The sequence below is a fragment of the Pedobacter sp. HDW13 genome, assembly GCF_011303555.1.
In the GTDB taxonomy this organism is placed as follows: Bacteria; Bacteroidota; Bacteroidia; order Sphingobacteriales; family Sphingobacteriaceae; genus Pedobacter.
Genome location: NZ_CP049868.1, coordinates 3,863,990 through 3,921,660 on the forward strand (window position 1 = coordinate 3,863,990; position 57,671 = coordinate 3,921,660).

52 protein-coding genes (2 of these 52 running past the window's edge) are annotated in these 57,671 nt (G+C 38.9%); 28 read left to right on the plus strand and 24 right to left on the minus strand.

Annotation, left to right across the window (positions count from 1 at the left end):
* The 15 genes from G7074_RS16205 to G7074_RS16275 form a co-directional block, all read right to left on the minus strand.
* Window positions 1–335, minus strand: the beginning of a protein-coding gene (locus G7074_RS16205; protein WP_166209874.1) for a hypothetical protein. 532 nt of this gene lie to the left of the window's left edge; only the first 335 of its 867 coding nucleotides appear in the window; it begins with the start codon at window positions 333–335; the stop codon falls past the left edge of the window.
* A 294-nt stretch (window positions 336–629) separates the two neighbouring features.
* Window positions 630–1,745 carry a DegT/DnrJ/EryC1/StrS aminotransferase family protein gene (locus G7074_RS16210; RefSeq protein ID WP_166209877.1) on the minus strand — a complete coding sequence of 372 codons (1,116 nt, stop codon included), beginning with the start codon at window positions 1,743–1,745 and terminating at the stop codon, window positions 630–632.
* Window position 1,746: 1 nt separating this feature from the next.
* Window positions 1,747–2,499, minus strand: coding sequence for a class I SAM-dependent methyltransferase (locus G7074_RS16215; protein WP_166209880.1), 753 nt, complete (start codon window positions 2,497–2,499; stop codon window positions 1,747–1,749).
* Window positions 2,483–2,932 carry a hypothetical protein gene (locus G7074_RS16220; RefSeq protein WP_166209883.1) on the minus strand — a complete coding sequence of 150 codons (450 nt, stop codon included), beginning with the start codon at window positions 2,930–2,932 and terminating at the stop codon, window positions 2,483–2,485. Before G7074_RS16220 ends, G7074_RS16215 begins: the two co-directional genes overlap by 17 nt.
* Entirely contained in the window at window positions 2,925–3,827 is a 903-nt protein-coding gene (locus tag G7074_RS16225) for a glycosyltransferase family A protein (RefSeq protein WP_166209886.1), read from the minus strand. The genes G7074_RS16220 and G7074_RS16225 overlap by 8 nt, the downstream gene beginning before the upstream one ends.
* 1 nt (window position 3,828) lies before the next feature.
* Complete coding sequence (wecB, locus tag G7074_RS16230; RefSeq protein ID WP_166209889.1) at window positions 3,829–4,938, minus strand: non-hydrolyzing UDP-N-acetylglucosamine 2-epimerase; 1,110 nt, start codon at window positions 4,936–4,938, stop codon at window positions 3,829–3,831.
* Window positions 4,935–5,702, minus strand: a complete 768-nt coding sequence (locus tag G7074_RS16235; protein ID WP_166209892.1) for a glycosyltransferase family 32 protein — start codon at window positions 5,700–5,702, stop codon at window positions 4,935–4,937. The genes wecB and G7074_RS16235 overlap by 4 nt, the downstream gene beginning before the upstream one ends.
* Window positions 5,702–6,427 carry a hypothetical protein gene (locus tag G7074_RS16240; protein ID WP_166209895.1) on the minus strand — a complete coding sequence of 242 codons (726 nt, stop codon included), beginning with the start codon at window positions 6,425–6,427 and terminating at the stop codon, window positions 5,702–5,704. Before G7074_RS16240 ends, G7074_RS16235 begins: the two co-directional genes overlap by 1 nt.
* Window positions 6,414–7,685 (minus strand): ABC transporter ATP-binding protein, encoded by a 1,272-nt coding sequence (locus G7074_RS16245; protein ID WP_166209898.1) that lies wholly within the window; start codon window positions 7,683–7,685, stop codon window positions 6,414–6,416. Before G7074_RS16245 ends, G7074_RS16240 begins: the two co-directional genes overlap by 14 nt.
* A 58-nt stretch (window positions 7,686–7,743) precedes the next feature.
* Window positions 7,744–8,598: an ABC transporter permease gene (locus G7074_RS16250; protein WP_166209901.1), complete on the minus strand. Its 855-nt coding sequence runs from the start codon at window positions 8,596–8,598 to the stop codon at window positions 7,744–7,746.
* On the minus strand, window positions 8,591–9,781 hold the full coding sequence (locus G7074_RS16255) for a glycosyltransferase family 4 protein (RefSeq protein WP_166209904.1): 1,191 nt from the start codon (window positions 9,779–9,781) through the stop codon (window positions 8,591–8,593). Before G7074_RS16255 ends, G7074_RS16250 begins: the two co-directional genes overlap by 8 nt.
* A complete protein-coding gene (asnB, locus tag G7074_RS16260; protein WP_166209907.1) occupies window positions 9,771–11,558 on the minus strand; it encodes an asparagine synthase (glutamine-hydrolyzing) in 1,788 nt (595 codons plus the stop codon). The genes G7074_RS16255 and asnB overlap by 11 nt, the downstream gene beginning before the upstream one ends.
* 188 nt (window positions 11,559–11,746) lie before the next feature.
* Window positions 11,747–12,250: a UpxY family transcription antiterminator gene (locus G7074_RS16265; protein ID WP_166209910.1), complete on the minus strand. Its 504-nt coding sequence runs from the start codon at window positions 12,248–12,250 to the stop codon at window positions 11,747–11,749.
* Between the two features lie 58 nt (window positions 12,251–12,308).
* Entirely contained in the window at window positions 12,309–14,711 is a 2,403-nt protein-coding gene (locus G7074_RS16270) for a tyrosine-protein kinase family protein (RefSeq protein WP_166209913.1), read from the minus strand.
* Window positions 14,711–15,532: a polysaccharide biosynthesis/export family protein gene (locus tag G7074_RS16275; protein ID WP_166209916.1), complete on the minus strand. Its 822-nt coding sequence runs from the start codon at window positions 15,530–15,532 to the stop codon at window positions 14,711–14,713. Before G7074_RS16275 ends, G7074_RS16270 begins: the two co-directional genes overlap by 1 nt.
* A gap of 1,221 nt (window positions 15,533–16,753) precedes the next feature.
* Here G7074_RS16275 and G7074_RS16280 point away from each other — a divergent pair.
* The 6 genes from G7074_RS16280 to gap all read left to right on the plus strand — a co-directional run bounded on the left by G7074_RS16280 (window position 16,754) and on the right by gap (window position 22,174).
* On the plus strand, window positions 16,754–17,068 hold the full coding sequence (locus tag G7074_RS16280) for a hypothetical protein (RefSeq protein ID WP_124560881.1): 315 nt from the start codon (window positions 16,754–16,756) through the stop codon (window positions 17,066–17,068).
* 928 nt (window positions 17,069–17,996) lie between these two features.
* The gene (locus tag G7074_RS16285; RefSeq protein ID WP_166209919.1) at window positions 17,997–18,428 is read left to right on the plus strand and encodes a hypothetical protein; all 432 of its coding nucleotides are present in this window, start codon (window positions 17,997–17,999) and stop codon (window positions 18,426–18,428) included.
* Between the two features lie 122 nt (window positions 18,429–18,550).
* Window positions 18,551–18,979: a hypothetical protein gene (locus G7074_RS16290; RefSeq protein WP_166209922.1), complete on the plus strand. Its 429-nt coding sequence runs from the start codon at window positions 18,551–18,553 to the stop codon at window positions 18,977–18,979.
* Window positions 18,980–19,087: 108 nt separating this feature from the next.
* Window positions 19,088–19,828, plus strand: coding sequence for a glycosyltransferase family 2 protein (locus G7074_RS16295; RefSeq protein WP_166209925.1), 741 nt, complete (start codon window positions 19,088–19,090; stop codon window positions 19,826–19,828).
* A gap of 156 nt (window positions 19,829–19,984) precedes the next feature.
* A complete protein-coding gene (locus G7074_RS16300; protein WP_240916329.1) occupies window positions 19,985–21,064 on the plus strand; it encodes an undecaprenyl/decaprenyl-phosphate alpha-N-acetylglucosaminyl 1-phosphate transferase in 1,080 nt (359 codons plus the stop codon).
* 114 nt (window positions 21,065–21,178) lie between these two features.
* Window positions 21,179–22,174: a type I glyceraldehyde-3-phosphate dehydrogenase gene (gap, locus tag G7074_RS16305; RefSeq protein WP_166209928.1), complete on the plus strand. Its 996-nt coding sequence runs from the start codon at window positions 21,179–21,181 to the stop codon at window positions 22,172–22,174.
* A gap of 107 nt (window positions 22,175–22,281) precedes the next feature.
* Here the strand turns inward: gap and G7074_RS16310 are convergent, their stop codons facing one another.
* Window positions 22,282–22,668, minus strand: coding sequence for a hypothetical protein (locus tag G7074_RS16310; RefSeq protein ID WP_166209931.1), 387 nt, complete (start codon window positions 22,666–22,668; stop codon window positions 22,282–22,284).
* A gap of 195 nt (window positions 22,669–22,863) precedes the next feature.
* Between G7074_RS16310 and G7074_RS27635 the strand changes: the two genes are divergently transcribed.
* A complete protein-coding gene (locus G7074_RS27635) occupies window positions 22,864–23,763 on the plus strand; it encodes a sulfatase (protein ID WP_255456739.1) in 900 nt (299 codons plus the stop codon).
* Window positions 23,764–23,789: 26 nt separating this feature from the next.
* Entirely contained in the window at window positions 23,790–24,254 is a 465-nt protein-coding gene (locus tag G7074_RS27640) for a sulfatase (RefSeq protein WP_255456740.1), read from the plus strand.
* Window positions 24,255–24,310: 56 nt separating this feature from the next.
* Here G7074_RS27640 and G7074_RS16320 read toward each other — a convergent pair whose 3' ends face one another.
* Window positions 24,311–25,213, minus strand: a complete 903-nt coding sequence (locus G7074_RS16320) for a leucine-rich repeat domain-containing protein (protein WP_166209934.1) — start codon at window positions 25,211–25,213, stop codon at window positions 24,311–24,313.
* Window positions 25,159–26,163 (minus strand): leucine-rich repeat domain-containing protein, encoded by a 1,005-nt coding sequence (locus G7074_RS16325; RefSeq protein ID WP_166209937.1) that lies wholly within the window; start codon window positions 26,161–26,163, stop codon window positions 25,159–25,161. The genes G7074_RS16320 and G7074_RS16325 overlap by 55 nt, the downstream gene beginning before the upstream one ends.
* A gap of 90 nt (window positions 26,164–26,253) precedes the next feature.
* Here G7074_RS16325 and G7074_RS16330 point away from each other — a divergent pair, with 90 nt between their 5' ends.
* The 5 genes from G7074_RS16330 (at window position 26,254) to G7074_RS16350 (ending at window position 32,546) form a co-directional block, all read left to right on the plus strand.
* Window positions 26,254–27,846, plus strand: a complete 1,593-nt coding sequence (locus tag G7074_RS16330; protein ID WP_166209940.1) for a hypothetical protein — start codon at window positions 26,254–26,256, stop codon at window positions 27,844–27,846.
* Between the two features lie 218 nt (window positions 27,847–28,064).
* Entirely contained in the window at window positions 28,065–28,505 is a 441-nt protein-coding gene (locus tag G7074_RS16335; protein ID WP_166209943.1) for a GNAT family N-acetyltransferase, read from the plus strand.
* Between the two features lie 2 nt (window positions 28,506–28,507).
* Window positions 28,508–29,701: a phosphoglycerate kinase gene (gene pgk / locus G7074_RS16340; protein WP_166209946.1), complete on the plus strand. Its 1,194-nt coding sequence runs from the start codon at window positions 28,508–28,510 to the stop codon at window positions 29,699–29,701.
* A 503-nt stretch (window positions 29,702–30,204) separates the two neighbouring features.
* Window positions 30,205–32,178 carry a glycoside hydrolase N-terminal domain-containing protein gene (locus tag G7074_RS16345; protein WP_166209949.1) on the plus strand — a complete coding sequence of 658 codons (1,974 nt, stop codon included), beginning with the start codon at window positions 30,205–30,207 and terminating at the stop codon, window positions 32,176–32,178.
* Window positions 32,175–32,546: a glycoside hydrolase family 95-like protein gene (locus G7074_RS16350; RefSeq protein ID WP_166209952.1), complete on the plus strand. Its 372-nt coding sequence runs from the start codon at window positions 32,175–32,177 to the stop codon at window positions 32,544–32,546. Before G7074_RS16345 ends, G7074_RS16350 begins: the two co-directional genes overlap by 4 nt.
* Before the next feature lie 642 nt (window positions 32,547–33,188).
* On the opposite strand, the gene G7074_RS16355 is transcribed toward G7074_RS16350, so the two are convergent.
* From G7074_RS16355 to G7074_RS26735, 3 genes are all read right to left on the minus strand, one after another.
* Window positions 33,189–34,766 (minus strand): SusD/RagB family nutrient-binding outer membrane lipoprotein, encoded by a 1,578-nt coding sequence (locus G7074_RS16355; RefSeq protein WP_166209955.1) that lies wholly within the window; start codon window positions 34,764–34,766, stop codon window positions 33,189–33,191.
* Between the two features lie 11 nt (window positions 34,767–34,777).
* Window positions 34,778–36,241: a TonB-dependent receptor domain-containing protein gene (locus tag G7074_RS26730; protein ID WP_370526521.1), complete on the minus strand. Its 1,464-nt coding sequence runs from the start codon at window positions 36,239–36,241 to the stop codon at window positions 34,778–34,780.
* A gap of 397 nt (window positions 36,242–36,638) precedes the next feature.
* Window positions 36,639–37,937: a carboxypeptidase-like regulatory domain-containing protein gene (locus G7074_RS26735; RefSeq protein ID WP_205944081.1), complete on the minus strand. Its 1,299-nt coding sequence runs from the start codon at window positions 37,935–37,937 to the stop codon at window positions 36,639–36,641.
* Window positions 37,938–38,415: 478 nt separating this feature from the next.
* On the opposite strand from G7074_RS26735, the gene G7074_RS27260 reads away from it, so the two are divergent.
* The 3 genes from G7074_RS27260 (at window position 38,416) to G7074_RS16370 (ending at window position 40,776) form a co-directional block, all read left to right on the plus strand.
* Window positions 38,416–38,880, plus strand: coding sequence for a hypothetical protein (locus G7074_RS27260; RefSeq protein WP_240916330.1), 465 nt, complete (start codon window positions 38,416–38,418; stop codon window positions 38,878–38,880).
* Window positions 38,865–39,389 (plus strand): DUF1080 domain-containing protein, encoded by a 525-nt coding sequence (locus G7074_RS27265; protein WP_240916331.1) that lies wholly within the window; start codon window positions 38,865–38,867, stop codon window positions 39,387–39,389. Before G7074_RS27260 ends, G7074_RS27265 begins: the two co-directional genes overlap by 16 nt.
* A gap of 190 nt (window positions 39,390–39,579) precedes the next feature.
* Window positions 39,580–40,776 carry an ATP-binding protein gene (locus G7074_RS16370; protein WP_124560870.1) on the plus strand — a complete coding sequence of 399 codons (1,197 nt, stop codon included), beginning with the start codon at window positions 39,580–39,582 and terminating at the stop codon, window positions 40,774–40,776.
* 336 nt (window positions 40,777–41,112) lie between these two features.
* Here the strand turns inward: G7074_RS16370 and G7074_RS16375 are convergent, their stop codons facing one another.
* Entirely contained in the window at window positions 41,113–41,838 is a 726-nt protein-coding gene (locus G7074_RS16375) for a response regulator transcription factor (protein WP_166209958.1), read from the minus strand.
* A 513-nt stretch (window positions 41,839–42,351) separates the two neighbouring features.
* Here G7074_RS16375 and G7074_RS16380 point away from each other — a divergent pair.
* The 7 genes from G7074_RS16380 (at window position 42,352) to G7074_RS16410 (ending at window position 48,441) form a co-directional block, all read left to right on the plus strand.
* Window positions 42,352–43,128, plus strand: coding sequence for a M15 family metallopeptidase (locus tag G7074_RS16380; protein ID WP_158674066.1), 777 nt, complete (start codon window positions 42,352–42,354; stop codon window positions 43,126–43,128).
* 29 nt (window positions 43,129–43,157) lie between these two features.
* Window positions 43,158–43,826, plus strand: coding sequence for a hypothetical protein (locus G7074_RS16385; RefSeq protein WP_166209961.1), 669 nt, complete (start codon window positions 43,158–43,160; stop codon window positions 43,824–43,826).
* Window positions 43,827–43,927: 101 nt separating this feature from the next.
* Complete coding sequence (locus tag G7074_RS16390) at window positions 43,928–44,851, plus strand: S8 family serine peptidase (RefSeq protein WP_240916332.1); 924 nt, start codon at window positions 43,928–43,930, stop codon at window positions 44,849–44,851.
* An 18-nt stretch (window positions 44,852–44,869) separates the two neighbouring features.
* Window positions 44,870–46,399: a C25 family cysteine peptidase gene (locus tag G7074_RS16395; RefSeq protein ID WP_166209964.1), complete on the plus strand. Its 1,530-nt coding sequence runs from the start codon at window positions 44,870–44,872 to the stop codon at window positions 46,397–46,399.
* Window positions 46,400–46,402: 3 nt separating this feature from the next.
* A complete protein-coding gene (locus G7074_RS16400) occupies window positions 46,403–46,630 on the plus strand; it encodes a hypothetical protein (protein WP_166209967.1) in 228 nt (75 codons plus the stop codon).
* 156 nt (window positions 46,631–46,786) lie between these two features.
* Window positions 46,787–47,569: a hypothetical protein gene (locus tag G7074_RS16405; protein WP_124560864.1), complete on the plus strand. Its 783-nt coding sequence runs from the start codon at window positions 46,787–46,789 to the stop codon at window positions 47,567–47,569.
* A 320-nt stretch (window positions 47,570–47,889) separates the two neighbouring features.
* Entirely contained in the window at window positions 47,890–48,441 is a 552-nt protein-coding gene (locus G7074_RS16410; RefSeq protein ID WP_124560863.1) for a hypothetical protein, read from the plus strand.
* Between the two features lie 170 nt (window positions 48,442–48,611).
* Here the strand turns inward: G7074_RS16410 and G7074_RS16415 are convergent, their stop codons facing one another.
* Both G7074_RS16415 and G7074_RS16420 read right to left on the minus strand, forming a co-directional pair.
* A complete protein-coding gene (locus G7074_RS16415) occupies window positions 48,612–50,183 on the minus strand; it encodes a PepSY domain-containing protein (RefSeq protein WP_166209970.1) in 1,572 nt (523 codons plus the stop codon).
* 204 nt (window positions 50,184–50,387) lie between these two features.
* A complete protein-coding gene (locus G7074_RS16420; protein WP_205944082.1) occupies window positions 50,388–52,415 on the minus strand; it encodes a beta-N-acetylhexosaminidase in 2,028 nt (675 codons plus the stop codon).
* Between the two features lie 445 nt (window positions 52,416–52,860).
* Here G7074_RS16420 and mraZ point away from each other — a divergent pair, with 445 nt between their 5' ends.
* The 5 genes from mraZ to G7074_RS16445 form a co-directional block, all read left to right on the plus strand.
* A complete protein-coding gene (gene mraZ / locus G7074_RS16425; protein ID WP_124560861.1) occupies window positions 52,861–53,328 on the plus strand; it encodes a division/cell wall cluster transcriptional repressor MraZ in 468 nt (155 codons plus the stop codon).
* On the plus strand, window positions 53,318–54,223 hold the full coding sequence (gene rsmH, locus G7074_RS16430) for a 16S rRNA (cytosine(1402)-N(4))-methyltransferase RsmH (RefSeq protein WP_124560925.1): 906 nt from the start codon (window positions 53,318–53,320) through the stop codon (window positions 54,221–54,223). The genes mraZ and rsmH overlap by 11 nt, the downstream gene beginning before the upstream one ends.
* A complete protein-coding gene (locus G7074_RS16435) occupies window positions 54,220–54,642 on the plus strand; it encodes an FtsL-like putative cell division protein (RefSeq protein ID WP_166209973.1) in 423 nt (140 codons plus the stop codon). Before rsmH ends, G7074_RS16435 begins: the two co-directional genes overlap by 4 nt.
* Complete coding sequence (locus tag G7074_RS16440) at window positions 54,632–56,734, plus strand: penicillin-binding protein (RefSeq protein WP_124560859.1); 2,103 nt, start codon at window positions 54,632–54,634, stop codon at window positions 56,732–56,734. The genes G7074_RS16435 and G7074_RS16440 overlap by 11 nt, the downstream gene beginning before the upstream one ends.
* Window positions 56,735–56,801: 67 nt before the next feature.
* A protein-coding gene (locus tag G7074_RS16445) for a UDP-N-acetylmuramoyl-L-alanyl-D-glutamate--2,6-diaminopimelate ligase (protein WP_166209976.1) crosses the window boundary here: on the plus strand, window positions 56,802–57,671 show its 5' portion. Its footprint extends 588 nt past the window's final position; the window shows 870 of its 1,458 coding nt (coding positions 1–870); its start codon is at window positions 56,802–56,804; its stop codon lies beyond the right edge, outside the window.

Here is a 57,671-nt window from a genome sequence, read left to right on the forward strand (position 1 = left end):
ACACTTCCAGAGTGTACATAAACAACATCGGTTTCTTTAAGCCCAAAACTGCTTTTGTTGTATTTTTTTTTCGTGGGTTTGCATTCGTAGTGTGCAGGTGATACGGGGATTAAGCACCAATTGGTAGAAGTTGGAAGCTTGTTTTCTGTCATTAGCAAACATTTTCTTTCATTGTCTTGAATGACAACAGTATGTGCATTTTTGCTATAATAGATCTCCTTGTTTTTAATAGCAAGCATCTTGGGATAGGCTTTAAGCTCATCATGGAAGAAAATTTCAAAAGAGAAATAATGGATATTTATATTTTCTGAAAATCTTTTTATTCTCCCCGCCATAACCATTCCAAAAGGGTCAATAGCAAAAAGGTGTTTAATTTTATTTTTTTTAATGTTGCTTATTGCCCCAAAAAACTTTGAAAAGTAGTTAAATATATAGTCTGGTCTTCTGGAAGGTTTAGGCCAATTGGCAATTGATGATAGCTTGTCAACTCTAATTCGGCTGGGATAGGGTGTTGCTGATAGCCACAGTACAAAATGACTTTTATGTGCAAAGAGTTCAGTCTTTTTAAGAGAGAATAGAGTGTTGGGTTTGTGAAAGTATCAGAATTGAGTGTAACTAATCCAACTGTTTTATGCATGATTAGTTAATTGAGCAGTAACGTAGTCAATTTCTTCTAGGCTTAACCCTAGTCCACTGGGTACATAAAATCCATTTCTGGCTAATCTTTCTGCAACAGGATAATTTTCGTTCTTAAATAATCCCATTTTTTTGAAAACAGGTTGTTCATGCATGCACCAAAAGAAGGGGCGTGTTCCAATTTTGTTTGCTGTTAAAACGTTAACCAATCTTTCCTTTTCTTTTATACTTGGTGCTACAAGGCCGAATACCCAATAAATATTTTCGCTAAAATCTGTTTTTTCCAGAGGTAACTGATAGTGTTTTGTTTGCAAAATGGAGAGGCCTTTATGGTAGGCAGTACCCATTGCTCTTTTCGTTTTGATGAAACCATTAATCTGCTCTAATTGTGCCAAGCCCAACGCGGCCTGCAGGTTGGTCATTCTATAGTTCCAACCAATTTCATGATGTACAAATCGTGGCCCTTCAGGTTCAAAACAAAGATTGCGTAGCTTCTTGCATCTTTCGGCCAATTCTTTATTATTGGTAAGCAGCATTCCGCCCTCGCCAGTAGTAATGTGCTTGTTAGGGTAAAAACTAAAAATGCTGATGTCGCCAAAGCCACCACACATTTTTCCCTTATAGGTTTGCCCGTGCATCTCGGCTGCATCTTCTATTATCTTGAGCTTATATTTTTGGGCCAGCGCCAATATCGGATCCATATCAACAGGTAAGCCATAAATATGCACAATCAAAATAGCTTTAGTTCGGGGAGTGATCTTGGCTTCAATTTGTGTCACGTCAATGTTCCAAGTAAGAGGGTCGCTATCAATCAAGACAGGCATAGCGCCAGCAGTAACGATAGACTGTGCTGGAGAAATGATAGTAAAAGTAGGCATAATTACCTCGTCGCCTTGACCAATATTAAGTGCTTTAATAGCGATATCTAAAGCGGCTGATCCATTGCTTACGGCAATTCCATGAGCGCGACCAATGTATCGGCTAAAGTTTTCTTCAAATTTGGTAATAAATGGCCCCTCACTGCTAATCCAGCCAGTATTAATGCATTCTGTCAGGTATTTAAGTTCATTACCATTCAATAGGGGAGTATTAACCGGAATAGGTTTCATCTTATTTTTTTCTTAAAACATAGCAAACCCCCCAAGTATTGCCAGATGGGTTTGCGCCCGTCAGAAATTCTTCGTTGTGCAATACCTCAAAACCAGTGGCATAGGCCAGCAGCTCTATTTCCGGCTTTGTAAAGTGGCGCATAGGGTGTTTCTCATTAATTGTCAAGGTCTGTTCATTGTTTAGGTTTTTAACCTCAATAGTGTAGTTCACCTCAACAATATTGCGTTCAGAATCGATTATTGGTTCGGCATATCGCGAAACTTCTATTTTTTCATCCTTGAGAATTTTAGTGCGTTTTTCTGGCACTTGGGCATGTACCGCCGGACTATGCCACACATCAAAAATCAATAAGCCGTTTTTATTCAGGTAACTGTTAGCATGGCTAAACGTGTTGATTAGACTTTGGTTATCGGTAAGATAGCTGATGACATGGAAAAGAGACAATGCCACATCAAAGGATTGATCGGTTTTAAAGACAGCGATATCTGCTACCTGAAAAGTAACATTATCTTTTTTTGTTTGGTTGGCAATCTCTACCATTTCTGGGCTACGCTCTAAACCGAGAATTTGAAAACCTTTTTCTGCCAATAGGTTGGCATGCTTGCCCGTTCCAGAGCCCAATTCGATTATGTTTTTGGCACCAGGAAGATAGTTTTGGATCAGTTCCAGCAAATAATCCGTTTCAGCCTTATAGTCTTTATGTTTATAAAGCAAATCATAGTATTGGCTGTAAAGCTTAAAGTTTTGGCTCATCTTTTTTGGTAATGTAGTTGATGTTTTGAGAACCGGGATCAAACCTTACTTTATCTTCGTCGCCACAATAAGGACCTTGTTTGATCTCTATCATTTCTGTTCCCTCTAGCATCTCAAAGCCGTGCCCCCCAGATGCCAGTAATATCACATCGCCTATCTCAATAATCCTACTTTCTAAATATAAACGCTGGTCATTATAAAAATCCACTCTTACTTTTCCGGTTTTTACATATAGAACTTCTTGGGTTAGTGTTACTTTGCGTTCAACGAGATTGTGCACATGTGGTTCGATGATATAACCTTTGGGGCGGTTCATATATCCCAGTTGCTGTGAAAAATCGCCTGGCGTAAAAAAAGAGATGCCTTCTTTTTTGTAGGTCGCTTTAATGATGATAGCCAAAATATTTTCTTTGTATTTAACGTATTCAATCATGGTCAGGTGTCTGATTTACTTTTTTTAATCTTCCATAATACATCCTTAGTATATTGATGCTATTAACCCAGAAATCATGTCTCGTGTACGGGAATTTTTTTCTGAAAGGTACAATAATATAGTATAGTGCGATCAGGTAGTAGTATATTCCTGTTAATATTCGATTACACTCGAAAAAGCGCATAGCAACGTTAAGGATATGTTTACTATAAACGTTTCGCCCGCAGTAATTTAAAATATCTCTACGGTAGTTTTGGATTAAAAATGCCCAACCCTTGGCAACAGCATATTGATTTCGAGTCATTGAATTTTCATCTCCATGAACTATTGCCAATTCCTTTGTAATTACTTTAAATGAAAACAATTTCGCCATTCTGAAGCAAAAATCGTCATCTTGGCAAATTTTATATTTTAGGTCGAAACCACCCGCTGCTATTACAGCTTCTTTTTTGGCGGTTATGGTTATCATTGAAGACAGATAGCCTTGGTTTAAAACTTCCGCATATTTGTCTTCGCCCCCTAGAGTCCATACAGGACCTTTTACTAGATTGGAATAGGCAAACCTTATAATTGGGTTTTCTAGGTAAACCCTGCTCATTTCGTAAAGATATTCAGGCAACCATGCATCATCACTATCTAAAAAAGCTAAGTAACTATATCTGGCACTAGCTATTCCTGTATTTAGTGCTGCATTTTGACCCTTATTTATTTTATGTCTAACAATTTTTAACCTTTTATCGCTAATTCTATCTATTACTGTAGTACTTTGGTCTTGAGAAGCATCATCTACTACTATAATTTCAAAATTCTGGTAAGACTGATTTAATATACTTTTAATAGCCCGTTCAATTGTATTCTCTCGATTAAAGCATGTTACAATACAAGTAAAATACATTTTAAGAAAGGGTGTTTTCTATTTTGTTGAAAATCATTATTGAAGCATTACCCTCACCGAAAGGATTTTTGTTTTGTATCATTTTAGAATAAAAGGTCTTGTCTTCAATCAGTTTTTTTGTATTGGTTATAATATTCTCTGTACTATTTCCAATAAGAATTGCAAGTTCATTTTCAACTGCCTCTTGCCTTTCTGTTGTTTCCCTTAAAATAAGTATTGGTTTTTTTAAGCTTGGAGCTTCTTCTTGTATTCCTCCCGAGTCCGTAAGAATAATGTATGATTTAGCCATTAATGAAACAAATTCAAGATAATTCAACGGATTGATAAGAAAAACATTACTTAGGTTTTGTAATTCTTGATGAACAGTTTTTTGAACATTAGGATTCAAATGAACGGGGAAAACAAAATCAATATTCTTATATGTAAATGAAAGTTCTTTTATAGCCTTACAAATATTAATCAATCCCTTACCGAAATTTTCTCTTCTATGACAGGTTATGAGAATTATATTTCTGCCATTTTTACCCCAGTTATTTTTGCTATGGTCGACAATGGTTTTGTATTTTTTTAATGTGAGCAATAGGGTATCAATGCCAGTATTTCCTGTAACTAGGATTGAATCTTTTTTTATCCCTTCTGTTAAAAGGTTTTTTTCTGCCATTTTGGTTGGAGCAAAATGATAGCTGGCAATTTTACTAATTACAACCCTATTATACTCCTCTGGAAAGGGTGACATTATGTCGAAGGTTCTTAGCCCGGCTTCTATATGAGCTATTTTAATTTTGAGATAAAACGCGACTGTAGCAGCAACCCTTGCAGTATTTGTATCTCCTTGTACGAATACAAGATCAGGTTTTTGGGCAGCCAAATAAACACCTAGGTTTGTAAATAATCTTCCAGTTATTGCACTGAGTGTTTGGTCATTTCTCATTAATTTTAAGTTTTTATCGATCTTGATATTAAAAAACTCAAATATGGGCAAAACCATTTCTTGGTGTTGGCCCGTGAAACAAACTTTTAATTTATATTTTTTATGCTTGGCAAACTCCTTGATAACAGGAACAAGTTTAATCGCTTCGGGCCTTGTACCAAGAACAAATATAATTTTCATTTTAACAATATTTTTTGGAGCAATCGATCTTTCAATTCCTTAATGAGGTACTTGAATTTAACTTTTTTGGCTATTCCAATTTGAAAATCGTGATCGGTACCTCCAGTTTTGCTACTAAAATATTGATTTTCGTAATAATAGAATCTCATCAAATCTTTATAGAGGACTTCATTTTTTTCTTCCCATGAACCATTGAAATGGTGGCATGCATAATTCATTGGCAAGTCAATGCAAAAGGCACTTGACGGATAAATGTAAATGCCTTCTTCAAGCTCTTGTAGCCTATCCTCATTTCGCTTTACCCTGTAATGTTCTTCTAAAATTTCGGAGACAATTTTGGTATTTGTAGTCAGTGTAAAAGCTTGCTGTTTATCGTAGTAAGACAATACGAGACCTGGCCAATTATGATTTTTTTCGGCACCCCAAACCGCAGTAAAGGGAAAGCCCGTAATTTCGAAACCCGAAAACGCACGATGTGATAGAAAATCGTCTAAGCTTCTTCTAATTTCTACATCAGTGTCTAAATAGATTCCTCCATGATGATACAAAGCATATGCCCTGACATAATCGCTTACAAATGCCCATTTTTTTTGCTGATATGCCGCAAATAAATAAGGGTTATGGTTGACGTCAAAATTAGACTCGTCCCATCTTATGATTTTATAATCCGGTAGATATTTTTCCCAAGTACTTATGCATGCCTTGGATAATACATCCAAATCATTTTTTCCAAACCAACAATAATGTATTGTTTTTGGTATCATTACAACTTATTTAGATATAAGAAAATTCCACTAGTAAATGTTTTTTTTCCGTTTTGGTGAATCCACCTATGTGTTGGATGTTCATCGTATTTGAGTTTTTGTAATCCTAATCCAAGAAGTATTTTACTTATCTTCTGATCTTCATTAAAATCATCATAGATTAGATTAATTTCATGTGTCTTCTTAAATCTTGCAATAATTTCGCTTAATACCCTATGCTTATAAAATGGATGAGCTTCGACGACAATGTTACTTTCTTTCTGCCATGGAAATCGATCTGGATTAAGTAAATTAATTTCTTCACCTTCACAATCACATATAATCAAATCAATCTTTTCTTGCCAATTTTCAAAAATATCTTCAGTAGCTGAACCATATAATTTTGGAGGAGTTAACTTGTTGATGGAGAACCACGAAGTTATAAAGTGATGGAGTGGTGTATCGGTTTCAAAAACATGATTGTTTTTTAGTTGCAAAAGATAACTTAATGCTGCACTATAATATCCAGTATGTCCACCAATAACCATCATGTTATCAATGTTTTTTTTAACGACTCTATCCCAAGTTTCAAATAAACAGGACTCGTAAAGACCTAAGACTTCTGATACGGTTAATTGGTCAAATAAGATCTCAGGAATTTTTAGACCGCTAAAGGGGCCGTAATAAATTTGGTCTCCAACTTTATGAATAAGTTCAGTAATAGTAGGTGTTTTAATTTTTATCATGAGATTTGATTTTTATTTCTGGAACCAGACTTACTGCGCCGGGCCATTCTCCCCTATATACTCCTCCACGTCTAACATCATTATCTAAAACCGTTAAAGAATAGCAGTTTTCAATTATTTCGAAAAGCAAACCTTGTTTGTTATTAAGGTGGAGATTAATATAATATCTTCCTTCATTTAAAATATATTCTGGAAATGGTACGATAAATTCATATGAACCAATTTCTAATTCGGAGATAGAGCTATTAATATGAAAAGTGTTGATACAAGTTACCAGCTCTTGCATCTCATTATACAGCGCAATACAAAATCCTATATTTGGATTATTTACTTTTGATCTTAAGCGGATTTTGATATCGAATCTTTCTCCATTAGTTATTGTTTCAACAATGGTATTATTTTTGTTTAAAATTTCAATGCTTTCAGCAATAAAATCTTCGTTTTCAAAAGCAATGAGGTGCTTATCAATTCGATTTAAATAAGATGAAACAATTTTCGTAACATTTCCTACTTCTTCCAGCCTTCCATTTTTCAGAAAGATAGCCTTTTTGCAAAATGATCTGATGGCTAGCATATTATGGCTCACAAACAGTACAGTTCTTCCTTCTCCTTTGCTTACTTCGTCCATTTTGCCCAGACATTTCTTCTGAAACTCAGCATCGCCTACAGCCAAGACCTCATCAACAATTAAAATTTCGGACTCCAAATGTGCAGCTACAGCAAAAGCCAATCTTACATACATACCCGAACTGTATCTTTTTACTGGTGTATCCAGATAGCGTTCTATACCTGCAAAATCTACAATTTCATCCAGCTTGCGTTGGATTTCTTTTTTACGCATGCCTAAAATAGCACCGTTTAAAAAAATATTTTCTCTCCCGCTTAACTCTGGATGGAAACCTGTGCCCACTTCTAATAAACTGGCAATTCGTCCGTGTCCAGAGATTTTGCCAGTAGTGGGGGCGGTAACCTTGCTCAATATTTTTAGTAAAGTGCTTTTTCCAGCGCCGTTTCTACCTATAACGCCAACCGCATCTCCCTGCTCAATTTCAAAGTTGATATCTTTTAAACTCCATACCACGCCGCTTTCGCTTTTAGTATATTGGTCATTGCTTTCACCAATTCTGAGGAAAGGATCTTCTTTACCACGAATCCGGGCATACCAGCGTTCTAAATCTCGACTGATTGTACCAGTACCAATTTGCCCCAATTGATAGGCTTTACTTAGGTTTTCTACTTTAATTGCAATGTCTGACATCTTAAAATATACTTAAAGCTAATCTTCCATCATCTATGTTCCGTCTTTCTTTTTCCATCTAAACCGTGTCGACAAAATTCCGTTCTACTTTATTGAAAACGATTGTACCCAACAGCATGAGTATAATGGTAACCAATGTTGCATAACCCAAGCTGAGCCAGCTAAAACTTCCCTGACCCAAAAAGCCATATCTGAATGTTTCGATAATTGGGGTCATCGGGTTATACTCAATGATCCAGGCATAGGCCGGATATTTTTTGATCGCTTCAGATAGGGGATAGATTACTGTAGTTGCATACATCAATAACTGCACCCCAAAGCTGATGAGAAAAGCAAGGTCTCTGTATTTGGTGGTCATGGCCGATATAATCATGCCCGCACCTAAGCCCAATAAAGCCATTAATATTACAATGATTGGAAAAAGGCAAATGGCCCAGCTAACGTTAAAGTTGGCTCCAGCGAAATAATAATACCCCATTAAAATAAGGAACAGTAACATTTGTACACCAAAACGCACCAAATTGCTTACTACGATACTGAGTGGCATAATTAACCGTGGAAAATATACCTTGCCAAAAATACCGGCATTATCTTTAAAAACCGAAGAGGTTTTGGTTAAGCAATCGGCAAAGTAGTTCCAGGCGGTAATACCAGCCATATAAAATAATGGTTTAGGTAATTCGTCTGTAGATATGCCCGCTAAATTGCCAAAGATAAAGGTGAAAATAATGGTCGTAAATAAGGGCTGAATAAAGAACCATAAAGGGCCTAGAATGGTCTGCTTATAAAAGGAAACAAAATCTCTCCTTACCAGCAGTACAAGTAAATCGCGGTAAGCCCAAACCTCATTCAGTTTTAAATCCAGCAAAGAAGATTTTGCTTCAATGGTCCACGCTTGCTCTTCCTTAACCATAAATATTCCGTGTATTGTTCATGTTTTCATTTTGAGTAACTACTGCCAAATCAGCATCAATTTTTCCACCAACCAGCAAGTTTCGTATCGATTGAAGGTACTGCTTGTATCCAAATGCCTGCACACATTTTTCCTGCAGATTTTTTTGCTCTTGTTGTGTTTGTGTATGCCCCAGAAGGGAACTGATACTGTTTAATATTCCTTGTTGATCGTCTGGATCAACAAGTACGCCCAATTCGCCACCGCGAAGTGCATCTATACTACCATCTTTATTGCCCGCAATTACCCTAAGGCCACTTGCAAGGGCTTCGATAAATACAATACCGAACCCCTCTTTTTTACTAGGGAGAATAAAAAGATCTGACAATAAAAAGTGTTCAGTAAGTTCGGCTTCATCAATAAAGCCAATCATTTTAATATGATTTTGAAGATTATTTTTGCTAATTAAGTCATCCAATCGCTTCTTTTCTACTACATCCCATTTGCCCGCTAATAGATAAACCAGATTTGGATAGCTTTCCAGTAATTTCGGCAATAATTCAATGGTATGGTCGTACCCTTTATATTTTTCCGAAGAAGATAAGCGGGAGAGGGAGAACAAAATTAAATGTTCATTGCTTAAATGATATCGGTCTAACAAATTTTGTGGTTTTTCAAACTCGGTCGACAGGTGATAGAAAGGATCAAGGCAATTGTTTAATACTTCAATTCGCTCCGTTTGAATATGATGCATATCCATTACTTTCTGTGCAGTAAATTCACTTACACAAATAATTTTGTCAAGTTGGTTCAGCATTTTGAGCTTGGCATCCGATAATTTCTTCCAGATTTCGATGCCATGGGCCAACAGGTAAATCTTTTTATGAGGGTGTATTTTTTTAATGAAGTAAACAATATTAATGAGGTGGATGTGGCTCAGTACAATCACATCAGTTTTTAAGCCAGCTAAAAAAGATTGAATTACAAAACGTTCCTTCTTTCCTTCAAACCCCCTGAACTGGTTTTTGCTCAAGTACCTCGAATCGCGGTCTGTATTTTTATCATACATTGAATACACTGTCGACTGTACTATTTCTTCTTCACTTAAATCGTATAAAACGCGACTCAAACTGCGGCACACCTTCTCAATTCCACCAGTTAAACTAAATGTTTTTAGCGTTAAAAATAAAACTTTAACTGGCATGGTAGGTTCTGTATAAGGCCAATGCCGAGCTCCAGTGTAATTTATTATCGCCAAAGTTTTGCATCAACAATTTTGCTCTTTTATTGGTGTAACGGGATGGATCGGCAATATCACTATTTTTTCTCATCCACTCTTGAAAAGGGAAAGTAAAGCCCATTTTTGACCTTTTCCAGGTTTCTGCAGGTAAGTCTTCCTTGTAAGCCTCAACCAATAATTTCTTTTTCTGTTCGTAGCTGAACTTGATTTCGTTAGAGATAGAAAGCACCAGTTTAACAAAGTTGATGTCGAGAAAAGGCACACGCACTTCAACACCATGGCTCATGCTCATAAAATCGGTATCTTTTAACAACTGGTTTTGCATATACATGTTAAACTCAAACCAGCTTGCCCGTGTTTCGTTACTTGTTTTTTTAATTCCGGGTTGAATTGGGATTTCCTCAAGGCAATCGATAACGGTTTTCATATCAATGTCTAACAAATCGGCAATCACATCGGGCGAATAAACGCCCCTCAAACAAAGGTATTCACCAATAGGGGAGTTAAGGCTAAGGTAATACAAACGTTTAAACTTGGTATTGTTAGAGAAACGCATACTCCTTAAAACACTTTTGCTTAACCAGTTTAAATTCTGTATTTTATGGATACGATCAAAAGAGGGATAGCCACCAAAAAGCTCGTCGGCACCTAAACCCGATAACACTACTTTTATACCATTTTCTTTGGCCGCCTTGCACACAAACCAGGTATTAATTCCATCATTGGTGGGCTGGTCCATACTGCTTAAAACAGTTTCGAAATTTTGAACAAAATCGCGGTAGGTAATTAAACGTTCAATTTTATGTGCATCTATTTTTTGCAATAAACCGCTGCGTTGCTTCTGCTCAGAAAAATCTATTTCGTTAAAATTGGCCGAAATGCAGGATAGCTTTTTGCTATCGAACTGGTTGGCCAAAATGGTAATGATACTGGAATCTAGCCCGCCACTAAATAGCACAGCAATATCTACATCCGAAATCATTTGTTGCCTGATTGAGTTACTGAGTTGCTCGCGGATTTGCTCAACAGCGTAATCTTCATTGCGGATATGAGCGGTATGCTCAAACTCGTGATAAGATTGAACGAAATGCTTGGCATTTCTGATGTTGTACTTCAGGAATGAGCCTTTACCCAAACTACAAACGTCTTTTATGGTGGTATAGGGTTCTGGTATGTGCCCGAATGCCAGATAATAAATTCTCCAGTTGCTGTTTTCCTGGTAAATACCGGCATGTTTAAAGGCCTTAACCTCCGAAGCAAAGGTTAGCGTTTCTTTATCAAAGTGGTAATATAAAGGTTTAATACCGTTTTGATCCCTAACCAGGTAGATACATTGCTGCCGTTTATCAAAAATGCAAAAGGCGAAAATGCCATCCAGCTTACCAAATGCAGCTTCCCGCCAGTGTTGATAAGCATATAATATTACCTCTGTATCGGTTTGTGTTTTAAATATATAGCCTAGGTTAATAAGCTCGGTACGGATTTGCTGGTAATTATAAATCTCGCCGTTATAAGTAATTACAATATCCTCTTTGTGGCTTACCATGGGTTGATGGCCACTGCTGCTAAGGTCTAAAATGGCTAAGCGGCGGTTGCCTAAGCATATCGATTCCCTTTCAGCTTGATAAATGCCATAATCATCCGGGCCACCATGCTGCATACTCTCGCACATGGCCTTTACCTGCTCACTAACTTTTTCTAAAGAATTTCTGCTGTTAATAATGCCCGCTATGCGACACATAACTTTTTACTTGATCAATTTGAGGCTATCTAATCCAGTCCAGATACAGCTTCGCCCCCTCAGTCACATTTTATATTTTAAAATGACTGATTATTTTGTTTTTATGAATGAAGCTGAGCATCAAAGCTTCAGCGGTTTTTTGCTAAATGTTATATATTCCCCCATCATCCATCTCACATCATCCATCCTTAAATCGGTTCTACAAATGCTACCGAGGTATTAATGTTGATAGCATACCCCATATTTTGTAAACGCAATACAATACGTTGTTTATTTTGTATCGATACCAGTTCTGCAATTATCCCTTTAAATGGGCCAGCTTTAATCAATACCCTTTCACCAGGTTTAATATCATAGTCAATTACCTCCAGATCGGCATCGGTGGCCAGTAAAAGCTTCAGATCGTTAATTTGCCCATCAGGGATGGATGCGATTTGGCCGGAGAAATAAATAAATCTCGCAATGCCATTGGTCATCAATACTTCAGCATATTCTTTAGCCGAAATATACACAAACAGATAAGATTTGATTAAAGGCTCTTCTACTATTTTTTTACGGTCGCTCCATTGTTTAACCGTCTTTTTAAGCGGTAGATAAGCTAAAATAGCCTTCCTGTTCAATTCATCGTAAGCCTTTTTTTCAGCCCTCGAACGCGTATAAACCGGATACCATCTATAATTTTGATCTATCATTTGCCTTTATCCATTATTGCCGAAACTGCAATTAAGCCCCATCATCCATTTTCCATCCTTACTTCTTCTTCCAAAACTCCCACCAGCTGCGTTCATCATCATAATATCCACTCTTGCCATAACCCGTGTAATTAGAGTAATAATAAGTGCCGGTATTGCTGTGGGCGTAATTGGTAGTATAAATGTTGGCGTGTAATTTTTCATCATCAAAAGAGTTTAAAATAATGGCAATGTTATTCAATCCATATTCCTTTGATAAACGATCAGGGATGGTTGCCGCCCTGAATTTCGATACGCCAGAGCGGATGATAAACAGGTTAATATCTGCCTTTCTAATCAGTGGAACTGAATCCGAAACCAATCCGACTGGCGCTGTATCAATAATAATGTATTCGTAGGTTTCCCTCAATTTTTCGATCAGCGTGGCCATCGCTTTATGATGCAAAAGTTCTGAAGGGTTGGGGGGCACAGGACCAGATGTAATGTAATCAATGCTATGCCTTTCGTCTGTAAATATAACATCGCTTAAACCAGCCTGATTAGACAAATAACTACTCAACCCAATTTTATTGTTAGAACCAAAGGCGTGGTGCAACTTCGATTTACGTAAATCTGCTGCAATTAAAATCACCTTTTTGTCGATGATAGATAAGGTTCCGGCTAGGTTTAAGCTTACAAACGACTTTCCTTCTCCCGAAACTTCTGAAGTGATGCAGATTACTTTCGTATCCTGATCACTAGCCATAAAGCTCAGGTTGGTCCTAACCGATCTGACCGATTCGGCAAATATAGATTTTGGCCTTTCGATGGAGAGTACACTCTGCCCAAGCTCAACTTTTTTAGGGTATTTTAAAATTACCCCAATAATGGGAGTGGCAGTCAGGCCTTCAATCGTCTCGATATCGTATAGGTAAGGATTAAGTATCCTAACCAACAAAATTAAACCTAGGCCCGAAAATAGCCCCATAAATAGGTATGAAGAGTAAATTTTCTTCGGAACAGGAGAGATAGGGAAAAATGAAGGTTGCGCCGCACTAATAATCGTTGCCCCCGAAATTACCGCTGCTGAACTGATCTGGGCAGAAAGCTTGCGCTCAAATAACATCGAAAACATACGCTGGTTAATATCAAAATTGCTTTGCAACTTGGCAAAATCGTTTTGTTTAGCAGGTATGCTACCCAAAGCCTGGTTGGCCTGGCCAATTTGCCCGTTAATATAGCTAATGGTTTTTTGGTTCCGTTCGTGTAATAGCCTGATATTGGTTACAATGGCTTGCTTAACTTCGTTAATTTGACGATTAATGTCCTGGATGGGTTGCGCATCAGCATTAAAATTCTGTAGTTTATTCTCCCTGTTTATAATCAAACCGTTAAGCTGGCTAATTAAGCCGGTTAAAAGGGTGTTGTTGATGCCCTCCAGGTTCAGGTTAAGCTGTATACGGTCTTTATTGTTTTTAACCTGACTTTCTAACTGCTGTATGCCCAGTTCCTGTAATTGTAATTCTGCAATCTGGTTTTGCAGGTTAGAAAGTTTCGAATTACTGAGTTGCTTGTCGGTATTAGGATCAATAAGCTTATTGTTACTTTGAAAACTCGAAAGCTTATTGCCCGATTTATTAACCTGCTCATCCAAAAAGGCAATCTGGCTATCTAAATAATCGATGGTTTGTTTGGCCGATCTCTTCTTTAGTGTGGCATCGTTCTTTACATATTCTTTTATGATTTCATTCAGCACATTGGCCGAAAAAACGGGATTACTATCGGTATGCGTAACCCCCATAATATTGGTGTTTTTTTCCTGTTCGAAAACGTTTAATCCTCCGGCTGCTCTGCCATATAGATCGCGGATGCCGTTAAATTTAAAACTGTAATTGCCCGTTGCCGGGATTTCTGTTTTAACCGTAAATACCATGTTGCCGGCATTTATAGCCTGGCCATACTGGTACTTTTTGCTGCTTTTGTGGTTGTCGTCGCTGCTCGAGAGTTCAAAGCTTCTGCTATCTATTGGTTTTACCGCATAAGTTGCCCTACTGAAATTAACCGAATCCTGCGTCAAAATATCAACCTGAAAGGGTTGTTTCGGATAAAGTTCGGTTACACGTACCCTGCCTTCTAAATAATAACTGATTTTATAATCGAGGTTTTTCAGGGCGTTTAAAATAACATCTTCCGAACGCATGATAATACCTTCCGTTTGGATCTGGTTCTGGTTAAAAGGTCGGTAATTTACCGGAGAGCCCGGAAGTGACATCTGTTGCTGCTGGTCGCCATCCAGCTTTAACGATGCCGAAGTAATGTAAATAGGTGTAATGCTCCTTACGTAAAGCCAGGCCAATACAAAGCTAATCAGCACCGTTCCGGCAACCCAGTACCACCTGCTTAAAAAAATCAAGATAATTTTCCAGTAGTTAATCGTCTGACTGGCTAATTTTCTATTTTCGATTGGTGTTGAATTATCCATTAGCGCGCAAGGGTAAAGATTAACACAGCCAGATTCACCACTACAAGCAAGGGCTGTACAACATTGTTAATGCTGGTGAGTTTTTCGCTAAGCGCTGAGCTCTTGGTTTGCTGTAGCACAATAATATCATTGTTTTGAAGGATCAGTTTTTTGCTGGCCAGACTATTAATGTCGTTCAGGTTCACATAGATAATTTCCGGGTGACTCCTGTCACCACGAATAATTTTAAGGGTTTTAGGATCAGCGGTTTTATTAATACCCCCAGCTTCGCCAATAATATCAATTAAGGTCGTGTTTTCCCTTTCCAGTAAAAAATTACCTTGCCGGCCAAATTCACCCAATAAAGTTACTTTAAGGTTGATTACGCTTAACTCAATAATCGGATCGCGTAACAGTTGTTTGGCGTATAAATCCTGTATTTTAATGGCTGCCTCTCTGCGGCTCAACCCCAACACTTCTACTTTACCGATAGCTGGAAGATTAACTTTACCATCAATATCCACAGGATAGGAAAGTACATTATTTATATTCCCGGATGCTATATTCTGATTATTGCTGGTGGTACTACCAGCCTGCGACGAAGAAGCACCAAACTCCTTATTCTGTACATTTCTAACAGCCAATTGATCGTTAACCTTTATTTTATAATAGGCATCGCTAATACCCTGATCATTTACCACATATACCTGTTTAATGGTATCGGTAACAATATCACTTGGGGCATTAAATAGACTACGCTCCTTTCTGGCTGCACAACTGGCAAAAATGGCACAAACAGATAAAATACAAAGGAATTTTAAAATTGCTTTTGTCAGAATCATAATCTTGAAACGGGATGAGTAGTGATTGCCATAAGCAATACACTTAAAATATGGGTTAAAGATGCTTAAAAAAAAATTAAATAGGAAAGCATGTGCCGCTAAATCTGTTCAGCGTTTAACTAAAAAGCTTTTGCTCTTTTTAATGTCAATATCGCTGTGTGTAATTAACCTGTCTCATTAACAGGTGTTTTACTGGAATAATAGTTTCAAAATACCAGGTAAAAATAGAGTTGACATAGTCAAATCCTCTTTTTTACATTGATAATAATCAACCTGAAAGCGTGTTGTTGTATGTTTATAGCTACGTTTTTGAGTTAGGTTTGCTCATATCTTATAGCCATGATAAAGCGCTCAACCTTATTATTATGTTTTTTAACATTTGGAATCTTTCAGGCTTTAGCCGATACGGGTTGTGCTTACAACGGGAATGTGTATACCAGGTCACCATATTTCAATAATATTTTCGATTTTAATATATATTGGTCGGTTCCGTTGCAGGATAATTGTCCCCTTGGTTCACTTCAAACAACCCAATATGCAAATATTTCTACCATCTCTGGAACTACTTGCAACGTTGGCTTTTTTCAGGCAGGAGTCGAAGTTACTTATCAGGTCGATTTTTGTCCCCTGGATGATTTGATTTGGATAATGATATTCCCAGCATGCTTTTGGAGTTATAGAATTGCCAGAGATAGAAAAACAACTTCTTTACTTAATTAACCTAATTACTATTTTTATTCAGATTAGTGGCCTAGGATCATGTTTTATTAAAGGTTACGGGTGGCTCAGGCGATGGCTATGGAACACTTGTTACTTTTTCAACAAGCCCTACAGATTGCCCAATAGACGGCTATGTTCCTTTATTGCTTATTTGCTTTTCTTTCTTATCTGTTTTTTGGATAAGGAATAGAGTAGATGTTGCGATAATATAATTGGCATCCAGAATTAATTGTTACAATTTATTGGATTTAAATAGCTTCTCTGTATATAGGATATATAGTGTTGATTTTAAGTATTTTTTAATTAGTTGTTTGTGCTTGGTACTACTTATATTTAGTTTGTAAAATATCATTTTTGTAGTGTTTTGTTTGCATTTAAGTATTCTTTAATTTATTATAATGATCTTTGTGCTGTATGGTGGCAAAGGTGTTTAAGGTTCTAATCTCGCTTTCTTTTTTAATTTCTATTTCTAATGCATGTTTAGCACAAACGGGTTGCTTAGTGCTTAATTTCGATACCTATAGTAAGGTATTTAATAACCACGAAACTACAACGCAGTTTTATACGGGAAACGGAAATAACTTTGTTTGGTGGGAAGGTGTATGTGGGCCACATACTTATATCGCCACTTCGGGACCTTCCTTAGGTACCTGCACACTAAATGGATCAACCAGAACAGGAGAAATCTATGCCATTTCTGATACTTTTGCTGCTCCATGTGGTGTGCCACTGGATGATTATACTATTTTGATATTATTCTGTGCAGCACTTTTAGGATATTATCTCATAACAAAACAATGGCTAGTCAAGTTATAACTTGAAATAAGCCAGAGCGCACTATATCATGAAGTTTATTTAAGACTGACTGTTTAATCAGCAATTCGTCTTTAATATGATATTCTCCAATATCCATTTTGAAAGCATTTTCTGAGCTAATGGGATACTAAAGGATAATTCAAAATTATTTTGTTATTGACTTTAATCAAACGTTTGCGTTGAGCCTAACCTAGGCTTCAGTTAGCTATTTGTGCACTTAAATGGTATAGGCATAGTTTTATTCGTTTTCTATAAAATCTCTATTGTCATATTAATCTGGATTTACACTTTGTTCATTTTGTTCGTTGTTCAAAATATTTAATTTTGTAGTTGTAATTAGACTGCTTTTTTGATTTTTTGTTAAACTTCATTTTTTCAACTAGGCTTATTTATTTAATGTTATAGTTTGTCATTTGTTGAAAAAGGTTGTTTTTGCATTTGTTTTTTTTGTCTGTTCCCTCAATTCATTTGCTGGAGATCCCGGACCCAATTATGCATGTTGGGAATATGGGAATAATAATTTCTACACGCATTATTGGAAAGATGATACTTACTCAAATTGGGGCTCAACCCAATATCACTATTATGATAACGCTTCGGGGGTAATTACCGGTACTTATAACAATTCTCCTAATTGTGGTGAAATTAATCCAAATAATCCTGGTGGAGTTATTGTGTGGTCTCAGGGTGGTGGGAGTTGCTTTATTAATATAAACGGTAGCATATATCAGGGTAATTTGGGGACTATAGATTATAGTAATTATAACCAATGTAATGTACCTCTTGATGATTCAATTATTTACTTATTAACAGTAGCTACCATATTTGGATTCGGAGTGATACGGTTAAATTATTTCCGTTTTAGCTAATTTTTCCAAAACTAGCCTCTACTTTTTTCCGTATATGGCTCCATTAAACCAAGCATTTAATGGTAAAGTATCTCCTGGCTATTTTCGTAGCCTGTTTTATAATTTGTTCTTGTAAAGCCCAAACAGGTTGCCGTACCGGTGATTATATTTATATCACTGCAAATGGTACCTATAATGATGGTGGTTCTACAATAATTAAGTACAATTCTACAGATAGGATCGCGAAAAGAAATTATGCAGAAGATCCCGTATGCGGTATAGATAGAAACACTGCTGATGGCTATCCCATTGTACCAGGCACAGCTACAAACCCCGATTCAAAGTGTGTATCAGATATTAATCTCACTGATGAAGGGAAATTGGTTTATTATAATAATGCCGACAACACCTGTGTTTCTGTACCAATTGATAGATATATTCATGTGCTTTTAGTTTTTGCAGGTATTATAGGTGGTTATTATATTTCGAAGTTTAGCATAATTTTATGTTAAATATTTATTCCTTCTAGTTGTGGGGTTGTTCGTGTCATATAGTGGCTTTTAATGAACAAAACGAACGATGAATTTTACTGCTTCGATGGCTAGGTTTGTAGTGTACTCTCACACAACCGGGCATGAAGTTTTTAACAATATTTATAATCATCATATGCATCTGTACTCCGAAAATGGTGTTTTCTGCTGATGGTTGTCTAATTGAAAATACTGTTTATCCAACAAAAGTCACTAAAGGCCTGTTGAATGTGGTCGTGGAGTTGCTTTTTGGGTCGTCAAACTTATACTATAATACATCTGGAGTCTTTTCTGAATGTGGCTGGACTCCCGCTACTACAGGCACTAGCTGTGCTATTTGTGATGGCACTTATGATGAGGTTAATGTGCTTGGAATTCAGTTAATATCGGGATGCTCTGGAACTATTAAACAAGGATATCAAGGTGTTGGTTTTAATGTTGTAGAATGCAACCTCGACGATCATTCCTGGCTTTTCGGTGCTGCCGCTGGGCTCTTCGGCATATTCATCATCCGAAAAAGGACAAAGCCTTAAACCATATGCTTGCAAGCATAAATCAATGCTGCGTATAACAGCTTAATTTTTATCTTTACCCAGGCTTCAGCTTATGATTAAAATAGGCCGAAAACTTACTGGTAAATCATGAAAATATCCCTCATTACGGTAGTTTACAATGGCGAAACATTTTTACAAGAATGTTTTAATTCCGTTCAGGCTCAAACTTATCCCAATGTAGAATATTTAGTAATTGATGGTGGATCGAAAGATAAAACCCATGGCATAATAGCCAGAAATCAGGCGCATATCAATTATTTCGTTTCAGAAAAAGATCATGGACTATACGATGCCATTAACAAGGGGATAGCAAAATCTACCGGGGATATTATTGGTATTTTAAACGCTGATGATATGTTTTCTAGCCCTGATGTATTAACTGCTGTGGCCAAAACCTTTCAAAGCCAGCCTGAAATAGATGGCCTGTATGGCGATTTAAATTATATACACCCGGCTAGCGGCAAAATTGTGAGAAAATGGAAATCACGAAATACAACTTTTAAAGATTTAGGACAGGGATGGATGCCTGCCCACCCAACACTTTACATAAAGAAAGCATTATTCGAAAAACATGGGGGCTATGCTTTAGATCTGGGCACTACTGCAGATTACGATTTAATGTTGAGGTTGCTTTATACGCACCAAATTAAGACTGCATATTTGCCTATGTTAATGGTTAATATGCGAGTTGGTGGGGTGAGTAACAAGTCAGTATATAGCCGCTGGTTGGCCATGGTCAACGATTATAAATCGCTCAGAAGAAATAAATTACCATATCCGTTTTGGGTATTGTTAAAGAAAAAGTTAAGTAAGCTAAAACAGTTTTAAAAAATAAAATACCGCTTTAAGAGATTAAATTAAGTAGAAATAGACGATTCATATACGTTTTCATTGAAAAGGGTTGATTAATGTCATATTAATATTGAATCAATTAGTGTGATTAATCCTACAATTTTTATATATTTGTTAACAATCCATCCCGCTTTGTTTAACGATATACTGCATTCGAACCCAACCTATTTTTATGGCGCCATATTTACTCTGGCCTTTTCTGCTGTAATTTTAAGTGTACCCAGTGTAATATACACCTCGTTAAAATATGGCTTATTCGATAAGAATGACCTATACCGCAAAAACCACAAACGAAATATTTCTCGCCTGGGTGGCCTTGCCATAGTAGGTAGTTTCACCGTTAGCATTTTGCTTTTTTCATCCATTATTAATTTTAAGGAAGCCAATTTTGTAATTGCATCCTGTATTATTCTTGCGGCGTTGGGTTTAAAAGATGATGTGTACGGTACCAATACCAGTACCAAGTTTATTTTACAGATTGTAGTAGCTTTTATTCTGGTGTTTTTTGGTGCATTCAGGTTAACAAGTTTGTATGGTGTGCTTAATATTGGCGATATGCCACCCCTATGGGGAAGCCTGTTCTCTATTGCCCTGATTATTTTTTTAAATAATGCTTTTAATTTAATAGATGGTATTGACGGGTTGGCCGGTGGCATAGGGATATTAGCCAGTTTGGTTTTTGGTATTTTGTTCGCCAGCATGGGGCAAATTCCTTATGCCTTTATAGCCTTTGCGCTGGCAGGAGCTATTGGAGGTTTTCTAAAATATAACTGGTTTCCTGCCAAAATTTTTATGGGCGATACCGGCGCTCTGATTATCGGACTAATTTCTGCAGCGCTGGCAATCAAATTCATTGAGCTTAATAAGTTCACTGGTAAAAACCATCCGGCCTTTTATTCTGCGCCAGCCATTGCGGTAGCCATATTAATTGTGCCTATATTCGATTCGTTAAGGGTATTTTGTATTCGTATTTTAAAGGGAACTTCGCCCTTTAAAGGAGATCGCAACCACATTCACCACCGTTTAGAAAGGCTTGGCTTAAAACCAAACTGGATAGTGCTTGCTTCATTAGCGCTCAATGTGGTTATTCTGGTGGCTACCATCTCGCTGCAGCGATTGGGTAATTTCGTGTTAATTTTTCTTATTATAGGCATCTGCGCGATCTTTAACGGAGTACTTTCGCTTAGTTTACATAGAAAGTCAAAAGGCTAATAGTTCCGTAGCTATCGTCTAAAACGCCCTTTCATCATTCCATTTCCATCTTATCATATCACGCTATTCAATTCATAAATTAATACTAATTTTGCACTCTAATTTTTTAATAACATGAGGCTGGCAATAAATGGTTTTGGTAGAATAGGAAGAACATTTTTACGTTTGGCATTAGCCGAAGGCTTTGAGGTAGTAGCAATTAACGATCTGGCAGATGCCAAAACAATGGCGCACCTGTTTAAATATGATACCGTTCATGGCGTTTTTGCAGGTAAGGTTTCAGCTAAACCCGATGCCCTGGTAATCGACACGCTTTCTATTCCTGTTTTTGCAATGAAGGATGCCGATGAGTTGCCATGGTCGGCATTAAGGGTCGATTTGGTTGTCGATTGTACCGGTAGGAATTTAACCCGTCCACTCGCCCAAAAACACATTGCTTCAGGTGCTAAACAAGTATTAATCTCTGCTCCGGCAGCTGACGATATCCCAATGGTGGTGTTAGGTGTTAATGATGATCAGATTGATTTGAGTAGCAAAATACTTTCTAACGCAAGTTGTACGACCAATAACATTGCGCCCATGATCAAAATCCTGAACGATAACTGGGGAGTAGAAGAGGGTTACATTACTACAATCCACTCTATGACCGGAGACCAAAACCTGCACGACGCCAACCACAAGGATTTAAGAAGGGCGAGAGCCGCCTCATCTTCTATCATCCCTACTACTACAGGTGCAGCTAAAGCCATTACCCATATTTTTCCCGAACTGGATGGCCGTTTGGGAGGTGCAGGAATCAGGGTTCCGGTTTTAAACGGGTCGCTTACCGATTTTACCTGTCTTTTAAAGAAGAAAACTAGCATTACGGAAATTAATACAGCATTTAAAAATGCTGCCGATAACGAGCTTAAGGGTTTAGTCCAATATACCGAAGATCCGATTGTTTCGATTGATATTATCGACAATCCCCATTCCTGCGTATTTGATTCGCTGCTTACCTCTATCGTTGGTGACATGGTTAAAGTGGTGGGCTGGTACGATAACGAATATGGCTACAGTAGCCGCTTAATTGATGTGGTAAAGAAAATAGATTTATTGCCGAAAGCCTGATTTAATGCACTTTTTGCTATTGTTACCTTCGGGTATTGCTGAACCGTTGATAAAGCATAGCTAAAGCATGGATAGAGAGTAGTTAGAGTACAGTTCCATAACTAAGTTTATTTGGCTGTCGATTTTAATGCCCAGTATACCAATACAGGCTGGAAAAACAGACGTACGAATCTTTTTGAATCCGTATTGAGCCCAAAGGCACTTCGCTGCTTTGTAAACTGGGAAATATTTCCCGGAAATACGGCTATAAACAGTCCGGCTGCAATTTTGCCTATAGCGCTTTGGTATCTTTTTGGGGCCAGCACCAATGCTGCACCCAGGCCAATTTCTACCAAACCAGAGTAAACCACGGTATCATCTTTTTTTAATGGTACCCAATCGGGCACTTGCGCCTGGAAAGGCTTCCGTGCAAAGGTTAAATGGCCAATTCCAGCCGTAATTAAACCTGAACCCAATAGTATTTTTGCTGCTTTTTTGATGTGTTTCTCTTTCACAACGCCATAAATTAGTTAACGGATAATATATACTCAACAACAGGCCTTGTAATCTGTTTTGATTTATGCGTATTATCATCAAATAGGTCGTAATTTCAATATATCCAATTAATTACATTGCTGTAAATGTTAAATCTATAATTTGGTAGTTTAGTTCCTACTATTAAATTTTGCTGCAGATAATTCTTTTGACCAATGATGCCAACCCTAAACAGACGCTTTACCGATGTTGCAATTTTAACACTTGTATTTCTGGTCACGGCTTTTAATGTCAATGCACAACGAAAAAAAGAGAAAGAACGGCCGAACATCATCGTAATCTTAACCGACGATATGGGCTTTAGCGATGTAGGGGCCTTTGGGGGTAAATTTGTACCAACACCCAATATAGACCGTATCGCTACCAACGGTTTAAAGCTTAGCCAATATTACAGTGCAGCGCCAATATGTTCGCCATCACGCGCAGGAATCCTCACTGGCATGTATCCGGGCAGGTGGAATTTTTGTACTTATCTTGATAATAAAAAGCACAATAAGGCTGCAGAACAAGCCGATTTTCTTGATCCAAAAGCGCCCAGCATAGCAAGGATTTTTAAAGAGGCAGGTTATGCGACCGGGCATTTTGGCAAATGGCACTTGGGTGGTGGTCGTGATGTTAAAAACGCACCAGGTTTTGAACAGTATGGCTACGATGCACATGCCAGCACCTACGAAAGCCCCGATCCCGACCCGGCAATTACAGCAACCAATTGGATCTGGTCTGATAAGGATAGCATTAAACGTTACGACCGGACTAAATATTTTGTAGATAAAACCCTTGCTTTTTTTAAAGCACATCCAAACCAGCCTTGTTTTGTAAACCTTTGGCCCGACGATGTGCATACACCCTGGGTGCCCAGAAAAGAAACCGAATATACCGGCCAATATCCAATGAACCCGGAAGAAGAAGCCGCTTTTAAGCTGGTGTTAAAAGAATACGATAAACAAATCGGCCGGCTTCTGGATGGTTTGAAAGCGCTCGGTGCAGATCAAAATACCATTATAATTTTCACCAGTGATAATGGTCCCTTGCCCAGTTTCAGGGGAGCCGGGTAGAAGGCCTAAGAGGATCTAAACTCTCATTGTATGAAGGAGGTATCAGAATGCCTTTCCTCATCAGCTGGCCCGGGCACATTAATAAAGGTAAAACAGACGACCTTTCTTTAGTTACCGCTACAGATCTTTTACCCTCACTGGCCAAAATGGCTGGTATTAGCTTGCCTCTAAGTTATAAAGGAGATGGTATCGATCGGAGCCATGTTTTCATGGGGCAACCTTCATTAAGAAATAAAGAGATGTTTTGGGAATACGGTCGGAATGATATTGCCTATAAATATACCCGTCCGGTTGATAAAAGCCCAAACCTGGCAATCAGGGAGGGTGAATGGAAATTGCTGATGAATAGTAATAATGCGGATATGCAGTTGTACAATATCGTTAAGGATAAAAAGGAGACCACTAATCTTGCCGACGCCGAGCCTGAGGTAACCAGCCGGTTAAAAGATAAATTGCTGGACTGGTGGAATTCCCTTCCAAAGCCTAACTAAAATGCCTCAATGTGATTGCCTTGAATGGGATTCCTAAACTATGATTTAAAAGGTTTTTAATAGAAATTGGACGAAATCCCAGTGGTTGGGAGGAGTTTTCTGAGCTTTGCAATATCTGTTGCTGTAATTTTATTTCCATAGATGTACAATCCTTTCAGGGTTTGGGAAAGTTTTGAAAAATCGTCAGGAATCATTGATAACTGGTTGTTTGAAATACTAAGTGAGGAAAGTTTAGGGAGCTCGAAAAAACTGCTGGGGAGTGATTCGATCGAATTGCTGGTAATTCTCAGCTCTAATAGGCTTTCCATTTCTCCAATCGATATTGGTAGTTCGCGCAGCATTCCTGATTCGGCGCTGAGGAAGGTCAATTTTTTAAGATTGCCAATATGTTCAGGCAGTTTTTCAATTAAATTAGAATTTATAGTGAAAGATTTTAGATTGGAGAGCGAGCTTATAGATTCAGGGAGTAATCTGTACGGCCCGGCTAATTGTAGAGTTTCTAAATTCCTGAGGTTGCCAAAATTTTCTGGCCACTGGCTAATATTTGTGTACAGAATTTGGAAGTATTTAATATTCAGGTCAGTGAAACTAGTTGGTAATTCTGGGTATTTTCCCTCAAGGACGAGAGTATCTAAAGATGATAGCTTTCCAAAATCAGCAGGTAGCCTGGGATTGGCAGCTGTAGTGGTAAAATAAAGGTTTCTTAGTTTACTGAGTTTAGAAATAGAAGATGGCAACATTTCGGTCGAATTTGTCCTCATAACCTCAAGACTCTCTAGATCGCCAATATTGCTGGGTAATCCCTGCATAGGGTTTAAGTTGCACTCCAGACGCTTTAGCTTTTTTAATTTACCAAAGCTGGCGGGAAGATACTGCAGACCACAAGAAGTAGCAATGAAAGATTCTAAATTCTCCAGATCACCAAAACTTTCAGGTAGCGAGGTAATATTCCCCCCCAATTGAGATGCGAAATGACAAATTCTTTTAACTTCTTAAGGTTCCCTATGTTAGCTGGTACGGAATAAATTTGCGTACCATCAACATTTAAATACTCTAGATTTCTGAATTTATCTCCGATAACGGGGGCAATAGCGCGTGCTGAGCTACCTGACATATTAAGGTGTTTAAGGTAAGTTAAGCCCTGTAAAGCTGGATTGCTAATAATGTCTTCAAATATCCAGGCAATTCCACTGGCATTTAGCAATAATTTTGTAACGTGTCCATTCTCGATAACAACTCTACTCGAATTTACACTAAGTTGTAGGTCGTCAAGAGCCTCTGTTTCTAGGTAGTTGCCAGTATTAATTTCTAAACTGGCTGATGCTGATTTACTACCGTACCAAGTTGTCCATGTCAGCTTATATCGAGTATTGGCATACCCCTGAAATTCAACATATGGGGCGTTTATGTCGTCTATAATAGTACCTCCAAAAGTTTGGTTATGGATGAAGGCATATTTGCCATCAACCGTCCATAGTCCTCGGCGGTTTTCTGTTCCTTTTAGGTAGAATTTTGTCTGATTATCTGGGCTTAAATTTTCTATTTTTGCAAGCAGGGGCTTAAACTTGATGCTAACAAAGGATTCACTTATTTTTCCTCCCGATGAACTTACTGTCCATTTTAGGCTGTAGATTTCCCCAGGCATACCATTGAATTTGGAATTTGGATTGGTGTAGTCTGAAAAATAGACCAAAGGATCCTCAATCAAGCCTTTTTCTATTGTCCATTTACCAGACTGGCCGGGTTTTAAACTATCGGCATTGAGAGTAACCTGAAACTTTTCTACATCATTTTGATTTGTACCAGCTGTGGCAAATGGTTTGGCTGGAATGATTAAAATCTCTTCCTCTTTTTTGCAAGCAAATAGAAATAATATAATAGTGATTAGTAAAATGTTGCGAAGTGGCATGGCCGAGAGCATTTTTTTGTTCTAAAAATAAAAAATGTTTTTCAGTTAGTTACAATTAATTTATATTTACTTTTTTAACGTTGGTCTCAGATGCGTAATACTACCCCGCTCGCTTTACTTCTTGCTTTATTTCTTGGCTTACTTTCTTGTAAAAAGGCTATTGTTGAAAAGGATGGAGACTCTTTTCGGATTTCGATGCTTCCACTTCCAGAAGTAGAATTCAATACTTTTAGGGTAAAAGGAACACTTGATGTAAGGAATGTCAACGGTGAGATTCAATATGGATTGCTTGTTGGTAAATCTGTTAATCCTACCATAGAAAATGCAACCCATATTCTTCTAGGAAAGGCAAATGCTTCTGTCGATTTTACTAAAGAGTTAAACGGCTTAGACACCGGAACGGTGTATTATGTGCGAGCATATGGGAAAATCGGGGATATGATTGAATATTCTGCAAACCAACAAATTTCAAAGGTCTCGCCCCAGATTAAAATGCCTGATAGCACTTTGAATTATGGTCGGAACTTTACTTTTTCTACCAATATTACCGCAATAGGGGAAAATGCGAAAATACAGTTGACCCTTAATGGGCTTCCCGTGGCAATAAAATCTATAGCCAGTACTTCTTTAGGGCTTGTGTTTACGGCAGAACCGCCAAATAATCTGATAGACGGAGAGGTATCGCTTAATCTTATTGTCGATAATATTTCTATACGGTACTCTAAAAAGCTGAATTTATTATCAGGTATGTGGAAAGATTTGCCTGATTTACCATTCGAGAATTATGGATTCGCATATAATGCGGAGAAAATATTGGTAGGAGATTGGATATATAATAATATGATTATTTCTGGAACAGCGACAGAATTCAGTAAATTTAATTATAAGACTGGACAAAGAGTTAAACTAACGCCGCTTGCTGGAGGGTTTGTCTATCAAAAAGGAGCAATTATCTCCATTGGTGACCAGATTCATTTCATTTGCGGAGAACGGGCCGGGAATTATCAATCGTGGGTTGTCACTAAGGTTCATTATGTATATAATATATCCACAGATAGCTGGATCAAAGAGGCTGATTTTCCGGGAGAAGAAAGAAGGACCCCGGTTTTTGGAGTTATTGGCAACAAAATTTATGTGGGGCTTGGAGTAAATTCAGGAACGATTTCAATGCCTAAAAATACTTTTCATCAGGATATGTGGTCATATGATCCCTCTACAAAGGTTTGGCAAAAACTCACTGATTTTCCAGATGCAGGGGGAAGGATGCTTCAGGCAAACTTTGTCATCGGATCCAAGTTATATTTCACAGCAGGTGTGGCAAAATCTGGCAATCAAAATATATCATCTAAGGACACTTGGGGTTATGATGTTGCTAGCAATCAGTGGGCCAAGAAGGCTCCATTCCCAGGAAAGGCAGAGGTACTTTTTGCCAACTTTACTATTGGGGGATACGGCTATGTTGGGATGGGAGAATCGATGGGTTATAATTCGTACAATGGAAAGAATTTGGAAAATGCAATGTACAGATATGAACCTAATGCCAATCGTTGGCAGCGGGTAAGTAATGGATATCAACTGGTCTCTGATCCTTTTTCGGCATCAAATGGAAGCATTGGACTCATTGGAGGAGGCACGGATGCTAATTCAGATTACACTCCACAACTTTATTACTTTACACCCTGATTGGTTAAACCCATTATTATATCCGGTGTGAAGCAGGTAAACACTTTGTTTTTAAGGGGCAGAAAATCAATCCAATCATGATAAAATTCAAGTTAAATGTTAAAACTTTATGGGCGATATTATGATTGGGTTTCAATTGCTTTGTTAACTTTGCAAACCTGAGCGGAGCATCATATGGTAATATGCGGATGGTTTGTGCTAAATAGTTGCTAATAAATATGGTCAAATTTATTCTTCCCGAAGAAGTTCTGCCTTTAAGAAGCCTCGTTTTACGTAATGGCAAGCCATTAAAAGAGTGTGTTTTTGAAGGCGATGATGCCTACGATACCTTTCACTTGGGTTTTTGGGCAGATGGGGAAATTAAGTCGGTTGCCACTTTTATGCACAACGATTTTTTCCCCGAAGAAGGCGAAGGATATCAGTTACGGGGTATGGCTACGCATCCCGATGAGGGAGGCAGGGGATATGGGGCTGCGCTGGTTAACTTTGCCATCGAGTATTTAAGAGAATATAATACCAGTTATCTGTGGTGTAACGCACGCTCTACGGCAGCAGCCTTTTACAAAAAAATTGGCTTCACCACCGAATCGCCAGAATTTGATATCCCGGGCATCGGTTTCCATTACGAAATGAAATTAAACTTAAATCAAAATAATTAAACATGAACACCATTGACCAGTTTGACTTTAAAGATAAAAAAGCATTAATCAGGGTAGATTTTAACGTGCCTTTGGATGATGAATTTAAAATTACCGACGACAAAAGGATCAGGGCTGCTTTACCAACCATTAGCAAAATATTAAAAGATGGTGGTGCAGTTATTTTAATGTCGCATTTAGGCCGTCCGAAAGACGGGCCTACTGATAAATTTTCTTTAAAACATATCCTTGCTGATCTTTCTGCTTTAACAGGTGTTGAGGTTAAGTTTGCTGATGATTGCATTGGCGAGAGTGCTGCTACTCAGGCTGCTGCTTTAAAATCAGGTGAGATTTTATTGTTAGAAAACTTGCGTTTCTATAAAGAAGAAGAAAAAGGTGATGTGGCCTTTGCCGAAAAATTATCAAAACTTGGTGATGTTTATGTAAATGATGCTTTTGGAACTGCACACCGTGCACACGCTTCAACATCGATTATTGCGCAGTTTTTCCCTGATGCAAAATACTTCGGCTATTTAATGGCTTCTGAAGTAGAAAATGCTGAAAAAATCCTGAACCACGCCGAAAGACCTTTTACTGCCATTATGGGCGGAGCCAAAGTATCTGATAAAATTCTTTTAATCGAGAAATTGTTAGAGAAAGTAGATAACCTGATTATTGGTGGTGGTATGGCTTATACTTTCGCTAAAGCACAAGGTGGTGAAATTGGTACCTCTTTATTGGAGGCTGATAAACAAGAGCTTTCTTTAGAGCTAATTGAAAAAGCAAAAGCTAAAGGTGTAAACCTGATTTTGCCTGTCGATACCGTAATCGCAGATAAATTTGCAAACGATGCAGCTAAGCAAGATGTGGCTGCGGGAGAAATTCCTGCAGATTGGATGGGATTGGATATTGGACCAAAATCTGCTGAATTATTCCAGGAGGTGATTAAAAACTCTAAAACTTTATTGTGGAATGGCCCAATGGGTGTTTTCGAAATGGAAAGTTTCCAGGTAGGTACCAAAGCCGTTGCTGATGCGGTTGTGGCAGCAACTAAAGATAATGGCGCATTTTCATTAATCGGAGGTGGCGATTCGGCTGCGGCAATTGCTAAATTCGGTATGGAAGATGAAGTTAGCTATGTTTCTACAGGTGGCGGTGCTTTATTAGAGTATATGGAAGGGAAAGAATTGCCAGGTGTGAAAGCCATTAATGGATAATCCATACACAACAGTATAAATCAGGCCCTTGCAGATCAGTTTGCAAGGGCCTTGTTTTTTAACATATTGTTTGCTGAGGAATGATTAAGTCTGGCAATTTATTGGCACAGCCGAATAGGAAACACTTAAAAAACTTAGATTTTAGACTACGCTTTATATACGTTAATTGTCGGGAATGAAGCATTTCTGCTTATTTCCAAAGAATTAGGAGCTGATTTTAGAAAGCGATATGGAGATATGACTGATAGCCTAATTTTGATGAACCCTTTTAAGAGATTGAAAGAAAATATTAACAGGCTATAATTTGTTTTTATGAAATTGTATCTAATTTGTACCTTGAATTTTGTAGCTATCTACTGATCAATGTCATTTTCTGTTTCGGGAAATGGCCGGATTCAGTAGGTAATAACAATCCTGATATTGCTGGTGGCAATATTATATTATCTTTTATTTTGTAACGAGAAAAAATGACACGAATCTCAGTCTTCCTTTTCACTATTCTTATGGGAATAGGATTTGAAGGTTTTGCGCAATCCGGCAAAAACACATTATGGTATAAACAACCAGCAGCTAACTGGTATGAAGCGCTGCCATTAGGAAACGGTAGGTTGGGGGCTATGGTTTTCGGGAATCCAGAGCACGAAGTTTTGCAATTGAATGAAGAGAGCGTTTGGGCCGGTGCAAAAGTGAATGCCAATAATCCAAAAGCTCTGCAATACCTCCCGGAAATTCAAAAAGCCATTTTCGATAATAGGTTCAAGCAGGCAGATAGTTTATCCGGGTTGTATATGCTGGGAACACCCGCCCGCATTCGTTCCTATCAACCTTTGGGGAATTTAGAGATGGATTTTAAATGGGAGGCCAAACCAGAAAACTATACCCGTTCTTTAAATATCCAAACGGGAATGTCTACTACCGAGTATAGCATCAATGGAAATAAAATCCTTCAACAGGTTTTGGTATCGGCCCCGGATAATTGTATTTATTATAGAATTGCCGGTAATAAAAACGCTCTTATCAATACGGCCATTTCTTTGAGTAGGGAGAAAGATGTGGTCGTAAAAGCCTTCCCGGATGGCCATATAGAAATGCAAGGCCAGATTATCGATGAGGCGAATGCTAAAGGCGGAGGAAACGGACCCGCAGGGGCGCATATGAAATTTGCTGCTGAGGCCAGAGTGAAATTGAATAAGGGAACCTTTGAGGTGCAAGGGAATAAGTTGGTAGTCCATAATGCAGAGTCAATAGAAATTGTGTTGACAGGGGCAACCGATTATTCGTTGGCCAAGCTGGATTTTGATCGATCCATCAGTCCCATTGTATCCTGCAAAACTATTCTCAATAAGTTAAAGCAGACTAGTGGCGCTGAACTTATAAAGAGGCATATCTCCGAACACCGCGCAATGTTCGACCGGGTGAGTTTGGATTTTGGTACAGATTCGTTGGCAAACTATCCAACGGACCTACGTTTAAAGCGGATGAAAGAGGGAAAGACCGATAATGGATTGATCGCTTTGTATTTTCAATATGGGCGCTATTTATTGATGGGGTCCTCACGAAAACCAGGTGTATTGCCAGCCAATTTACAAGGTATCTGGAACAAAGACCTCGATGCACCCTGGAATTCCGATTTTCACACCAATATCAATTTACAAATGAACTATTGGCCGGCAGAAATTTGCAACCTTCCTGAAACAAGTGAAATACTGGCTAATTTCATCAGGCAAGTTTCTATTCCCGGATCGGTCACTGCAAAAGAAACTTATGGTACCAAGGGATGGACAATGCATCACCTTACCGATGTGTTTGGCCGGACGAGTGTTTGTGATGGTACATGGGGAATGACACCCACCAATGGAGCCTGGATTAGTTTTCCTGTTTATGAACATTATCTGTTCACAGGCGATAAAGAGTACCTGCGAACTACCGCTTACCCGATGCTAAAAGGCGTGTGTGAATTTCTAATGGGCTTTCTCATTCCATCACCGGAAGGTTACCTGGTAACCAATCCTTCCACTTCACCTGAAAATAAGTTCAAAGTCCCCAATAGCAAGGAAACATCTACCCTTACTTATGCTGCCACAATTGATATTCAGACAGTGAATGCGGCTTTTGATTATTGTGCGGAGGCAGCGGCTGTACTGGGTGTAGATGCCGATTTTATTGCAACGCTCAGGGCAGCACAGAAGAAGCTTCCTCCGGTAAAAATTGCCTCTGGTGGAAACATTCAGGAATGGATTAAGGATTATGAAGAAACTGAAATTGGTCATCGCCATATATCTCACCTGTTGGGTTTGTATCCATTGACTCAAATCAATCCCGAAACGCCGGAACTTTTTGAAGCGGCTAAAAAAACCATTGCCCGTCGTTTGTCTCAAAGGGGGGCGGAACAGGTTGGAGCCGTGCGTGGATCATTAATTTTTATGCCCGTTTGCTTGATGGTGATAAAGCCTATGAAAGCCTTAATATATTATTGAGTAAATCTACACTCAACAATTTGTTTGATACGCATCCACCTTTTCAGATAGATGGAAATTTTGGAGGAACAGCAGGTATTGCGGAAATGCTTTTGCAAAGTACCAACGGTATCATCCGTTTATTGCCTGCCTTGCCCACTGCCATGCCTGATGGTCAAGTAAAAGGCCTTGTGGCCCGTGGAGGTTTTGAAGTGGGAATGGACTGGAAAAATGGAGGGTTGGTAAATGTAACCATCTTATCGAGACTGGGTAATTCTTTAAGGGTGAATTATAAAGGCAAAACTGTCGAATTGAAAACCGTTAAAGGCGGGAAGTACACCTTATTAAAAGATTTGAATCTTATAAAAACTCCAGACAAGGGAAATTAATATGATGGTTAAAAAATAAAGCATAATTATTTCTATTATAAACAAGGCCCTTGCAGATGAATATCATTTTGCAAGGGTCTTGTTTTTTACCCTATTGTTTGATAGGGCATGACCAAGTTTGGTGATTTATTGGTGCCTCGGAATACGAAACACTCAAAGAACTAGATTTTCGACTACGCTTTATGTACGTTAATTGTAGAGAACAAAGCATTTTTATTCATTTCGAAAGAATTAGTAACTGATTTTAGAAAACGATATGGAGATAGGGGTGTTTTATATTATGACTGATAGCCTAATTTTGATGAACTCGTTTAGGAGACTGAAAGAAAATATTAACATGTAATTTAAATTACAGTATTGAATAGAATACCGATTCTGCCGTACAGTATTTAAACGAGGCGAGTAGGGGGGGATATGTTAGCTTTATAAATGTGAAAGAAACTATTTCTGAACTAGATTCTCCAAAAGGATGAATGGGTTTCGATGTTGTGCTAACTGGTGTTCACGACAGCCAGTTTGGTGCTACTTATGGTTTTGGTAGGGTTGAGTATGCCTATCAATTAACGATGCCCTGAGTGAGACTTGCAAATAAAAATGGCCGCCTTTTTCCGGCAGCCATTTTGAATTAGCATCGAAAAGAAATTAAAAATTACTTGCAGTAGTGGTATCCCACCACAGGCGCGAAGCAATATCGTCTTTACCCGAGCTTAAAAAAGTAGCAGCTTCTGCAACAGCCGAAGCATTTCCGGTTCTTTCTGCAGGCACAAATACCAGTCGCTTAATCCACTGGTCGGCGGTTATTACACCCCAATCAGGACTACTGTCATTTTTAGCAACGTGTGGGATTTTTGGATAGCCTGTTCTTCTAAAATCTACCCAGGCCTCCAAGGTATTGGTAAATGTAGCCAGGTATTTTTGGGTAATAATTTTTTCCAGTTTCAATTCATTCGAATCACCTGCATTCCAGGCCACTGTAATGGTAGAAAGTGGTGTGAAATTATTCCGGCTATCTTTCGGATCGGTATAGCTGATGGGTTTGCTGGTTGCATCAGCCAGATAGGCATCAACACCTGCTGCACCCCAATCTGCAAATGAAAGACGTACTCCATTTTCGTAATTTGTTTTAGCGTCACCTGCATTTGCCCATCCCCTTAACGCAGCTTCGGCTTTTAAAAAGGCTACTTCCGCTGCGGTAAATCCTCTTCTGTTTTGCGCCGATTTGAAATCGGTGCTCACGGTAGAATAAGAAACCCGGTCATCTTTAGCATTGATGTAAGCGCCACCGCGAATACCTTTGTATTTGTAGGCTGGATGATCAGTTACTAAACTGGCATCACTTACTTCACTAAAATATTTGGCTATACGGCCATCTTTTAAACCTACCATAAACGATTCCATGTTTGCGCCCATCCGGGTATCGTTCCAATCAAAGCAAATCATCGAAACAGGCATTACCTCACCATTTAACGAAATCAGGAAATTTTCCGCATTGGTGGTAATTAATCCAACAGGATCGGCCAGGGCTTTTTCTCCCTGTGTTTTAGCAATGGTAGGGCTAACTTTTACCAAACGCATAGCTAAACGCAGGCGTACTGAGTTAAGCAATTTTAACCACGAAGCGATGTTGCCTTTATAACTTGGGTCGAATTTGGTAAAGCCGGTGTAGGATGTGTTGGCTTTGAGATTGGTTTCAATCTGATCTAACTGCGTAAACAGGTTGTTGTATAAATCCGATTCTTTGTCGTATTTAATCGAACCTAAGCCCGCCGAACCGTAGTTTGAATAGATTACCGGACCATAAATAGCAGTTAATTTTGAGATGGCCAATACCCTAACCAATTTTGCCCAGTCGCCAAATAACGGTAGTTTTTTCTCTTCAGCTAATTGTATTACCTGTTTTGAAGGCGACATTACACTGCCATATATACGATTCCAATAGGCATCAATCCAGCGCAGGTAATAAGTAGTGTTGTTTACATTGGCTACAAAAGGTGTTGGTGTACCCATATATCCCATCCAGTTATCATAACACAGATCCTCTTCAATCTGGTGTCCCATCAGGTTAAACATCATCCCTGAGAAAGAAGAACCAACCAGGTTGAAATCCTGCTCTAACATTTTATCTGATATCTGATTCGGATTGGTATTTATCTCTTCGAAATTCTTGGTGCAGGAGTTGAGTAGGATCAAAGCAAGCACCATTAAACATAATTTTTTCATTATTTAAGATATTAGAAGTTTAACTTAAGATTTAGCCCGTAAGAACGTGTACCAGGTATGGCGAATACATCATTAGCCTGCATACTGTTATTGGTACTCATTGCCTGCTCCGGATCGAATGGAGATTTTTTGTAGAAGAAAAACAGGTTACGTCCGATTAACGATACGGAAGCCGATTTAATGGCTGAGCCTTTAACCGGTAAATTGTACGATAGCGCCACTTGTGCTAAACGAACATTGGTACGCGAGAATACATAAGGCTCCATAATGCCATTTCTATCACCTATTGTAGAGTAATAAAGTGCCGGGTCAATTGTGGTTTGGGCAGTATTGCCTTGTATAGCGTTGATTGGAATAGTTCCTGCATCACGTGCTTCACCGGTTCTTTTGCTTACACCATACGAATCGAGAAAAGCTTCGGTTTTAGAGAAAGCCACACCGCCAAATTTAGCAGTTACCAAAGCGCTTAAGCTTAGTTTTTTGTAAGTGAAGGTATTGTTCCAGCCGGCAATAAAGTTAGGATTTAAATTACCAACATACTCTTGAGTTGCAGCTTTGGTTGGTTTTCCTGCAGCATCTAATATAATCTGACCTGCAGCATTACGTGCAAATTTGAAAATATATAAGTCGTTGAAAGAGCCGCCTGCTTTAATGATTGAGTTAAAGCCCTCGCTGTCGCTACCTACTTGGTAACCTGGGTTGTCGGCAATCAACTCAACAATTTTATTTCTGTTCCGCGATAAATTTACAGTTGTATTCCATTTAAAATCTCCATTTCTTACAGGATCCCCGCCTAGTGTCAACTCAAAACCCTGGTTGGTAACTTTACCCGCATTTACATAGTAAAAGGTATAACCAGAACCTGAAGGGGCTGGTAATGATAAAAATTGATTGGTACTGGTGTTTTTGTAATACGTAAAATCCAGGGTTAATCTATCATTTAAAAAGCGGCTTTCTAAACCAATCTCATTACTGGTTATTTTTTCAGGTACCAATGTCGCAAAAGGTGTTTGCGTATTTCTTGTAATACCACCAATGCCGTTTGGCCCACCAGCACCACCTATGGTGTTGCCTGGGTTTACAATATTAAATGGTACTTCGTTTCCAACCCTCGAGGTTGATGCCCGGAGTTTTAAATAATTAATTCCGTTTGGCATGGTTACCATTTGGCTTATTATGGCAGATAATCCTCCCGAATAATAAAAATAAGAGTCGTTTCCGGTAGTCGCCAGTGTAGAGGCCCAGTCGTTACGGCCCGACAGATCTAGATAAAGCATGTCCTTGAAGCCTAATGAAGCATTGGCAAATAGACCTTGTTTCTGAATCCTGCTATAGGTTTGGTTAATAACTAAATTGTAGGGAAGGTTGGCGAAACTAAAAAAATTCGGGTACTGAAGTGGTACAGTTCCATTTGCAAACATCATCCCGTCGTTAAAAGTATAATCCTGGATACTCCCTCCAAATACGCTATTCAAACTGAATTTACCAAAGGTATTATCATAGCTTAAAATAGCATCTCCATATAAGGCTTTATCATTATACTTGGCATAATTCCAGGTACCGTTAGAGCTTACGCTTACCGAGTTACCCCTGCAGCATAACGGTAATCCAATAGCCTATCGTTGTAATCAATGTTACCACGTACATCAAATTTAAAATGCGGTAAAAATGCATACGATGCTTTTGCCGTTGCAATTACCCTGTTGCTGGTAGAAAGTTTAGGGTCGTTGTTTAATTCCCAGTAAGGATTGTTTTGTTTTTCTTCTGTAGAATACCAGTTTTGGATATACAGATTTCGGGTAGCGCTGAAAGTTTGATAGTTGTTTTTAAAATCATCAAAATTTCTTTCCCTTGCAAATAAATATAAACCGGTTAAGGGTTATTGTAATAACCTGCCCCAGGACGGTTTTTTGATTTTTCGTAAGAGAACCTCACATTTCCACTTAAGGTAAGTTTATCATCAAATAACTTGGTTTCCTGACTTAAAGTTACATTATGCTTGTTGTAAGTGCTGGTTGGTACAATACCCGATGCATTATTGTTTCCATATGAAAAGTAAGTAGTTGTTCTTTCGTTTCCGCCAGATACTGATATTGAATTAATGGTATTTACACCAGTCTGGAAAAAATCATCAATATAATTACTTTGGTAATTACCTTTTGTTTTAGACCAGCTGTAATCGCTGCCGGCTATCGCACCGTAATCAAACTGAAACTCAGGTAATGTTGCTGCATTGCTGAAATTTAAGGTTGAATTTAAAGCAATAGCAATTTTACCGTTCTGGCCTTTTTTGGTGTTGATTAGCACTACGCCGTTAGCGCCTTGGCTACCATATAAAATAGCACCATTGGCTCCCCTTAAAATAGTAACCGACTCAAAATCGTCCTGGTTTAGTGCCGAAAGACCATCGCCTCCATCTGTACCGCCGTATGATCCCGGCTGCCCACCTTTATTATTTACCACCGGAACCCCATCAATTACAAAAAGTGCTTCGCTATTTCCGGTAATTGATTTTGAACCCCTTAATACTGTCTTTGTAGAACCGCCCACACCAGAGTTACTGATTCCGATATCAATACCGGCAGCTTTACCGCTTAAAGCCTCCATAAAGTTCGGAGCACCAGCCTTGGTAAGTTCTGTACCCGCTAGTTGTTGTGCCGCAAAGGTTAAAGCTCTTTTCTCGCGTTTTACGCCTAAGGCGGTAACCACTACTTCGGTTAAGTTTGCATTGCCCGAAGGTTTTAGTTTTATGGTTACGTTAGTCAGGTTGCTGATATTTACTTCCTGGGTTTCCATGCTGATATAGGAAACAACCAATGTTGTAACATTATCAGGAACGTTTAAAGTAAATTTTCCATCAGGACCAGTAACGGTTTTAGCACTGGCGCCTTTAGCAGCAACTGTTGCTCCCGGAAGTGGCAAGCCCGATTCATCAACCACCAATCCGGTAATCGTCTTAGCCATTTTCTCACTTACATTAATGGAGTGTTTTACTACCTCTAAGGGTTTGGGGAATAGGTTTTTGTTTGTTGTGCCACTTTCAGCTTTAGCCGCATGCTGTAAGCCAACTGCTGTAACGGCAAGGAGTGCCAGTTTCCGGAGGCCCCGGCTTGTGCTAGAAAAAGTTAATTCCAGGGCACAGCTTGTGAAATGAATGTTCCTCATTTTCATACATTTTTCTGTTTAGTTTAGGTTAATGCCAAATAAATTTTCGATTACCTTCCAGCATTTCCGCAACAAGCTGTCATTTTACACTCCTAAGCAAGACGTAGCACTTTACTTGCTTTTATTACACAACATATCGTGGTTCATGTTATATAATATTTGGTTAGTTCTTTTGTTTAGGGTGTTGTAATGATTTTGATCTAATACTTGTTCGTTGTTTGTTTGGTTTTGCGATATTTAATTTGGTTAGTGTAAATTAGTAAAAAACCTGATACATTGTAACAAGTGTAAAGAAAAATATTTTTTAACCCCGATCTCTATCGATTTATCAAACACAGTTTACATAGAATCGCCTTGTGCTGAATGTCCTTACGTCAAAGATTTGTGCGTAAAAGAAATAAGTTCTACCTTACTTAAATTATCTTAATACAGAACCAATAGCAGTGTACTAAAACAAGCATTGCTTTATAAATGAATTACACTTATGAGAAAAAAAATCTGTTTGTTTGGTTTAGGTTGTCTCTTGATTGCAGGTTTACCAGAAAAAACATTTGCTTCAAGGTCAACTAATGCCAATTACAATCATTTCGCTGCTGAACCTACTGCACTGATTGGCCGATGGGATATAACCGTTGATCAGAATGGAAAGCCCGCACCAGCCTGGCTGGAAGTGAAATTATCAGGCTATAAAACACTGGTTGGCTATTTTGTTTCTACAGCAGGAAGTGCGCGTCCGGTATCAGAAGTTAAGTTTGATGGAAAAACTTTCAGGTTCGAAATTCCACCACAATGGGAGAGTGGTACAGCGAATTTAGTGATGGAAGGAGAATTAACCGATGCTGGAATTCAGGGAGCAATGACTGAATGCAACGGTACAAAATATAGCTGGAAAGGTGTTAAAGCCCCTTACCTGAAAAGAGCAGCAGCGCCCGCATGGGCAAGGCTGTAAATCTGTTTAACGGTAAAGATTTAACGGGATGGAAAGCAAGTGGGCAAAACCAATGGGTAGTGAAAGATGGCATTTTAACCAGTCCGAAAGCAGGTTCTAACCTGATTACAGAACAGAAGTATAACGATTTTAAGCTTCATGTCGAATTCAGATATCCTCAAGGCGGAAACAGCGGCGTGTATTTAAGGGGACGTTATGAAGTGCAGATTGAAGACAGTAAGCAAGATGCGCATCCAAACAGCGTATTGTTCGGCGGCGTTTATGGCTTTTTAACAGCTAACGAAATGGCTACATTAGGCCCTGATGTATGGCAGAGTTACGATATCACCCTGGTGGGGCGTTTGGTTACGGTAGTAGCCAATGGTAAAACCATCATCAGCAATCAGGAAATTCCGGGCATTACTGGTGGTGCATTAGATAGTAACGAAGCAGAACCCGGACCAATTTACCTGCAGGGCGATCACATGCCAATTGAATACCGGAAAATTGTAATTACACAGGCAAAATAATTATCTAAATTTCATAATGTCAGATGGTGGCAACTGACATTATGAACCTTCAATTACAGCATAATAAATTACTTGATCACCTTTTGGTGTTAAATCCCAAAAAGAAAGCATCAAATTATAAATCGTACTCCTTTAAATTGCTGATTATTTATAGCAATTTTTATTATTTTTGCTATAAATAATTAGCAAAATGGAGAATCTTCAAATTAAATCCAACGTAGTCATCACTGAGCAATCTATGAATATCATACGTCCTTTGGCAAAATCAATTGACTGGAATGATAGATTAATTGCCGTCTTAGGAGCTAGGGGAACGGGAAAGACGACTTTGTTATTGCAAAGACTTAAGGCCGAATATGGAACTAGTAAAGAAGCCTTATATATAACAATGGATGATATCTATTTTACTGGACACCTTCTTTCTGACCTTGCTATGGAATTCAGGCAACAAGGCGGGAAAATATTATTTATCGATGAAGTACATAAATACCCCAACTGGGCCAGAGAAATTAAAAACATTTATGACTTTTATAAAGATATTAAAATTGTATTCACGGGGTCTTCCATCATTGATATTAATCGCCAAAATGCAGACTTAAGCAGACGCGCGGTGCAGTATGAAATGACTGGCTTATCATACAGGGAATATTTACAATTCATTGGGGTTGGAGAATTTGACGCATTCCGGTTAGAGGATATTTTGGAACACCATGTGGAAATTGCTAATTCCTTGAGCTTAAAATTCAAACCGCTGCAGTATTTTAACGAATATTTGCGACATGGATATTATCCATTTTTCATAGAAAACATCAATACCTATGCCATACGTGTAGAACGTGTCGTACGTTTAATCATCGAAGAGGATCTTCAGTTTGTCGCAGGATTTAATCCGCATCATTCCAGAAAAATCTATCAGTTGATGTCTATTTTGGCTACTAATGTCCCATTCAAACCCAATATCACTAAATTGAGTGAGAAAACTGGAATACATAGAAACATGATCGTAGAATACTTGTACTATCTTAATAATGCCAGATTAATTAATTCTCTTGCTGCAAATGGAAAAAGTATTAGTATCCTGCAAAAACCTGATAAGATATTTTTGGAAAATACCAATTTGCTTTTCGCACTTGCTCCTGAAAATGTTGATACAGGATCACTGAGAGAGTCATTCTTTATGAACCAGTTTAGTAATACTGAACATAATATTAGTTTGCCATTAAAAGGAGATTTTTTAATAGACGACATTTATACTTTTGAGGTGGGGGGAACAGGTAAAACCAATAAACAGATTGAAGGCATTAATAAGGCGTATCTGGCATTGGATAACCTTGAGAGTGGGATTAATAATAAAATTCCGCTTTGGCTGTTTGGCTTTTTATACTAAACCTGGTTGAAAGATAAAGACAGAAGGCTAGCCAATGTGATAGCAGTTTTATTAGAGTCTCAAACCACCGATCGGTTATTTAAGGGGGCTAGAAAACATCGCCTCAAGGTTTAATGTCAAAATTGGATTAACTATTGAGAGAATGGTGAACCGGTAGATATCGAGTACCTGTTTGCGGCGTGTTTTGATTAATAATTGACCTCAGGAAATGTTTGTTTCTCCAAAACCATTGTGGCCAATTACAGCGTGCGGTTTGAGTAGGTACAGCTGTACTCATGCTTCTACTTAAAACCGATAAAGTCGTGATGCTTATACACATGAGCTAATAGTAGGTGATTAAATAATACCTTGCCGAATGGCAAGGGTAACCAAAGAAGTCGCATTAGGCATTCCCGATTTGTCCATCATGTTCTTGCGGTGGTTAATGACCGTAAACTCACTTATGTTCAATTTGGAAGCAATCAATTTGCTACTCATTCCTTCAGACATGCATAACAGGATTTCAGTTTCCCGTCGTGAAAACAGATGCGGAGGGATTTTCTCTTTAACAGTGCTTGTGTTTTTAGGCTTTGAAAACTGGCTCATGCATTGAATCTTCTGATGTGCATCGATTCTAAATAAGATACCAAAGCTAAAACAAGTACTCCTCCCTCCAGTAGCCAAAAAGCCTCTACGGTGTAAAAAGGTTTCGCATAGGCCTTGCTGTGTTTTTAGTATTCTTTTTTCAGTAGACAATGGGCTGAATATGTGTTGTGAATCCATTTTATTATGATCCTGAATGCTGGAAACTAATGATTCTAACTCAATTAAACGAAGTTGTTGCCATTGCATGGGGTCCAGCAGATAGAAGTTTCCCAGTGTTGCTCTTTTCAGGACAAATGCCTTTTTCTTTTGATCGAAGAGATAAATGATTGGTAACATTGATCTAATATTTTGATTTCCTCTTGAAATCTCTTCAATATGGTAGTTGTCTAGAGGTAGCAGTACCTCTATATCAGCTATGTCCTCGGATTCATAAAACCAGGTTGGTAAATCATTTCCCCTTGGTTGGTCTTTATTCATTTTGTTACCCTTAATGAATTTGGCGAGAACTAAAATCTGTTTGTTACAGGACTGATTAACAATGTATCTAATATACAGTTCACTAGCTGGTTCGTCAATACCAATTTTTGGGTACATTATGCACAAATAGTTTACACATTTTCTTGATTTCTTTTCAAAATTTTGAAAGCAGGATTTAATCCTTGGGCTAGGTAGAAACGCGATGTTTTAATGTAGGACTTAGAATTGGTCACCAGAATCGAGTCGCGAGATGACAACGCTTTTTTTATTTGGAAGATAATGATTCTATCCAAGGAATGCGGTTGAGGTCTGATTTCTTTCTGCCAGACTTTTCCATGCCTTTTAGGATCTCATTAGGTTGAAGTTGTTCTTGTTTTTCCAAAATGGCCTGCGACGATTAATCACCTAAAATGGCTATAAATAGCTATTTTATAAAATATGAACTCGGGTTATCTTGTATTATTCGTTTTCCAATATCTAATACTAAATTTTAACAACCTAAACCGTGCAATCATGGCATTGAAACTTTTACAGAGAGGAAATAGTGGCCAAGGCGTAAAGGATTGGCAGTTTTTTTTATCAGGTCAAAATTTGTTTTCTGATGTTGCTGATGGAATATTTGGTGAAAGTACGTTGAAGGCAACGTTAGCATTTCAGAAGCTAAATGGGATTAAACAAGATGGAATAGTAGGGAATAATACTTTTGGTGCAGCTATGCTCAAAGGCTTCAATAAGGTTCAGGATGACCGGAATACAAAAGAAAGCAACAATTGGCCACCTAAACCAGATTTTTCTTCCATTAATAGCAATTCAATCAGGCAACAAATGTTTGGAAGAATGGAGTTTGTCTCACAACCGCAGGTGGAGAATCCTGAGCATATCAAAATTACAAATAACTGGATAGAGAATATAGTCACAGTAAGTATCCCGCAATTAAAGGGAATACTTAAAAAGCCGGAAATCCAATTTCATAAAGCGGCAAAAGACCAACTTATTGGCCTCTGGGCGAGATGGGAGCATGACGGGATGTTAGGTCTTGTGAAATCATGGCAGGGATCATTCGAACCACGGTTCGAGAGAAACAGTAGGACAGTTCTGAGTAATCATGCCTTCGGCACCGCTTTCGATATTAACGAAGAATGGAATCAGTTTCATACTCTACCTTCACTCGTTGGAAACGAAGGAAGTGTACGAGAGCTTGTTCCCGCTGCTAATGAATTTGGTTTTTTCTGGGGAGGACATTTTAAAAGGCCTGACGGAATGCACTTTGAGGTTTCAAAAATATTTTAACAATTTATCTTATTTCAAACTACGCCAATATGAAAAGATATAATCAACCTATTGAGTTAATCATAGATTACCAGTCTGATCCTTTGATGAAAGAAGTGCCGGATATAGTGGCCAGTCTAAAAGGCGCTGGTATTCCAGTTGCTAAATGTGAAACTTTATTTAATCAAGTCATTGATTCAAAGTCGATTCCGGCAATTACTTCTCAGTTGACAAAAGTTACCGTTAAAACCGAGGTAAGTGATCTAGAAGTACATTCATGGGATCTGGCGCATGCCGCTTTAAATTCAGGTAACAATGTTAAGTATATAGAACCAGATTTATGGCAGGAGTATACTGTAGATGATAAGATGCAAGATGGTTTCAATTCCGTTTCAGCCAAATCATTCGGTACCGAGGCAAAAGGAGATAATGTTGATCCAGACTGGCCACCTAAACAAAATTTGGTCTGGCATCTTGATAATGAGCATTCACAACTAGGTGCTGCCAGAAGCGAGGTGGCCGATCTTGATGACTATGTTATTCGGATCGGACATCTTGATACCGGTTATACTAATCATTTTGCGATTCCACAGAAAATAAGGGATAACCCGCATCAGCGGAATTTTATAGCAGGTGAGCAATCTGATAAGGCATTGGATCCAGGAAGTGAAGGTATTCTGAAGCAGCCCTTTCATGGTACAGGAACAGGGGCATATTAGCAGGCGATAAAATAAAATTAACAACTGCCAGCGGAGAGTTTAATGATTATCTTGGAGCAGCTTATTTTGCCGAAGTAATCAGCTGCAGAATTTCCAAATCGGTGGTACTATTTAAAACAAGTGCTTTTGCACTGGCACTTAATTACCTCACAGATATTGTTAATAGTGGTACTCAGGTTCATGTAGTTTCTATGAGTATGGGAGGTGCGCCATCCCGGGCATGGGCCGATGCGGTAAATGCGGCTTATAATGCGGGGATAACGATTGTCACCGCTTCAGGGAATAACTTTGCAGGCTTGCCTACTCGACATTTGGTTTATCCGGCACGTTTTCAGCGTGTAATAGCTGCATGTGGAGTAACCTATGACCAGGCACCTTACTACACAAGTCTTATTAATGAAATGCAAGGCAATTATGGTCCTTCCAAGGACATGCAAAAAGCACTGGCGGCTTACACGCCTAATATGCCCTGGGCTAATTTTATTTCAGGTACTGTGCAGTTTAATGGAGCAGGGACATCTTCCGCAACACCCCAAATTGCGGCTGCAGCTGCGATTTATTATAAAAAGAACCACAAGGAATTAGATGCAGCAGCACCCTGGCAACGTGTTGAGGCCATTAGAAACGCATTGTTCAGCACTGCAAAAAAGATCATTAAACCTGGGTTTGGAGATTATTCGCAATATTTCGGAAATGGAATCGTACAAGCCCTTGATGCACTGAAAATACCTGTAAAGTTGGATATTGCACAAACTCCGGAAGATAAAACTCCATGGTTTCCAATTTTAGACACTCTAATGAAGAAATTACCCGATGAAAAGGAGCAGTCGAGAATAGACATGTTTAATACTGAGTTATGGCAATTGTTGTATGGTTATCCCGAACTTGCTATTAAAATCGGCGGCAACCAGGTAGACTTTGACCAGATCAGTGCGCTAAATTGGGATTCATTTGCAAATGCAGTAATTGAACATCCTGCTGCATCAAAAACTTTAAAAGCTTTTTTAAAGAACAGATTTAAATAACCCCATAAAGACTTAGAGATGGTAAAAAAGATAATAGTTACCCTAAAAGGTACTCTTAATAAGAAATATGGCGCCAATATAACCCAGCTTAACACAATATTCAGCAACCTTATTGGCGCAGATGCCCTTAGGGGCATATCAACTGTAATTCTTTACATTGATGATCTGGTAACTGCAAAAAAATATGGGTATCCTCTACCCACAGTATTTGATGAAGTTGCCTGCAAAAATATTGTAGATCAGATTTATTGGAAAGAAAGTCCGGAATATCTGGCTATTTTTGGAGCTCAGGATATATTTCCTTTTCAGCAACTGGTTAACCAGCTTCACCAATCAGGAGCTTCAGGAAGTGATCCTGATGAATTTATCTCATCAGATCTTCCTTATGCCTGCGATTCCCCATTCAGTACCAACTGTAATACTTTCACCAATCCCACACGTGTAATTGGAAGAATTCCTGACTTGCCTTCAAATGACTTGGAAGAAGGTAACGGAGATATTGAATACGTTAGGACGATCATTGACCAGATCATAGCTGCAGTCCCCGCTAACCGGAGTGCAATAACAGATTATTTCTCTAGTTCTGCCAACGTTTGGACAGGATCAACACAGATAAGTCTTAGAAATATTTTTGGGAACTCCTTTCATATGAAAAACAGTCCTCCTGATATAACTGGAGGATACAGCACAACAGAATTAGGACCCCTTCCTCACTTCTTTAACCTTCATGGAGCGCTCAGCAGAACGAGTTTCTATGGGCAAATCGGGAGTAGCTATCCTGAGGCGCTGCGTCCCTCTGACCTATCGGGAAAGGTAAGCCAGGGAGCCTTTGTAGCTGCAGAATGTTGCTATGGAGCCCAATTGTTAGCATCTGGAGCAGGCATGGGCATTGCCAGTACTTATTTGCTGAATAGAGCAGCAGTGTTTATGGGGAGTTCCACTATTGCCTATGGTCCCGCAGTAGGCCAAGGGCTTGCAGATTTGATTTGCCAGTATTTCAGTATCAATATTCTGAATGGTTCTTCTAGTGGTAGTGCTCTCCTGTCTGCGCGCCAGAGGTTTCTCAGTGTGAGTGGACCGATACTAGACTTTCATGAATTGAAGACGCTAGCACAGTTCCATATTTTGGGAGATCCTTCTGTACATCCGGTACAATCCGCTGAGCCTAAGGAAATGATGAGTACAATTAAAGATAGGCGATTTACATTGCAGGCAAAAGGTATAAATCTTGGTCTAACTATTCCCAATACAGAAAAGATCAGCGATTCGGGATCTGTAAATCCAATGGTGGACTTTCCAGCACTTAAAAATTTGGTTCAATTTGGAGTGGCTGAATCTAAAACAGTTTTTGAAGTTGATGAAGCATTTGGCGACAATTTTGCGGCTACTCACATCTTCAAATTGAGCAAGCAGGGTAACCAAAAAATCCGTTATCACGTGTTCCAAAAAGGTCGTATCTTTGATAGTGGTATTTGCGATCTGAAGGTGCTGGTCGTAAAGGAACGTGATAATCAATTCATGGGCTACCGGGAATATTTAAGTAGATAATTGATGAAACTTACTGGAAAGATCGTTGTAAAGCCGTTTGCCTTGGGCTCAAAAAGTGCTCATGATGCAGTGTATCTGGAAACTACGACAGGAGATTACCTAATTCAGCGAGAGCAGGATAATCCATTTGAAAGCTCAGATTTGAAAGTACTTTCCGGTAAAAATGTAGCTGCGGAAGGAGAACTTGACAATTATCTTTTCATCGCAAAAAAAATAACGGAAATGGACTAAAGTCAAGATTCAAGGCCTTTATCAACTTTTGTTTTATTTCGTAAAACGCATACAAGAGATTGAAAATGGCTATAAATAGCTATTTTCAATGGCGACAACTATCATGATATTGTAGATGAGATGGTAAAAGAAATAGTCTCATTAAAACACAATATTATGGCAAATCCACAAAAAAATTACTTGTCACACATGAGTCGTCAGATTGGTTACCGAGCAACCTGGGATCCTGGAAGACCATTGAAAATTGGCTTTATTGGTAAATTGGATTCTTCTGGAGTTCTGGCTATCTATAGCTCACTTGAAAATGAAGGAATTCCAATGGATATTTTTGTAGATGATAGTACAGCGGATATGGATTTCACATCAAGTGATTCCGTTACTATTTCAATGAAAGTTTCGGGTTCTGCACCGGTTTTAGGAAGTGCACTTACCCTATCAGAGGCAGGGGTTAATTTTGAATTTAAAAATGATGAAGGTATTGTATTTCAGACAACTGGTAACAAGACTTCTCAGTTAATTAATCTTGGCAAAATAACAAAACTGATTCTTGAAAAGTATGAGGATGGGAGTTGGGATGAAGACTGGGTAGTGGTTACTGAATTAGTAAGTGCAGATTCTGCTACGATTATTATTTCCAATAGTAGTGGCGCAAATCTAGATTTAAAAGCAAATGCTGGTATTGGTGCATCAGGTATAAAGATAACGGATGCTGCTTTAGACTTTTCAGTAGCGAGACAACATGGAAGTACTTTAAAATATATTGCACAAAATGGACTTACGCCTCTATATAAAATAATGGGAATAAGAGATCCATTTATCGGTTCGGTGAGTGTAGAGCCAAAAGATATTGGTGAAAAAATTGTGCTGACTCGGGAAAGCTTTAGAGAATTAAATTTTAATCCAGACAAACCCTCTGAAATCGAATCAGAACGAAACTAAATCTGAGAAGAATCTGTTAAATATACTATAATAGCTACCTGTTGTGCATTTAGGATAAACTAAAAAATAATTTATCCTAAATGCACAACAAGTAATAGCTATATCTAGCTATTGTAGGTCTAGAAGCTGAGAATTAATTTTATGGAAGGGAAGAAACAAATCATGTTTAAAAACCGGAGTATTTCAGAACGAAGAATAAATGATAAGAATTGAACTGAATTTATTCTGACTATCGCTTCCGTGGTGCGTTACGCGCTAGTGGACAGAATATTATGACTGATATCCGAGTATAAATAATTGTATCATAAAACCAAAACTCTATGGTCGGTAAAATTAACCTTCGTTATTTCTGGACAAGCTGCTGGCTTTTATTAGGCACACTTTTAGGGGGAGGCTTTGTATTATGGCTTTCATTAACAAGTGGCTTGAATATTGGACTAATGTTGCTATGGTCGATTGCTTATTTGGCAATAGGAGGTCTTTTAGGCTTTATTTTTAGCGTCCCTAAATTAATATCCGATGTACCCTCAGTGACGGGGATAACAGCATTAAGTCCAGAGCAATCGGTCAGGGTGAAATATCAGGAGAATACCAACCTCACTCAAATTTCGGACTGGCTGACCAAAGTATTGATTGGTGCCAGCCTTGTTCAACTTAAAGAAATTCCTAAATTTGTTTATAAAGTAGCCCAGATCATGGGTAGCGGGGCCCAATCAATAGTTAGTAAAGTTGATCTCTCTCAACACAACACGGTATGCTGCGCGGCAATAATTATTTACTTTATTACCTGGGGCTTCATCAGTGGCTATCTAGCTATGAAACTAGTGTTAACTGAACAATTTATGGATGCCGGCAGCGGGCAAACAAAGTAAATATTTCGTTTCAGCATATGGGTATTTCGATCTTAACTGGATTGTGGACGGGGACGATAGTGTTGCAATAAAATCGATTGACACTTCTCTTTCAACCATTACTGATCGCGATGGTCTAGGTGTCCTCAGATGGTACCACCTGATATCCAGATACAAAAGGACTCATCACTTTAGAATATCTCTAAACCAGTATTGAGCAGGATCATGTATGCTGTTAAGTAACAAACCAAAAACGCAGCCGATATGGCAAAATAGCGTGTTATCCTATGGCTCCCTTTCTTAAAAGGTAATAAAAACAGGAGATTGAAAAGCTCTGCCAGTAGCGCACATATAAAATTAAGGCATACCATTACCGCACTAAAGGCTACCACAAAGATAGCTGGCTGGATAATGATGCCCGATGGTAAGCCGTACAGTGCACCCATGATAAAACTTACCAAAAGAATAACAGCTGCATATTTAATGCCCGATTTAAACTGTAGCAGAAAATACCGCCCTAATTTTGGACGAGGGGTTTTCTCTATCGCTGATTTTTCCTCTTGTTCACTAACGGGTACACTGATCTGTTCATCTTGCAGTGCTTCTTTAAGCTTTCGCTTTTTACCTCTTTTTTGTTTTTTATAACGGGGCCACCAGATGATAAAGCCAGTGATAAAAAGTGCCAGAGGCATTAATCCGGCAATAATAGCAATAACCTGCGTTGGCCGGCCACCGAAACTGCCGTAATGGATCGGTGTTAACCAGCTGAGGTAAGCATTGCCAACATTGGGGAAATCGCTGCGGCTATTCAGTAAAGTTTTGGCAGTGTACTGATCAACAACCAGCATTTCTCTCTTCCCAACTTTGGGCAGGTTTCCGCTTAGCATATCCAAACGATAAGTACCGGTTTTATCAGTAGGAAAGGCAATGCCGCCAATATAGGCATTGGGCATTTTTTGCTTGGCTGCTGCCGTAATCGCATGGAGAGGCAGGGGCACAGCTTGCGCATGCCAGGCCGATTTCGCTCCTAATAACTGGGCAACGCCTTGAGGCGATTTTCCGCTCAATAAAAAAAGGAATGGGATGACTAAAGTAGAGAAGGTAATGCAAAAACCGGTTAAACTTAGTATGGCGACAATAGGTGAGGAATAAAAACCCAGCGAATTGTGCCAGTCGTAATTTTGGCGTTTAAACGAACCGCTAAACTTAACAGTGAGTACTGTCTTAAGTTGTTTCCATTTCTTTGGGATCCATAAACGTAAACCCGAAATGGTTAAGATTAAAAGACAAAGCGAAGCTAACCCGCAGATATAGCGGCCCGCAACAGGAATGAGTAAGGTCCGGTGCAGCTCTGTAACTACGTGGATAAAAGAACTGGTGTGTATTCTTTTACCACTTGTTTTTCCGGTATATGGATTAATAAAGGTTTCTTCTTCGCTTTTTAAATTCAAAACGCTGTAAGCTTCATTGGGGTTTTTGAAGTTATTCAGCATCAGGTAGTCGATTTTTAGCCCTGGGTAGTTCTTTTTAATGATCGGTACAATCTCTTCAACTGGCATTTTTTGCTTTTGCGCAACTACCTCAAACAGCTTAGGATTTAGTGCCCGGTCAATCTCATCCTGAAAAACAAGAATGCTTCCTGTAACACCTACAAATGCCACAATTGCGCCAGCAATAATGCCCAAATACAGGTGCCATTTACCGAACCATCTTTTTTGGTGTTTTGCCCAATTGATTTTTTTAGAATTGCCTGCTGATTTCATTTAACGGAGATATACCCTTGAAAGGGAACGTATTTCAGAATTTGTTTGTAATACAAAGAAATAGTTTTAATCCCGCTTATGCAAATTATTTTTAATGAGTCTAAATAAGTAGAGTTAGGATTTGGCTATCAGACCATATAATCGGATATGATTTTAAAATCTAATATGTGCACGGATTCATGCACATATTAGATGTAAGATATATTATTTAGTTTCCGACACATTTAACCGGTCAAAAGGGCTTAGGTTGTAAGTAAAATTGCCATTGCTGTCGGTGCCGCCAATGCCCTTAACTTCTGCTTTTAGTTCATACTTTGCATTTGGTTTGTAATGGTCGAGCTGCAGGTGGTACAAAAAGCTTTTAACCTTATGCGTGCCCCTGAATTTATCCGCAATACCTGTATGTTCATCACGGGCAATTACTTTCCCGTTTTCGAGTAGTTCTACCTTTTTGATTTCCATAAAATTAACGCCCTTGGTGTAAAAGAATCCTGCTGTAATGCGGCCATTGGCATAAGTTTTTTTGGTTACATCCCAGCTAAGTGTCCGAAATTCGTTACCAATCGCTTTGGCTTCCCAGGTTCCCGAAATGTAGCCCCCAGGTTTGTAATAATCGATTTTGAGTAAATCCAGACGTTTTAAATTATCTGATAAACGCTTTTTAAAACCAGCCAAATCTCTGTTTCCTTTAGGTATCCAGCCTGTTTCGGCCAGTGCAAGTAAACGTGGAAAATTCTGCACGTTCATGTCTTTCAGGTCCTGGGTTATGGCCGTCCATTGGTTGGCCTGCACGCCTAAAATAAATTTCCCTTCATCCTGGCTTAAACCGGTTTCCGGTTCATAGTTGTAGACCTTTTCAAGTGAATTGATGTTTCCATAAGCCAGATCGCTCATGGTGCCATCATTACGATCGGCCTGGGTAATATCGAAATAAAAAGGATCAGTAGGAGTGGCAACCACATAAAATCCGTTTTTTGCAGCATCGGCTATGGCTTCGTCGCCCAGCCACGACATAATTGCTGTTTCTTTAGTCAGGTTTTTAGCATCACTTAAAATATCGTTCCAGCCAATTGGTTTTTTGCCCTTACTTTTAATAATGGTCGAAATACGCTTCACAAAATAGCTCTGCAGTTCATTGGTGTTTTTTAGCGATCCAGTTTTCATGAATTCCTGTACGTGCGGTTCTTTTTCCCAAAGCACATGTCTTACTTCGTCGCCACCGAAATGGATGTAATCTGCAGGGAAAAGATCAGCCAGTTCAGTAAATACATTATTTAAGAACTCGTAAACTTCTTCTTTGGTTGGATCGAGGGTGTTTGGGGTAAACTGGTTACCCCAGTGCGACCATGAATCCAGAAATGGAAAAACAAAATCAGGTTTGCGGTTTTGGTTTACGCCCAGTTCGGGGTAAGCCAATACGGTTGGCCATGAGTGGCCGGGTACATCAATTTCAGGAATAATGGTAATGTTGCGTTCAGCTGCGTATTTAACTAAATCGCGAATTTGATCCTGCGTATAAAAACCACTTCTTTCTGCAGGTTGATTGGTGCTTTTATCAAATATGGTCGTTTTGGTACTGGTAAGCAGGGGGTATTTTTTAATTTCTATCCGCCAGCCCTGATCATCAGTTAAGTGCAGGTGTAGTACATTTAATTTATACAACGCCATTACATCTATATATTTCTTCATTACATCTACGCCATAGAAAGTACGGCTAACATCCTGCATATATCCTCGCCAGCCATAGCGTGGCTTGTCAATAATTTCACCGCAAGGAATGCTCCACGAAGTTTTTCCGTTTGTTTTACCTTCAATTTGTGCTGGTAACAATTGCCTGATGGTTTGAGTGGCGTTAAAAATACCAGCACTTGTTTTGGCATAAACGCTTATGGCGGTTGGAGTGATCCCGATCCGGTACCCCTCTTCACCCAGACTATTCAAAGTGTCTGATACCATGAAGAGGATGCCTTGACTTTGGTTCTGCAAGGGTAAAGTTTTAGCTTTTATGCCGGTGCTGCCTGCCAGTAGCGAAGCAAACAGGCTTATTGGTGCCTGAGCTTGCCCCTGGTAATAAATAGGAGTGGTAGGTTTAAATTCAAACTTGCCTGCATAAGGAGTAACAGACAGCGGTTTAGGAATAATGCTGTTTAAAGAGAGGTTGGTTGTTTGAGCAAAACTGATAGATGTGCTCAAAGTCAGCACAAGCATCATTTTTAGAATTTGGCTTTTCATTTTGGGTGTTTAAGGGTGAGTTTCCATCCAAATTAGAGATAAACAAATGATAAAGAAAATACAAATAACGCTCAAACGTTTGCGTAATCGTATCGTTATCAGGGCTGCTTTGGGATGTGGGAGATTTTCCCAGAAAAGGATATAAAATGTACCACAAAACGAAAGGCATAGCGGGGTTTTATATCCTATAAATGAGCGTATTTAGGTAAAATCTTCAAAATATTGGGTAAAAATGGGCGGGCGTGACACTTTTGAATATTTTATTTTTAATTGCCTTATTATCAGTCTATAGTAGGTTTTTGAATATGCCAATCTATATATTCTGGTTATATTGCGAACTCCAAATTGTAACAAAAACGATGTGGAAAACTTTTTTGTGGTAAAAAGTGGTAAAAAGTGGTAGAACTCTTTACTTTTACACTAGATAAAAAGTGTAGATACCACTATGACCCAACTTTTAGGAGAATTTGATTGTAAACTTGACGCAAAGGGCCGCCTTATGGTACCTGCTGCGCTTAAGAAACAATTGCCTAATGCTGAGAATGATGGGCTCATAATTAACCGTGGTTTTGAAAAAAATCTGGTAATCTATCCTAAAAATGTTTGGGACGCCGTTGTGGCCGACCTTGCTAAGCTTAATATTTACGATCAGGAAAACCGTGCCTTTGTTAGGGCCTTTACCCGTGGGGCAACCGAGCTTTCGCTTGATGCTGCCGGCCGGGTGTTGCTGCCGAAATCTTTGGTAGAGTATGCTGGTATCGGTAGTGATCTGGTTTTGGCTTGCCAGTTAGATCGTATCGAGGTTTGGGATAAAAAATCTTACGAAGATATTTTTGATGATGTTCCGGCCAATTTTGCTAGTCTGGCTCAAAAAGTAATGGGTGATAAGAAAGGAGGTGCTGATGGAGAATAATTACCATGTTCCGGTAATGTTGCAGCCTTGTATCGATGGCTTGAATATTAAGCCTGATGGGGTTTATGTAGATGTTACTTTTGGTGGTGGCGGCCATTCGCGCGAGATTTTAAAACATCTTGGTCCGAAAGGGATTTTGATTGCTTTTGATCAGGATCCTGATGCCCAGGCTAATATTCCTGCTGATGATCGCTTTGTGTTTATCGATCAGAATTTTGGTTTCCTGAAAAATAACCTGCGTTTAAAAGGTTTCAGGCAGGTGGATGGTATTCTGGCTGATTTGGGTGTTTCCTCTCATCAGTTTGATGTACCTGAGCGTGGTTTTTCAATCCGTCATAATGCCGACCTGGATATGCGTATGGATCAGCACCGCAATTTAACTGCTGCTGAAATCCTGAATACCTATACTGAAGATAAGCTGCATAAAATTTTTGGAATCTACGGCGAGGTGAAGAATGCGAAGTCTTTGGCTCGGGCTATTGTAACTGCGCGTTTGGAGGTTTCTTTTACTGATATCGATAGTTTAAAATCGGCTATTTCGGCTTATATCCCAAAGGGAAAAGAAAATAAATACCTGGCGCAAGTTTTTCAGGCTTTGCGCATTGAGGTGAATGCTGAAATACAAGTGCTTGAAGATTTTTTACAACAGGCGGCTGAGGTATTAAAGCCAGGTGGTCATCTGGTAGTGATGTCTTATCACTCGTTAGAAGACAGGCCGGTTAAAAACTTCATGGCAAAAGGAAAGTTTCAGGGAGAGGTGGAGAAAGATTTCTTCGGGAACCAGCAAAAGCCATTTAATGTAATTACACGTAAAGCGATTATTGCCACTGATGAGGAGATTGCCAGGAACAATCGTGCCCGCAGTGCGAAACTAAGAATTGCAGAAAAAATATGAACAGGTTTAGAGAGGAGATAGAAGAAGAGGAAGTTGGGCCTGAGCCGGAATTAAAAGCTGTGCCCAAAAGGCCGAAAACTGCAGAGGAGAAAATGGATAGCAACTCCTTCATTAGTAAGCTTTTTAATGATGGATTAGTAAGTAAAGAGGCGGCAACTGATGCTTTGCCTTATTTGTGTTTTTTGGCCTTTTTGGGGATGATTTATATTGCCAATAGCCACTTTGCGGTAAACAATGTGCGCCGCATTGATAAGTTAAATAAAGAAGTAAAAGAATTGCGATGGGAGTATAAATCGCTAAAGGCCGATCTGATGTTTAAAAGTAAACTAACAGAGGTTGCTAAAAAGGTTGATACCCTTGGGATAAAAGAACTGATTGAACCACCAAAAAAAATAGTTGTTAAAAGCGATGAATATTAGAGCAAACATCTTGCTTCGTGTATATCTGGCATTTGGCTTAATTGTGCTTTTTGCTTTTGCGGTGTTTTTACGCCTCGGTCAGGTGCAGTTTGTGCAGGGGAAAAAATGGAAAGCTATGGCAGATAGCCTTTCTACACGATATGTGAGTGTTGAGGCTACGCGCGGTAATATTTATTCTAATGATGGCAGTTTGCTGGCTACTTCGATACCAGAGTACGAGCTGCGCATGGATATGTTTGCCGGTGGTATTGCTGATGATAAAGTGTTTAATGAAAAAGTAGACTCGCTGGGTTATAGACTATCCCAGATTTTTCAGGATAAAACCGCAAAAGAATATGCCCGTTACCTGCGTAAAGGTCGTCAGGATAGCGCGCGTTATTTATTAATTCACCGTAAAGTGGGGTATGCTGATCTTAAAACGATCAGGAGTTTTCCGCTTTATAATATAGGTAAGTTCAGTGGTGGCTTAATCGCGGTACAGCAGAATAAGCGTATTCTTCCTTTTCAGGCTCTCGCTGCCCGTACAATCGGTTATAAAAACGAAAATGTGGCTAACGGGGTAGGTTTGGAAGGTGCATATAAAGAATATATCAACGGCGAAACCGGAAAAAGACTGATGCAACGCATTGCCGGTGGGGTTTATATTCCGGTGAATGAAGAAGCAGAAGTTGCGCCAAAAGATGGTGCCGATATTATCTCGACCATCGATGTAAATATGCAGGATTTGGCGCAAAGTGCCTTAGAAAAGCAATTAATTAAATCGCAGGCTGATCATGGTACCGTGATTTTAATGGAAGTGGCCACTGGTGAAATCAGGGCGGTAGCCAATTTCTCTAAAGTAGAAGAAGGTGTTTATAAAGAGAAATTTAATTATGCCATTGCAGGTAACCAGGATCCAGGCTCGACTTTTAAGCTAGCTTCTTACATGGCGCTTTTAGAAGATAAGCTGATTGATACCAATACCATGATTGGAACAGGGTACTATCAGATTCCTGGAAAGCTGATTACAGATTCGCATCCTAAAATTGAAACAGTTACCGCAAAAAAAGCATTCGAAACCTCTTCGAATGCCGCGATTGCAAAATTGATCAATATGCATTATGGTAGCGATCCGATGAAATTTACCGATCATTTATATGACTGGCATTTGAACAAAAAAATGGACTTGCAAATCCCAGGAGAGGCAGCACCGGTGATTAAAAATATAAAAGCAAACAGAAGCTGGAACAAAAACATGACCCTTCCTCAAATGGCTTATGGTTATGAAATGAATTTGACACCGTTAAAGATGCTGACCCTGTATAATGCAGTGGCTAACAATGGCAAAATGGTAGAGCCGATTTTTGTGAAAGAGATCAGAAGGCTGGGTAATCCGATTGAGCAGTTTAAGGCCCGGGTAGTTAATGATAAAATCTGTTCGGATGTTACCTTGAGCAAGATCAGGAAAATGCTTGAAGGTGTGGTAACCGAAGGTAGTGGGAAACAGGTTGTTTACAATCCTCTATATCCGATTGCCGGTAAAACGGGTACTGCTCAGGTGGCAGATGCGAATAAAGGTTATAAAGGCAAAAAACAATATCAGGCTTCTTTTGTGGGATATTTTCCAGCTGATAAACCTAAATATTCTTTAATCGTAGTAATCAACGATCCAAAAGGAGCTTATTATGGTGCTACGGTTTCAGGGCCAGTGTTCAGGGAAATTTCTGACCGCATTTACGCCAGCGATATGCAGATGTACAACGATATGCCAACACGTTTGGTGGGCAACACGGGTACTCCGCCAACAAAAGCCGGGCAGAGTAAGGCTACGCAAAAAGTATATAAGGCATTCGGATTTAAGCCGCTTTTCGCGTCAAAATCTGAATACTATAATATAATAGATACCAGTGCTGGAACCATTTTCCAGGAAAACAACGAGCGTAAAGGTATTATGCCAAACGTAGCGGGAATGGGACTTAAAGATGCCTTGTATTTGTTGGGAAATGCAGGCTTAAAAACCAAAGTTTTTGGCTCAGGCAAGGTAACCGGTCAGTCGATAGCTGCAGGTACCAAAATTGGTAAGGGAATAGGAGTACAGATAGAGTTGAATTAAGGTGGAAGGTTGAGGGTGGAAGGCCTTGATACTCGCTTGGAAATACTTGATACTAAGAATAAATAAAATGCAATTACAAGATTTACTTTACGGTGTAACGATTAAAGAATTGGTTGGCAAAACCGATAGAGAAATCAATGCGCTGAATTTCGATTCGCGTAAGGTAGGTAAAGATGATGTTTTCTTTGCCGTAGTAGGGACATTGGCCGATGGACATCAGTTTATCGATCAAACTATTGCGCAGGGAGCCACAGTGATTGTTTGCGAAAACCTGCCCGAGAATCCAAATGCAGAAGTTAGCTACATTAAAGTCGAAAATACTTCGGTTGCTTTGGGTATTATGGCAGGCAATTATTTTGGTAATCCTTCGGCCGATTTAAAACTGATTGGTATTACTGGTACAAACGGAAAAACAACCATTGCCACAATTTTATTCAAGTTATTTAAAGCCTTAGGTTATAAAACAGGGTTAATATCAACTGTAGAAAATTACATCAATGATACGGTGGTAGCTGCTACTCATACTACACCAAATCCTATTGCGCTGAATCAGCTTTTAAGGGATATGGTAAATGCAGGCTGCGATTATTGTTTCATGGAGGTAAGCTCGCACGCAGTGGCACAGCACCGTATTGAAGGCTTGAGCTTTGCTGGTGGCGTATTTTCGAACATCACACACGATCACTTAGACTTTCACAAAACTTTTGATAGTTACCTGAAAGCTAAAAAGGCATTTTTTGATGGTTTGCCTAAATCAGCCTTTGCACTGACCAATACCGACGATAAAAATGGTATGGTGATGTTGCAAAATACAAAGGCACATAAAAAAACTTATGCGCTTAAGCAGCTTGCAGATTTTAAAGCCAAAATTATTGAAAACCAGTTCAGTGGTTTACACCTGGATATCGATAACGAAGATGTTTATTTTAAACTCGTG

Bases quoted from the DNA above. Each gene is read 5' to 3' on its own strand.
- G7074_RS16275 (WP_166209916.1), bottom strand. From the start codon at position 15,532: ATGATTCTGACAAAAGCAATTTTAAAATTCCTTTGTATTTTATCTGTT.
- G7074_RS27260 (WP_240916330.1), top strand. From the start codon at position 38,416: ATGAGAAAAAAAATCTGTTTGTTTGGTTTAGGTTGTCTCTTGATTGCA.
- mraZ (WP_124560861.1), top strand. From the start codon at position 52,861: ATGACCCAACTTTTAGGAGAATTTGATTGTAAACTTGACGCAAAGGGC.
- G7074_RS16385 (WP_166209961.1), top strand. From the start codon at position 43,158: ATGAAAAGATATAATCAACCTATTGAGTTAATCATAGATTACCAGTCT.
- G7074_RS16220 (WP_166209883.1), bottom strand. From the start codon at position 2,932: ATGATTGAATACGTTAAATACAAAGAAAATATTTTGGCTATCATCATT.
- G7074_RS16330 (WP_166209940.1), top strand. From the start codon at position 26,254: ATGCGTAATACTACCCCGCTCGCTTTACTTCTTGCTTTATTTCTTGGC.
- G7074_RS16255 (WP_166209904.1), bottom strand. From the start codon at position 9,781: ATGCCAGTTAAAGTTTTATTTTTAACGCTAAAAACATTTAGTTTAACT.
- G7074_RS16270 (WP_166209913.1), bottom strand. From the start codon at position 14,711: ATGGATAATTCAACACCAATCGAAAATAGAAAATTAGCCAGTCAGACG.
- G7074_RS16405 (WP_124560864.1), top strand. From the start codon at position 46,787: ATGGCAAATCCACAAAAAAATTACTTGTCACACATGAGTCGTCAGATT.
- G7074_RS16395 (WP_166209964.1), top strand. From the start codon at position 44,870: ATGGTAAAAAAGATAATAGTTACCCTAAAAGGTACTCTTAATAAGAAA.
- G7074_RS16290 (WP_166209922.1), top strand. From the start codon at position 18,551: ATGAAGTTTTTAACAATATTTATAATCATCATATGCATCTGTACTCCG.
- wecB (WP_166209889.1), bottom strand. From the start codon at position 4,938: ATGAAAATTATATTTGTTCTTGGTACAAGGCCCGAAGCGATTAAACTT.
- G7074_RS16435 (WP_166209973.1), top strand. From the start codon at position 54,220: ATGAACAGGTTTAGAGAGGAGATAGAAGAAGAGGAAGTTGGGCCTGAG.
- G7074_RS16420 (WP_205944082.1), bottom strand. From the start codon at position 52,415: ATGAAAAGCCAAATTCTAAAAATGATGCTTGTGCTGACTTTGAGCACA.
- G7074_RS16235 (WP_166209892.1), bottom strand. From the start codon at position 5,702: ATGATACCAAAAACAATACATTATTGTTGGTTTGGAAAAAATGATTTG.
- G7074_RS16380 (WP_158674066.1), top strand. From the start codon at position 42,352: ATGGCATTGAAACTTTTACAGAGAGGAAATAGTGGCCAAGGCGTAAAG.
- G7074_RS16250 (WP_166209901.1), bottom strand. From the start codon at position 8,598: ATGGTTAAGGAAGAGCAAGCGTGGACCATTGAAGCAAAATCTTCTTTG.
- asnB (WP_166209907.1), bottom strand. From the start codon at position 11,558: ATGTGTCGCATAGCGGGCATTATTAACAGCAGAAATTCTTTAGAAAAA.
- G7074_RS16210 (WP_166209877.1), bottom strand. From the start codon at position 1,745: ATGAAACCTATTCCGGTTAATACTCCCCTATTGAATGGTAATGAACTT.
- G7074_RS16375 (WP_166209958.1), bottom strand. From the start codon at position 41,838: ATGAATAAAGACCAACCAAGGGGAAATGATTTACCAACCTGGTTTTAT.
- gap (WP_166209928.1), top strand. From the start codon at position 21,179: ATGAGGCTGGCAATAAATGGTTTTGGTAGAATAGGAAGAACATTTTTA.
- G7074_RS16265 (WP_166209910.1), bottom strand. From the start codon at position 12,250: ATGATAGATCAAAATTATAGATGGTATCCGGTTTATACGCGTTCGAGG.
- G7074_RS16335 (WP_166209943.1), top strand. From the start codon at position 28,065: ATGGTCAAATTTATTCTTCCCGAAGAAGTTCTGCCTTTAAGAAGCCTC.
- G7074_RS16345 (WP_166209949.1), top strand. From the start codon at position 30,205: ATGGGAATAGGATTTGAAGGTTTTGCGCAATCCGGCAAAAACACATTA.
- G7074_RS27265 (WP_240916331.1), top strand. From the start codon at position 38,865: ATGGGCAAGGCTGTAAATCTGTTTAACGGTAAAGATTTAACGGGATGG.
- rsmH (WP_124560925.1), top strand. From the start codon at position 53,318: ATGGAGAATAATTACCATGTTCCGGTAATGTTGCAGCCTTGTATCGAT.
- G7074_RS16285 (WP_166209919.1), top strand. From the start codon at position 17,997: ATGGTAAAGTATCTCCTGGCTATTTTCGTAGCCTGTTTTATAATTTGT.
- G7074_RS16415 (WP_166209970.1), bottom strand. From the start codon at position 50,183: ATGAAATCAGCAGGCAATTCTAAAAAAATCAATTGGGCAAAACACCAA.
- G7074_RS16225 (WP_166209886.1), bottom strand. From the start codon at position 3,827: ATGTATTTTACTTGTATTGTAACATGCTTTAATCGAGAGAATACAATT.
- G7074_RS16295 (WP_166209925.1), top strand. From the start codon at position 19,088: ATGAAAATATCCCTCATTACGGTAGTTTACAATGGCGAAACATTTTTA.
- G7074_RS16370 (WP_124560870.1), top strand. From the start codon at position 39,580: ATGGAGAATCTTCAAATTAAATCCAACGTAGTCATCACTGAGCAATCT.
- G7074_RS27635 (WP_255456739.1), top strand. From the start codon at position 22,864: ATGATGCCAACCCTAAACAGACGCTTTACCGATGTTGCAATTTTAACA.
- G7074_RS16355 (WP_166209955.1), bottom strand. From the start codon at position 34,766: ATGAAAAAATTATGTTTAATGGTGCTTGCTTTGATCCTACTCAACTCC.
- G7074_RS16215 (WP_166209880.1), bottom strand. From the start codon at position 2,499: ATGAGCCAAAACTTTAAGCTTTACAGCCAATACTATGATTTGCTTTAT.
- G7074_RS16325 (WP_166209937.1), bottom strand. From the start codon at position 26,163: ATGCCACTTCGCAACATTTTACTAATCACTATTATATTATTTCTATTT.
- G7074_RS16440 (WP_124560859.1), top strand. From the start codon at position 54,632: ATGAATATTAGAGCAAACATCTTGCTTCGTGTATATCTGGCATTTGGC.
- pgk (WP_166209946.1), top strand. From the start codon at position 28,508: ATGAACACCATTGACCAGTTTGACTTTAAAGATAAAAAAGCATTAATC.
- G7074_RS26735 (WP_205944081.1), bottom strand. From the start codon at position 37,937: ATGAAAATGAGGAACATTCATTTCACAAGCTGTGCCCTGGAATTAACT.
- G7074_RS16400 (WP_166209967.1), top strand. From the start codon at position 46,403: ATGAAACTTACTGGAAAGATCGTTGTAAAGCCGTTTGCCTTGGGCTCA.
- G7074_RS16410 (WP_124560863.1), top strand. From the start codon at position 47,890: ATGGTCGGTAAAATTAACCTTCGTTATTTCTGGACAAGCTGCTGGCTT.
- G7074_RS16240 (WP_166209895.1), bottom strand. From the start codon at position 6,427: ATGATAAAAATTAAAACACCTACTATTACTGAACTTATTCATAAAGTT.
- G7074_RS16245 (WP_166209898.1), bottom strand. From the start codon at position 7,685: ATGTCAGACATTGCAATTAAAGTAGAAAACCTAAGTAAAGCCTATCAA.